At 71.5% G+C, this 57,419-nt stretch carries 47 protein-coding genes and 1 tRNA gene (2 of these 48 only partly in view); 23 read left to right on the top strand and 25 right to left on the bottom strand.

Annotated elements, in window-relative coordinates:
• Positions 1 to 277, bottom strand: the 5' portion of a protein-coding gene (locus tag ACIQTP_RS08300; protein ID WP_190169572.1) for a M20/M25/M40 family metallo-hydrolase. It extends 1,049 nt beyond the left edge of the window; only the first 277 of its 1,326 coding nucleotides appear in the window; the start codon lies at positions 275 to 277; the stop codon falls past the left edge of the window.
• Between the two features lie 187 nt (positions 278 to 464).
• On the opposite strand from ACIQTP_RS08300, the gene ACIQTP_RS08295 reads away from it, so the two are divergent.
• The 4 genes from ACIQTP_RS08295 to ACIQTP_RS08280 all read left to right on the top strand — a co-directional run bounded on the left by ACIQTP_RS08295 (position 465) and on the right by ACIQTP_RS08280 (position 6,655).
• Positions 465 to 549: transfer RNA gene (locus tag ACIQTP_RS08295), tRNA-Leu, on the top strand.
• A 330-nt stretch (positions 550 to 879) separates the two neighbouring features.
• Entirely contained in the window at positions 880 to 4,755 is a 3,876-nt protein-coding gene (locus ACIQTP_RS08290; protein ID WP_403397547.1) for a Pls/PosA family non-ribosomal peptide synthetase, read from the top strand.
• Positions 4,756 to 4,829: 74 nt separating this feature from the next.
• Positions 4,830 to 6,218, top strand: a complete 1,389-nt coding sequence (locus ACIQTP_RS08285; RefSeq protein ID WP_403397545.1) for a M1 family metallopeptidase — start codon at positions 4,830 to 4,832, stop codon at positions 6,216 to 6,218.
• Positions 6,219 to 6,271: 53 nt separating this feature from the next.
• A complete protein-coding gene (locus ACIQTP_RS08280; protein ID WP_403397543.1) occupies positions 6,272 to 6,655 on the top strand; it encodes a YchJ family protein in 384 nt (127 codons plus the stop codon).
• Positions 6,656 to 6,660: 5 nt separating this feature from the next.
• Here the strand turns inward: ACIQTP_RS08280 and ACIQTP_RS08275 are convergent, their stop codons facing one another.
• Positions 6,661 to 7,362: a FadR/GntR family transcriptional regulator gene (locus tag ACIQTP_RS08275; protein ID WP_402043889.1), complete on the bottom strand. Its 702-nt coding sequence runs from the start codon at positions 7,360 to 7,362 to the stop codon at positions 6,661 to 6,663.
• 153 nt (positions 7,363 to 7,515) lie between these two features.
• Between ACIQTP_RS08275 and ACIQTP_RS08270 the strand changes: the two genes are divergently transcribed.
• From ACIQTP_RS08270 to ACIQTP_RS08255, 4 genes are read left to right on the top strand one after another with little or no spacing between them, the layout of a single operon-like run.
• A complete protein-coding gene (locus tag ACIQTP_RS08270) occupies positions 7,516 to 8,034 on the top strand; it encodes a gluconokinase (protein ID WP_403397541.1) in 519 nt (172 codons plus the stop codon).
• Positions 8,035 to 8,072: 38 nt separating this feature from the next.
• Entirely contained in the window at positions 8,073 to 9,470 is a 1,398-nt protein-coding gene (locus ACIQTP_RS08265; RefSeq protein ID WP_403397538.1) for a gluconate:H+ symporter, read from the top strand.
• A 31-nt stretch (positions 9,471 to 9,501) separates the two neighbouring features.
• Positions 9,502 to 10,260 (top strand): SDR family oxidoreductase, encoded by a 759-nt coding sequence (locus ACIQTP_RS08260; protein WP_402043898.1) that lies wholly within the window; start codon positions 9,502 to 9,504, stop codon positions 10,258 to 10,260.
• A 30-nt stretch (positions 10,261 to 10,290) separates the two neighbouring features.
• Complete coding sequence (locus tag ACIQTP_RS08255; RefSeq protein ID WP_403397536.1) at positions 10,291 to 11,325, top strand: L-idonate 5-dehydrogenase; 1,035 nt, start codon at positions 10,291 to 10,293, stop codon at positions 11,323 to 11,325.
• A 128-nt stretch (positions 11,326 to 11,453) separates the two neighbouring features.
• On the opposite strand, the gene ACIQTP_RS08250 is transcribed toward ACIQTP_RS08255, so the two are convergent.
• The 5 genes from ACIQTP_RS08250 to ACIQTP_RS08230 form a co-directional block, all read right to left on the bottom strand.
• Entirely contained in the window at positions 11,454 to 12,089 is a 636-nt protein-coding gene (locus ACIQTP_RS08250; protein WP_403397535.1) for a cytochrome b/b6 domain-containing protein, read from the bottom strand.
• Entirely contained in the window at positions 12,073 to 12,834 is a 762-nt protein-coding gene (locus tag ACIQTP_RS08245) for a molybdopterin-dependent oxidoreductase (RefSeq protein WP_402043907.1), read from the bottom strand. Before ACIQTP_RS08245 ends, ACIQTP_RS08250 begins: the two co-directional genes overlap by 17 nt.
• A gap of 117 nt (positions 12,835 to 12,951) precedes the next feature.
• The gene (locus tag ACIQTP_RS08240) at positions 12,952 to 14,517 is read right to left on the bottom strand and encodes an APC family permease (RefSeq protein ID WP_403397533.1); all 1,566 of its coding nucleotides are present in this window, start codon (positions 14,515 to 14,517) and stop codon (positions 12,952 to 12,954) included.
• Between the two features lie 44 nt (positions 14,518 to 14,561).
• Positions 14,562 to 15,521 (bottom strand): hypothetical protein, encoded by a 960-nt coding sequence (locus ACIQTP_RS08235; protein WP_403397531.1) that lies wholly within the window; start codon positions 15,519 to 15,521, stop codon positions 14,562 to 14,564.
• Between the two features lie 290 nt (positions 15,522 to 15,811).
• Entirely contained in the window at positions 15,812 to 17,467 is a 1,656-nt protein-coding gene (locus ACIQTP_RS08230; RefSeq protein ID WP_403397529.1) for an FAD-binding dehydrogenase, read from the bottom strand.
• Positions 17,468 to 17,777: 310 nt separating this feature from the next.
• Between ACIQTP_RS08230 and ACIQTP_RS08225 the strand changes: the two genes are divergently transcribed.
• From ACIQTP_RS08225 to ACIQTP_RS08195, 7 genes are all read left to right on the top strand, one after another.
• Positions 17,778 to 18,671, top strand: a complete 894-nt coding sequence (locus ACIQTP_RS08225) for a DMT family transporter (protein ID WP_403397528.1) — start codon at positions 17,778 to 17,780, stop codon at positions 18,669 to 18,671.
• Positions 18,672 to 18,749: 78 nt separating this feature from the next.
• On the top strand, positions 18,750 to 19,271 hold the full coding sequence (locus ACIQTP_RS08220; protein ID WP_403397526.1) for an NUDIX hydrolase: 522 nt from the start codon (positions 18,750 to 18,752) through the stop codon (positions 19,269 to 19,271).
• A gap of 32 nt (positions 19,272 to 19,303) precedes the next feature.
• Positions 19,304 to 19,696: a YidH family protein gene (locus ACIQTP_RS08215; RefSeq protein ID WP_403397524.1), complete on the top strand. Its 393-nt coding sequence runs from the start codon at positions 19,304 to 19,306 to the stop codon at positions 19,694 to 19,696.
• Complete coding sequence (locus tag ACIQTP_RS08210; RefSeq protein ID WP_402043928.1) at positions 19,693 to 20,031, top strand: DUF202 domain-containing protein; 339 nt, start codon at positions 19,693 to 19,695, stop codon at positions 20,029 to 20,031. Before ACIQTP_RS08215 ends, ACIQTP_RS08210 begins: the two co-directional genes overlap by 4 nt.
• A gap of 101 nt (positions 20,032 to 20,132) precedes the next feature.
• Positions 20,133 to 20,429, top strand: a complete 297-nt coding sequence (locus ACIQTP_RS08205; RefSeq protein WP_403397522.1) for a hypothetical protein — start codon at positions 20,133 to 20,135, stop codon at positions 20,427 to 20,429.
• Positions 20,430 to 20,579: 150 nt separating this feature from the next.
• Positions 20,580 to 21,602, top strand: a complete 1,023-nt coding sequence (locus ACIQTP_RS08200) for a phosphotransferase family protein (protein WP_403398132.1) — start codon at positions 20,580 to 20,582, stop codon at positions 21,600 to 21,602.
• 6 nt (positions 21,603 to 21,608) lie between these two features.
• Entirely contained in the window at positions 21,609 to 22,832 is a 1,224-nt protein-coding gene (locus ACIQTP_RS08195; protein WP_403397520.1) for an acyl-CoA dehydrogenase family protein, read from the top strand.
• A 166-nt stretch (positions 22,833 to 22,998) separates the two neighbouring features.
• On the opposite strand, the gene ACIQTP_RS08190 is transcribed toward ACIQTP_RS08195, so the two are convergent.
• From ACIQTP_RS08190 to ACIQTP_RS08180, 3 genes are read right to left on the bottom strand one after another with little or no spacing between them, the layout of a single operon-like run.
• On the bottom strand, positions 22,999 to 23,592 hold the full coding sequence (locus ACIQTP_RS08190) for a TetR/AcrR family transcriptional regulator (protein ID WP_403397518.1): 594 nt from the start codon (positions 23,590 to 23,592) through the stop codon (positions 22,999 to 23,001).
• Positions 23,593 to 23,636: 44 nt separating this feature from the next.
• On the bottom strand, positions 23,637 to 25,298 hold the full coding sequence (locus tag ACIQTP_RS08185) for a class I adenylate-forming enzyme family protein (RefSeq protein WP_403397517.1): 1,662 nt from the start codon (positions 25,296 to 25,298) through the stop codon (positions 23,637 to 23,639).
• On the bottom strand, positions 25,295 to 26,059 hold the full coding sequence (locus ACIQTP_RS08180) for an SDR family oxidoreductase (protein ID WP_402043945.1): 765 nt from the start codon (positions 26,057 to 26,059) through the stop codon (positions 25,295 to 25,297). Before ACIQTP_RS08180 ends, ACIQTP_RS08185 begins: the two co-directional genes overlap by 4 nt.
• A 253-nt stretch (positions 26,060 to 26,312) precedes the next feature.
• Between ACIQTP_RS08180 and ACIQTP_RS08175 the strand changes: the two genes are divergently transcribed.
• Together ACIQTP_RS08175 and ACIQTP_RS08170 are read left to right on the top strand one after the other, a co-directional pair.
• Complete coding sequence (locus ACIQTP_RS08175; protein ID WP_403397514.1) at positions 26,313 to 27,620, top strand: exo-beta-N-acetylmuramidase NamZ domain-containing protein; 1,308 nt, start codon at positions 26,313 to 26,315, stop codon at positions 27,618 to 27,620.
• A 110-nt stretch (positions 27,621 to 27,730) separates the two neighbouring features.
• Entirely contained in the window at positions 27,731 to 29,065 is a 1,335-nt protein-coding gene (locus ACIQTP_RS08170) for a serine-threonine protein kinase (protein WP_403397512.1), read from the top strand.
• Positions 29,066 to 29,099: 34 nt separating this feature from the next.
• Here the strand turns inward: ACIQTP_RS08170 and ACIQTP_RS08165 are convergent, their stop codons facing one another.
• Positions 29,100 to 31,892 carry a penicillin acylase family protein gene (locus ACIQTP_RS08165; protein ID WP_403397510.1) on the bottom strand — a complete coding sequence of 931 codons (2,793 nt, stop codon included), beginning with the start codon at positions 31,890 to 31,892 and terminating at the stop codon, positions 29,100 to 29,102.
• 359 nt (positions 31,893 to 32,251) lie between these two features.
• Between ACIQTP_RS08165 and ACIQTP_RS08160 the strand changes: the two genes are divergently transcribed.
• Positions 32,252 to 32,854: a hypothetical protein gene (locus tag ACIQTP_RS08160; RefSeq protein WP_403397508.1), complete on the top strand. Its 603-nt coding sequence runs from the start codon at positions 32,252 to 32,254 to the stop codon at positions 32,852 to 32,854.
• Between the two features lie 294 nt (positions 32,855 to 33,148).
• Positions 33,149 to 34,216 carry an RNA ligase (ATP) gene (locus tag ACIQTP_RS08155; RefSeq protein ID WP_403397505.1) on the top strand — a complete coding sequence of 356 codons (1,068 nt, stop codon included), beginning with the start codon at positions 33,149 to 33,151 and terminating at the stop codon, positions 34,214 to 34,216.
• A 79-nt stretch (positions 34,217 to 34,295) separates the two neighbouring features.
• Here ACIQTP_RS08155 and soxR read toward each other — a convergent pair whose 3' ends face one another.
• Positions 34,296 to 34,823, bottom strand: a complete 528-nt coding sequence (gene soxR / locus ACIQTP_RS08150; RefSeq protein WP_403397503.1) for a redox-sensitive transcriptional activator SoxR — start codon at positions 34,821 to 34,823, stop codon at positions 34,296 to 34,298.
• Between the two features lie 107 nt (positions 34,824 to 34,930).
• On the opposite strand from soxR, the gene ACIQTP_RS08145 reads away from it, so the two are divergent.
• On the top strand, positions 34,931 to 35,392 hold the full coding sequence (locus tag ACIQTP_RS08145; RefSeq protein WP_403397501.1) for a MaoC family dehydratase: 462 nt from the start codon (positions 34,931 to 34,933) through the stop codon (positions 35,390 to 35,392).
• 26 nt (positions 35,393 to 35,418) lie between these two features.
• Here ACIQTP_RS08145 and ACIQTP_RS08140 read toward each other — a convergent pair whose 3' ends face one another.
• The 3 genes from ACIQTP_RS08140 to ACIQTP_RS08130 form a co-directional block, all read right to left on the bottom strand.
• Positions 35,419 to 36,045, bottom strand: coding sequence for a TetR/AcrR family transcriptional regulator (locus ACIQTP_RS08140; protein ID WP_403397500.1), 627 nt, complete (start codon positions 36,043 to 36,045; stop codon positions 35,419 to 35,421).
• Positions 36,046 to 36,105: 60 nt separating this feature from the next.
• Positions 36,106 to 36,336 (bottom strand): YiaA/YiaB family inner membrane protein, encoded by a 231-nt coding sequence (locus tag ACIQTP_RS08135; protein ID WP_403397498.1) that lies wholly within the window; start codon positions 36,334 to 36,336, stop codon positions 36,106 to 36,108.
• Positions 36,337 to 36,431: 95 nt separating this feature from the next.
• Complete coding sequence (locus tag ACIQTP_RS08130; protein WP_403397496.1) at positions 36,432 to 37,583, bottom strand: acyl-CoA dehydrogenase family protein; 1,152 nt, start codon at positions 37,581 to 37,583, stop codon at positions 36,432 to 36,434.
• An 84-nt stretch (positions 37,584 to 37,667) separates the two neighbouring features.
• On the opposite strand from ACIQTP_RS08130, the gene ACIQTP_RS08125 reads away from it, so the two are divergent.
• From ACIQTP_RS08125 to ACIQTP_RS08115, 3 genes are all read left to right on the top strand, one after another.
• Positions 37,668 to 38,309 carry a TetR/AcrR family transcriptional regulator gene (locus ACIQTP_RS08125; RefSeq protein WP_403397494.1) on the top strand — a complete coding sequence of 214 codons (642 nt, stop codon included), beginning with the start codon at positions 37,668 to 37,670 and terminating at the stop codon, positions 38,307 to 38,309.
• 397 nt (positions 38,310 to 38,706) lie between these two features.
• Positions 38,707 to 39,432 (top strand): ArsR/SmtB family transcription factor, encoded by a 726-nt coding sequence (locus ACIQTP_RS08120; RefSeq protein WP_403397492.1) that lies wholly within the window; start codon positions 38,707 to 38,709, stop codon positions 39,430 to 39,432.
• A gap of 73 nt (positions 39,433 to 39,505) precedes the next feature.
• On the top strand, positions 39,506 to 40,474 hold the full coding sequence (locus ACIQTP_RS08115) for a DMT family transporter (protein WP_403398130.1): 969 nt from the start codon (positions 39,506 to 39,508) through the stop codon (positions 40,472 to 40,474).
• A 21-nt stretch (positions 40,475 to 40,495) separates the two neighbouring features.
• On the opposite strand, the gene ACIQTP_RS08110 is transcribed toward ACIQTP_RS08115, so the two are convergent.
• The 10 genes from ACIQTP_RS08110 to ACIQTP_RS08065 all read right to left on the bottom strand — a co-directional run.
• A complete protein-coding gene (locus ACIQTP_RS08110) occupies positions 40,496 to 41,578 on the bottom strand; it encodes a Zn-dependent alcohol dehydrogenase (RefSeq protein WP_403397490.1) in 1,083 nt (360 codons plus the stop codon).
• 96 nt (positions 41,579 to 41,674) lie between these two features.
• On the bottom strand, positions 41,675 to 43,063 hold the full coding sequence (locus ACIQTP_RS08105; protein WP_403397488.1) for an aldehyde dehydrogenase family protein: 1,389 nt from the start codon (positions 43,061 to 43,063) through the stop codon (positions 41,675 to 41,677).
• Positions 43,064 to 43,177: 114 nt separating this feature from the next.
• Complete coding sequence (locus ACIQTP_RS08100; protein ID WP_403397486.1) at positions 43,178 to 44,521, bottom strand: ABC transporter ATP-binding protein; 1,344 nt, start codon at positions 44,519 to 44,521, stop codon at positions 43,178 to 43,180.
• Positions 44,522 to 44,757: 236 nt separating this feature from the next.
• Positions 44,758 to 45,987: an MFS transporter gene (locus ACIQTP_RS08095; RefSeq protein WP_403397483.1), complete on the bottom strand. Its 1,230-nt coding sequence runs from the start codon at positions 45,985 to 45,987 to the stop codon at positions 44,758 to 44,760.
• 176 nt (positions 45,988 to 46,163) lie between these two features.
• Positions 46,164 to 47,600: a CitMHS family transporter gene (locus ACIQTP_RS08090; protein WP_403397482.1), complete on the bottom strand. Its 1,437-nt coding sequence runs from the start codon at positions 47,598 to 47,600 to the stop codon at positions 46,164 to 46,166.
• Positions 47,601 to 47,754: 154 nt separating this feature from the next.
• Complete coding sequence (locus ACIQTP_RS08085) at positions 47,755 to 50,013, bottom strand: molybdopterin oxidoreductase family protein (RefSeq protein WP_403397479.1); 2,259 nt, start codon at positions 50,011 to 50,013, stop codon at positions 47,755 to 47,757.
• A gap of 140 nt (positions 50,014 to 50,153) precedes the next feature.
• A complete protein-coding gene (locus ACIQTP_RS08080) occupies positions 50,154 to 55,481 on the bottom strand; it encodes a caspase family protein (protein ID WP_403397478.1) in 5,328 nt (1,775 codons plus the stop codon).
• Positions 55,462 to 56,319 carry a hypothetical protein gene (locus ACIQTP_RS08075; RefSeq protein WP_403397476.1) on the bottom strand — a complete coding sequence of 286 codons (858 nt, stop codon included), beginning with the start codon at positions 56,317 to 56,319 and terminating at the stop codon, positions 55,462 to 55,464. Before ACIQTP_RS08075 ends, ACIQTP_RS08080 begins: the two co-directional genes overlap by 20 nt.
• Before the next feature lie 92 nt (positions 56,320 to 56,411).
• The gene (locus ACIQTP_RS08070) at positions 56,412 to 57,029 is read right to left on the bottom strand and encodes a TetR family transcriptional regulator (RefSeq protein ID WP_403397473.1); all 618 of its coding nucleotides are present in this window, start codon (positions 57,027 to 57,029) and stop codon (positions 56,412 to 56,414) included.
• A protein-coding gene (locus ACIQTP_RS08065; protein WP_403397471.1) for a nuclear transport factor 2 family protein crosses the window boundary here: on the bottom strand, positions 57,026 to 57,419 show its 3' portion. It continues 254 nt past the right edge of the window; only the last 394 of its 648 coding nucleotides appear in the window; its start codon lies beyond the right edge, outside the window — the gene reads right to left on this strand; its stop codon occupies positions 57,026 to 57,028. The genes ACIQTP_RS08070 and ACIQTP_RS08065 overlap by 4 nt, the downstream gene beginning before the upstream one ends.

Here is a 57,419-nt window from a genome sequence, read left to right as displayed (position 1 = left end):
GTACGACGTCGGTGTGCCCGTGGATGAGCAGCGCGGGGCGCGAGCGGTCCTCGCCCTCGATACGGGCCACGGTCGACGCGCGCCCCTTGTGCGACTCGAAGATCTGCGGCTCGAGCCCGACCTCGGCGAGCTTCTCGGCCACGTACTCCGCCGCCTTGCGCTCACCCGGTCCGGAGTGGTCCCCGTAGTTGCTCGTGTCGATCTGGATCAGCTCGCGACAGAGGTCCACGACCTCGTCCTCGCCAGAGACGCTCCTGGCCGTGTTCGACTCGCTCACGCTGCTTCCTCCCACTGTCACTGCTGGTGGTCCCCCTCATCCTCTCTCCCACCCCCTCCGCGCCCCAAGGCCGGTCCCGGCCCGTCACACGCCGTTCACGCGGCGACGGGGTGTGACCGGGGGTCCTCGAAAGCCTGGTAATGTTTCCTCTGTCGCCGCGAGGGAAACCCCGCGCGACAGACACCTTGTCCGGGTGGCGGAATGGCAGACGCGCTAGCTTGAGGTGCTAGTGCCCTTTATCGGGCGTGGGGGTTCAAGTCCCCCCTCGGACACACAGAGGAGTGAGGGCCGCGACCATCAGGTCGCGGCCCTCACTCGTTGTATGCGTCACAGGCCTCAACTCGTTGTGTTCGCCGCGTCACGGACAGATGTGGGACAGATCTCGTCAGGATGACATACCCCCATGTCAGAGCTCCGTCACCGCACCGGAATCAGTGGTTCCGGTGCCCTCGTACGGCCTCCTCGCATGGCTGATGACCAGGTACGCGACTAGCGTCGTACTAAAATTCCAGGCTTGTTTGGAGCTGGACCGGAATATCCCCAGGCATACCTGCGGGCCCACCAGCTCCCCGGACGCTCCGGGAACGACACGTGAGGACCCGATGGCAGCCCTCGAGCAAGGCCCCGCACTCGCGCTGTTCGACGAGGAGGTGCGCGCGGAGTTCGGCGACCCGGCGCGCTTCTCCGCCTCCGTCGCCGCCTCGCCGCGCACGCTGGTCGACATCCTCGACGCCACCGTCCGGGCCCACCCCGACGAGCCCGCCCTCGACGACGGCCACCGCTGCCTCACCTACCGCGCCCTGGCCGTCGAGGTCGAGGCCCTGCGGCGACGGCTGAGCGCCGCCGGGGTGGGCCTCGGCGACCGGGTCGGCGTACGCGTCCCCTCCGGTACCAACGAGCTGTACGTCGCCATCCTCGCCGTACTGGCCGCCGGCGCGGCCTATGTGCCGGTGGACGCCGAGGATCCCGACGAGCGGGCCGAGCTGGTCTTCGGCGAGGCGGAGGTGCGGGCCGTCATCGGGGCCGGGCACCGGCTCACCGTCAACGGCAGCCGCGAGGTGCCCGCCGCGCGGCCCGGCGTCGAGCACGACGCCTGGATCATCTTCACCTCCGGGTCCACCGGCAAGCCCAAGGGCGTGGCCGTCAGCCACCGCAGCGCCGCCGCGTTCGTCGACGCCGAGGCGGAGCTGTTCCTCACCGAGGACCCGATCGGGCCCGGCGACCGGGTCATGGCGGGCCTGTCCGTCGCCTTCGACGCCTCCTGCGAGGAGATGTGGCTGGCCTGGCGCTACGGCGCCTGCCTGGTGCCCGTCCCGCGCTCCCAGGTGCGCAGCGGCGCCGACCTGGGGCCCTGGCTGGTCGAGCAGGAGATCAGCGTCGTCTCGACCGTGCCGACGCTCGCCGCGCTCTGGGAGCCGGAGGCCCTGGGTGACATACGGCTGCTGATCTTCGGCGGTGAGGCCTGCCCGCCCGAGCTGGTCCAGCGGCTGGTGACCGAGGGCCGCGAGGTGTGGAACACCTACGGGCCCACCGAGGCGACCGTCGTCGCCTGTGCGTCCCTGATGACCGGCGAGGAGCCGATCCGGATCGGGCTGCCGCTGAACGGCTGGGAGCTGGCCGTGGTCGACGAGGCCGGCGAGCCCGTGGCCATGGGCGACAGCGGTCAGCTGGTGATCGGCGGGGTCGGGCTCGCCCGGTATCTCGACGCCGAGAAGGACGCGGAGAAGTACGCGCCGCTCCAAGCGCTCGGCTGGGAGCGGGCGTACCGCAGTGGTGACCTCGTCAAGGCCGAGCCGGAGGGCCTGATCTTCCTCGGACGGGCCGACGAGCAGATCAAGCTCGGCGGGCGCCGCATCGAGCTGGGCGAGGTCGACACGGCGCTCCAGGCGCTCCCCGGTGTGGCGAGCGCCGCCGCCGCCGTGCGTACCGCCCGCAGCGGCAACCAGCTGCTCGTCGGTTATGTCGTCACCCAGGAGGGCTGGGACCAGGCCGCCGCCGTCGAGAAGCTGCGCGCCGAACTGCCCGCGGCCCTCGTCCCGCTGCTCGCCCCGGTCGCGGACCTGCCGACCCGTACCTCGGGCAAGGTCGACCGGGGCGCGCTGCCCTGGCCCCTGGAGGGCCTGGAGACCGGCGGTGCGAAGGAGCAGCTCTACGGCACCGAGGCCTGGCTCGCCGAGCAGTGGAGCGAGGTCCTCGGCATCCCGGTCGGCGGCGGGTCCGACGACTTCTTCGCGATCGGCGGTGGCAGCCTCGCCGCCGCCCAGCTCACCACCCGGCTGCGCACCCGCTACCCCAGCGCCGCCGTGCTCGACATCTACCAGCAGCCCGTCCTGCGCAAGCTGGCCCGGCACCTGGAGAAGTCCGCGCAGGACGACGGCGGCGAGCGGGTGATCGCCCCGGTGCCGCTGCGCGCCAAGGTGGCCCAGCTGTTCCTGCTGATACCCCTGTTCACGCTGATGGGGCTGCGCTGGACCGTGGCGCTGGCCGCGCTCGGGAACGTACTGCACTGGTTCGGTCCGTACCCCTGGGCGCCGAGCGCCCCGTGGTGGCTCGTCGGCGCCGGGGCGGTCGTGCTCCACAGCCCGCCGGGGCGGCTCGCGATCGCGGCGGGCGGGGCGCGGCTGCTGCTGCGCCGGGTGAAGCCCGGGCGTCACCCGCGCGGCGGAAGCGTGCATCTGCGGCTGTGGACCGCCGAGCGGCTGGCCGAGTTCAGTGGCGCGGTCTCGCTGACCGGGTCCTGGCTGGAGCGTTACGCGCGTGCCCTGGGCGCCAAGGTCGGCACGGACGTCGATCTGCACTCGCTGCCGCCGGTGACCGGCATGCTCAAGCTGGGCCGGGGCGCCGCCGTCGAGTCCGAGGTGGACCTGTCGGGGTACTGGCTGGACGGGGACCGGCTGGAGATCGGGCAGGTCAAGGTCGGCGCCGGTGCGGTGGTCGGGACGCGCAGCATCCTCTTCCCGGGCGCGCGCGTCGGCAAGCGGGCCGAGGTGGCGCCGGGCTCGGCGGTCGCCGGGCAGATTCCCACCGGGCAGCGCTGGGCCGGAGCGCCCGCCGGCAAGCTCGGCAAGGCGAAGCGCGCCTGGCCCAAGGAGCGTCCGCGCCGGGGCACGTACTGGCGGGCGATGTACGGCGCGACCGGTTTCGCGCTGACCGCGCTGCCCGTCCTTTCGGCCGTCGCCGCGCTCCTGGTGGCTCATCTGTTCGTGAGCGCGGACGCCGGGCTCGGTGCGGCCCTGCGCGGCGCGGCGCTCGCGCTGGTCCCGGCCACGCTCGCCTTCGGGCTGGCGTACGCGCTGCTGCTCCTGGTCGGCGTACGTCTGCTCAGCCTGGGTCTGCGCGAAGGCACGTACCCGACGCACAGCCGGATCGGCTGGCAGGCCTGGACCGTCACCCAGCTGATGGACCGCTCGCGCGACACGCTGTTCCCGCTGTACGCCGGGCTGATCACGCCGGTGTGGCTGCGGCTGCTCGGTATGAGGATCGGCCGGGGTGCCGAGGTCTCCACCGTCCTCGCGCTGCCGAGCCTCACCACCGTGGGCGAGGGTGCCTTCCTCGCCGACGACACCCTGACCGCGCCGTACGAGCTGGGCGGCGGCTGGATGCGGATCGGGCGTGCCGAGATCGGCCGCCGGGCCTTCCTGGGCAACTCCGGGATGACCGCGCCGGGCCGCAGCGTGCCGGACGGCGGGCTGGTCGGGGTGCTGTCCGCGACCCCGAAGAAGGCGAAGAAGGGCAGCTCGTACCTGGGGCTGCCGCCGGTGAAACTCCCGCGCTCGACGCAGGACGGTGATCAGAGCCGTACCTACGACCCGCCCGCGCGGCTGCTGTGGGCGCGGGCGTTCGTGGAGCTGTGCCGGATCGTGCCGGTGTTCTGCTCGGCGGCGCTGGCGGTGCTGACCGTCGCCGCGCTGAGCGCGCTGGGCGTCTGGGCGCCGCTGCTGGCCGGAATCGTGTTCCTGGGCGTCGGCGTGCTCGCCTGCCTGACGTCCATCGCGGCGAAGTGGCTGCTGGTGGGCCGGCACCGGGCGGGCGAGCACCCGCTGTGGAGCGGTTTCGTGTGGCGCAACGAGCTGGCGGACACCTTCGTCGAGGTCGTCGCCGTGCCGTGGCTGGCCGGGTCCGTGCCCGGTACGCCGCTGATGACGGCGTGGCTGCGCGGCCTCGGCGCCCGTATCGGCAAGGGCGCATGGATCGAGAGTTACTGGCTACCCGAGACGGACCTGGTGACCCTGGAGGACGCGACCACGGTCAACCGGGGATGTGTCCTGCAGACCCACCTCTTCCACGACCGGATCTTGCGGACGGATACTGTTGTCCTCCGTGAGGGCGCCACTCTGGGCCCGGGCGGAATCGTCCTTCCCGGCAGCACAGTCGGGGCGCGCAGCACGCTGGGACCCGCGTCGCTCGTCATGGCGGCGGAATCCGTCCCCGACGACACCCGCTGGCTGGGCAACCCGATCGAGGCATGGCGTTCCTAGGCGCGGCCCGTACGGCGTCCGGGGACGGTGCACCGGCACGTCGTACGAGCACAGCGCAGGGAGCAGACGCAAGCGTGAGCGTTCAGCAGACAGTGGGTTCGGACCCGTACTTCCCGGCCAACGGTGATCCCCGTTACCGGGTGCACCGGTATGAGCTCGCGCTGGACTACCGCCCCGGGCCCAACCGGCTGTCCGGCACCGCACGGCTCAACGCCATAGCGGGCCGGGCTCCGCTCGCCGAGTTCCAGCTGAACCTGGCCGACTTCCGGATCGGCCGGGTCCGGATCGACGGCAAGGCACCGCACTACACGCACCGCGGCGGCCGGCTGCGCATCCGGCCGCCGAAGCCGATACGGGCCGGGGCCGCGTTCACCGTGGAGGTGCACTGGTCGGGCAACCCCAAGCCGGTCCCCAGCCCCTGGGGCGAGCTCGGCTGGGAGGAGCTGGAGGACGGGGCGCTGGTGGCGAGCCAGCCGATCGGCGCGCCCTCCTGGTACCCGTGCAACGACCGCCCCGCCGACAAGGCCTCGTACCAGATCTCGATCACGACGCCGTCGGCGTACTCGGTGGTGGCGGGCGGCCGGCTGCTCACCCGGACGACGAAGGCGTCGACGACCACCTGGGTGTACGAGCAGGCGGCGCCGACCTCCAGCTATCTGGTCGGGATGTCGATCGGGAAGTACCAGACGGTGCTGCTCGGCGACCCCGGGCTCGGTGGGGTACCGCAGACGGGGCATCTGCCCGCGCACCTGCTCGGCGCATTCTCCCGGGACTTCGCGCGCCAGCCCGCGATGATGGAGCTGTTCGAGCAGATCTTCGGGCCGTATCCGTTCGGCGAGTACGCCGTCGTGGTGACCGAGGAGGAGCTCGATGTCCCCGTCGAGGCACAGGGGTTGTCGCTGTTCGGCGCCAACCACGTGGACGGGGCGCGGGGTTCGGAGCGGCTGGTCGCGCACGAGCTGGCGCACCAGTGGTTCGGCAACAGCGTGTCCATCGCGGACTGGCGGCACATCTGGCTGAACGAGGGGTTCGCGAAGTACGCCGAGTGGCTGTGGTCGGAGCGGTCGGGAGGCCGTACGGCACAGCAGCTGGCCGCTCTCGCGCACCGCAAGCTGTCCGGGCTGCCGAAGGATCTGGTGCTGTCCGATCCGGGCCGCAAGCTGATGTTCGACGACCGGCTCTACGAGCGCGGCGGACTCACCCTGCACGCGCTGCGCTGCGCGATGGGCGACGACGCCTTCTTCCGCATGCTGCGCGGCTGGGCCGCCCTGCACCGGGGCGGCGCGGTCACCACGGCGGTGTTCACCGCGCATGCCGCCCGGTACGCCGCCGAGCCGCTGGACGACCTGTTCGGGGCCTGGCTGCGTACGGCGAAGCTGCCGCCGCTGCCCACCCCGGCCGCACCGGTCGCGCCGATGCCGGCCCGCCCGACGTACCCGCCGACCAACGCCGACTCGGCGTAGGGCCGCTGCGCACCGGGAGAGAGGCCCCTCCGGGCTGGGAGAGAATGGCGGTCATGACCAGTCGTAGCTGCCCGTGCGGGCTGCCCGAGCCGTACGTGCGGTGTTGTGGGCGCTTCCACCGCGGTGAGGCGCTCGCGCCGACCGCGGAGCGTCTGATGCGGTCGCGGTACTGCGCCTTCGTCAAGGAGGACGAGGGGTATCTGCTGCGGACGTGGCATCCGCGGACGCGGCCGGCGCGGGTCGACTTCGATCCGGGGATGCGGTGGACGGGTCTGGAGATCCTCGACACGGGGCAGGGGTCGGCCTTCCACTCGGTGGGGACCGTGACCTTCCGGGCCTCCTACCGGGGCGGTTCGCTGCACGAGCGGAGCCGGTTCGAGCGGGTCGACGGGGCCTGGGTGTACGTGGACGGCGACTTCCCGGAGCAGGACGTGTAGGTCGCCTACGGCGCGAGGATGTCCAGTTCCTGGAGCGCGCCGACCGTGATCTGGCGGGTGAGTTCCTCGGCGCGGGACGCGTCGCCCGCGCGCACCGCCTCCGCGACCTGGACGTGCAGGGTGACGGCGGCCGGGTCGGGGTCCTCGAACATCACCTCGTGGTGGGTGCGGCCCGCGAGGACCTCGGCGACCACGTCACCGAGCCGGGCGAACATCTCGTTGCCGGAGGCGTTGAGGATCACCCGGTGGAAGGCCACGTCGTGGACGAGGTAGTCCTCCAGCTTGTGGCCGCGTGAGTTGGCCACCATGCCGAGGGCGCACTCGGTGAGCTCCGCGCACTGCGCGGCGGTGGCGTGCCGGGCGGACAGGCCCGCGGCGATCGGTTCGACGGCGGAGCGCAGCACGGTGAGCGAACGCAGCTGGTGGGGGCGGTCGGCGCCGGCCAGCCGCCAGCGGATGACCTGAGGGTCGAACACGTTCCACTCCGCCTTGGGGCGGACCGTGACGCCGACTCGGCGGCGGGACTCGACCAGGTACATGGACTCCAGCACCCTGACCGCCTCCCGCATCACGGAGCGGGACACCTCGAAGCGCTGCGCGAGTTCGTCGGTGCGCAGCACGCTCCCCGGCGGGTACTCGCCCGCCGTGATCGCCGGCCCGAGGGATTCCAGTACATGTCCGTGCAGCCCCCGGCCCCGTGTGGTCATGGGGTCAGCGTACGAGGCGGAGCCCGTCCATAAAAAGTCAGACTTATATGTCACACACTCTTGAATTCGTCGTACCTAATGAGTTTCAGTGTCGTCGACATCAGATGTCGACGAAGACAGTCACGCGACAGTGACGTAGACAGTGAGGCAGCGATGAGCACCCCCCATGTCGTCGTGGTCATGGGCGTCGCAGGTACCGGCAAGACCACCATCGGTCCCCTGCTTGCGGCCCGGCTCGGCGTTCCGTACGCCGAGGGCGACGACTTCCACCCGCAGGCCAACATCACCAAGATGTCGGCCGGGCACCCGCTCACGGACGACGACCGCTGGCCGTGGCTGGACGCCATCGGCCGTTGGGCGCACGACCGGCACGGGCTCGGCGGAGTGGTCAGCAGTTCGGCGCTCAAGCGCAGCTATCGCGACCGGCTGCGGGCCGCGGCGCCCGGGGTCGTCTTCGTGCATCTGACCGGTGACCGCGCGCTCATCGAGGACCGGATGTCGCACCGTCAGGGGCACTTCATGCCGACGGCGCTGCTGGACTCGCAGTTCGCCACTCTCCAGCCGCTGGAAGCGGACGAGGCGGGTGTCTCCGTGGACGTCTCCGGCGACCCCGGGGAGATCACCGAACGGGCCGTGGCCGCACTCCAGGGGCTTGCCCAGCCTTCGCTCTAACACCTTCCCCACGTACGTTTCTCAAGCAAGGGACCACCGTGACCAGACTCAGCGTCGAGATGCTGGCAGCGGACACCGTCGAGCCGATCACCTCGGCGGGCCATGCCCAGCTGGGCATCGCCGTCCTGGCGGCCATCGCCGTCATCGTCCTGCTCATCACCCAGTTCAAGCTGCACGCATTCCTGGCCCTGACCATCGGCTCGCTCGCCCTCGGCGCCTTCGCCGGGGCCCCGCTGGACAAGACCATCACCAGCTTCACCACCGGCCTCGGCGCCACCGTCGCCGGTGTGGGCGTCCTGATCGCGCTCGGCGCGATCCTCGGCAGACTGCTCGCCGACTCCGGCGGCGCCGACCAGATCGTCGACACCATCCTCGCCAAGGCCGGCGGGCGCGCCATGCCCTGGGCGATGGTGCTGATCGCCTCGGTGATCGGTCTGCCGCTGTTCTTCGAGGTCGGCATCGTGCTGCTGATCCCGGTCGTGCTGATGGTCGCCAAGCGCGGCAACTACTCCCTGATGCGCATCGGCATCCCGGCGCTGGCCGGTCTGTCCGTGATGCACGGCCTGATCCCGCCGCACCCCGGCCCGCTGGTCGCCATCGACGCGGTCAAGGCCAACCTGGGCATCACGCTCGCGCTGGGCGTCCTGGTCGCCATCCCGACGGTGATCATCGCGGGCCCGCTCTTCTCGAAGGTCGCGGCCCGCTGGGTGGACGTGCCCGCCCCCGACCGGATGATCCCCGCCCGCGCCTCCGAGGACCTGGACAAGCGTCCCGGCTTCGGCGCCACCCTCGCCACCATGCTGCTGCCGGTCGTCCTCATGCTGTCCAAGGCGCTGGTCGACATCATCGTGGACGACCCCACCCACATGGTGCAGCGCGTCTTCGACGTCGTCGGCTCCCCGCTGATCGCCCTGCTCGCGGCCGTGATCGTGGGCATGTTCACGCTGGGCCGCGCGGCCGGGTTCACCAAGGACCGCATCTCGACGACCGTCGAGAAGTCCCTCGCCCCCATCGCGGGCATCCTGCTGATCGTGGGCGCGGGCGGCGGTTTCAAGCAGACCCTGATCGACTCCGGGGTGGGCCAGATGATCCTGGACATCTCCAAGGACTGGTCGATCCCCGCGCTGCTGCTCGCGTGGCTGATCGCGGTGATCATCCGGCTCGCGACCGGCTCCGCGACCGTCGCCACCATCTCGGCGGCCGGTCTGGTGGCGCCCCTCGCGGCCGACATGTCGACCGCCCACACCTCTCTCCTGGTCCTCGCGATCGGCGCGGGCTCGCTCTTCTTCAGCCATGTCAACGACGCCGGCTTCTGGCTGGTCAAGGAGTACTTCGGTCTCAGTGTCGGCCAGACCGTGAAGACCTGGTCCGTCATGGAGACGATCATCTCGGTGGTGGCGGGCGGGCTGGTCCTGCTGCTGTCGCTGGTCATCTAGAGGTACGGGGATGAGAGACGGGAGTACGGGGATGAGTCACCCTCTGTTCGACATCAGTGGTCGCAGGGCCCTGGTCACCGGCTCCAGTCGGGGCATCGGGTTCGCGCTGGCCCGCGGGCTCCTGGAGGCGGGCTGCACGGTCGTCCTCAACGGGCGGGACGCCGACCGGCTCGCCAAGGCCGCGTCGGAGCTGCCCGGCGACGTCCACACCGCGGTCTTCGACGTCACGGACGGCCCCTCGGTGGCCGCCGGAATTGCGGACGTCGAGGACCGGGTGGGCCCGCTCGACATCCTCGTCAACAACGCGGGCATGCAACTGCGGGCCCCGCTCCTGGAGTTCACGGACACCGACTGGCACCGGATCCTGAACACCAATCTGACCAGCGCGTTCCTGGTCGGCCGCGAAGCGGCGCGGCGGATGACGGAACGCGGCCACGGCAAGATCGTCAACATCTGCTCGCTGCAGAGCGAGGTCGTCCGTCCGGGCATCGCCCCGTACGCGGCCACCAAGGGCGCGCTGAAGATGCTCACCAAGGGCATGTGCGCGGACTGGGGGCAGTACGGGGTGCAGGTGAACGGGCTCGGCCCCGGTTACATCGAGACGGAACTGACCCAGCCCCTCGTCGAGGACGAGGAGTTCAGCGCCTGGGTGCGGCGGCGCACCCCGGCCGGCCGGTGGGGCCGTACGGAGGACCTGGTCGGCGGGGTGCTCTTCCTCGCCTCGCCCGCGGCGGACTTCGTGAGCGGGCAGGTGCTGTACGTCGACGGCGGTATGACGAGTGTGCTGTGAAGCGGACCGCGCGGTGAAAGGGGCCTGACGATGCTCGGCTGTGTGATTCACGGGCAGGGCGACCTGCGGGTCGACGAACTGCCGGTCCCGTCCGCCGGGCCCGGCGAGGCGCTCGTCGCCGTCCGGTACGGCGGGGTGTGCGGGTCCGACCTCCACTACTGGCGGCACGGCGGCGTCGGGGACTTCCGGCTGCGGGAGCCGATGGTGCTGGGCCACGAGGTCGTGGGGACGGTGCTGTCGTACGGCGACGGGGCCACCGGTCCCGCGCCGGGTACGGCCGTGGCCGTGCACCCGGCGACCCCGTGCGGGGTGTGCCCCGAGTGCGCCGACGGACGGGCGAACGTCTGCCGGGACACCCGCTACCTGGGCAGCGCGGCGCGCACCCCGCATGTGCAGGGCGCCTTCGCCGCCCAAGTGGTGGTGCCCGCCCGGCAGTTGAGGGAGCTGCCCGCGGGGCTCCCGCTGCGGCGGGCGGCGCTCGCCGAGCCGCTGTCGGTGGCGCTGCACGCCGTCCGACGGGCCGGCGCGGTGCAGGACCGGCATGTCCTGGTGACGGGGGCCGGGCCCATCGGCTGTCTCGTGGTGGCCGCCGCGAAGGCCGCGGGCGCGGCCCGGGTGACCGTGACGGACCTGCTGCCGCAGGCGCTGTCGTACGCCGTCGCGGCCGGCGCGGACGCGGTCGTACGGGCCGACGATCCCGCCGATCCCGGGTGGCCGACGGAGGTCGACGTGGCCGTCGAGGCGTCCGGAGTGGCCGCGGGGCTCGACACCTGTCTGCGTCTGGTGCGGCGCGGCGGGGTCGTCGTCCAGCTCGGCATGCTGCCGCCGGGACAGAGCCCGTTCGCGGGGAACCTGGTGGTGAGCCGGGAGATCGAGCTGCGGGGCGCGTTCCGCTTCGACGAGGAGTTCGACGACGCGCTGGTCCTGCTCGCGGCCGAGCCCCGCTTCGACTCCCTGGTCAGCGCGGTGGTCCCGCTCGGTGCGGCGGAGTCGGCGTTCTCCCTGGCCGCGGACCGCGGCCGCTCGTGCAAGGTGCTGCTGGACTTCGAGGTCCAGCAGGGCTAGCCGGAGCCTGCCGGGGGTCTGCGGCCCCCGGCAGGCTCGACAGGGTCCAGGCCCTGTCGTTCGGATCAGGTCGCCTCGCGATCCTGCGCTTGATCACCGCGGCCCAGGCCTGATCCAAGAGCCCGGCCTCAGGGCCGCCAGAGGGGATGCTCCCGCTTCGCCCACTCCCGGCTCACCGAGCCCGTGCGCAGGCCTCGGCGGGCCTCCGGGTCGCCGAGGGCCATGCCGATGTGGCCCGCGAGGACGACGCCGATCGTGAGCGCCAGCCAGTCGTGGACGAAGGTCGCCGAGGTGCGCCACATCAGGGGGGCGAGGTGGGTGAACCACATCAGCAGCCCCGTGGCGAGCATGACCAGGGTCGCGCCGGCGATCCAGGCGGCGTAGGTCTTCTGGCCCGCGTTGAACTTGGCCGCGGGCCGGGACGAGGGGCGCCGGTCCCGTCGTAGCGCCGCGCGCAGCCACGTACGGTCGTGCGGGCCCCAGCGGTTGAGGCGGCCCAGGTCCGCGCGGAAGGCGCGGGAGGCCAGGCCCGCCAGGACCGGCACCGGGAGCATCAGGCCCGCCAGCTCGTGGACCCTGACCACCAGCTCACGGCGGCCGACCAGCTCGGCGAAGATCGGGAGGTACAGGCACGCCGCCGTCGCCACGCAGATCCCCATCAGCAGGGCGGTCACGCGGTGCACCCAGCGCTCGGCGCGGCTGAAGCGCCGTACGCGCGGCGCGGGCGCGGCGAGGGCCGGGGTGTCGTCAACTCGTGGGTGCATCGTCGCGTCCGTTCGAGCGGCCGACCCACGCGTCCACGTCGTAGCCGCGGTCCTCCCAGTACCCGGGACGGACGTCCTCGGTGACGGTGATGCCGGAGAGCCACTTGGCGGACTTGTAGAAGTACATGGGGGCGACGTAGAGGCGGACGGGGCCGCCGTGGTCGTGGCCGAGGGGCTTGTCCTGCATGCGGTGGGCCACCAGGATGTCGGGGCGCCGGGCCTGCTGCATCGTGAGGCTCTCGGTGTACGCCCCGTCGAAGCAGGTGAAGCGGATCGCGCGGCCCTTGGCCTGGACCCCGGCGGCGTCCAGGAGATGGGACAGCCGTACGCCCTGGAAGGGGGTGCCGGGCACCCGCCAGCCCGTGACGCACTGGACGTCGTGCACGATCCGGGTCTGCGGCAGGGCCTTGAGGTCGGCCAGGGTGTAGCTGCGGGGGTGGTCGACCAGGCCGTCGATGGTGAGGCGGTAGTTCGACGCGTCCTTGTGCGGGACGGAGGAGGTCACCGAGTAGTAGCGGAAACCGCCGCCGTTGGGGAGCAGGCCGGTCAGCCCCGTGGGGTCGCCGGCGAAGAGGGACTCCAGGCCGCGTTGCAGGGTGGGCGCGGCCAGCACGCCGAGGGCGCCGAGTCCGAGCGTGCCGAGCAGGAGCCGACGGCCGACGGGCGTGCCGGAGGCTTCCGGGTCCTCCGGCGGGCGTTCCCGGGGGCGGTCCGGTCCCTGCCGGGGGGGCTGTTCAGGGTTCACACACCCATACGAGCACCCGCGACCCCCTTGAGGCCAGCGGCAGCGGGTGCTCGTCAGATTTCCGTAACCACTTCTCACACGCTTCTCAGAACGGGCGGCCCTGATCCGGGCGCCGGATCAGGGTGTGGACTCCGCCGCCTTGTCCAGCTGGAACGCCTCGTTGCCGAGTCCGATACGGGCGTGCGCCTCGGGTTTGCGGGAGCGCAGCACCAGGCCCTGCACCACGCCGACGAGCAGGGCGGCCGCGATCAGGGCGGGCAGCAGCCAGCTGAGCGCGGAGTCCGGACCGGCCCCGACCAGGATGTCGAAGTCCTTGACCGTGTAGCCCGCGATCACGAGGAGGGCGACGGCCGCGATCGCCGAGGTGGCCAGGCGCCAGGCCTGGGCGCGGGCGGCGCCGCGGCGGGCGAAGAAGACGATCACGGAGAGCGAGGCCGCCGCCATCAGCAGGATGACGCCGAGCGCACCGACGTTGCCGGCCCAGGTGAACAGGTGCAGCACGGGCGCGGTCGGGTCACCGGTGGGCTTGTCGTCGGTCACGGCGAACGCGATCAGCACGATCACGGAGACACCGGTCTGCAGCAGCGAGCCGGTGCCGGGCGCGCCGCTGGTGCCGGTGGTCCGGCCGAAGGCGGAGGGCAGCAGCCCTTCGCGGCCCATGGCGAAGGCGTACCGCGCGACGACGTTGTGGAAGCTGAGCAGCGCCGCGAACATGCCGGTCACGAAGAGGACGTGCAGGACGTCGGTGAAGGCGCCCCCGAGGCGCGACTCGGTGAGGAAGAACAGCAGTCCGGCGCTCTGCTTCCGCGATGCGCCGACGATCCCGGAGGGGCCCGCGGCGACGGTCAGCGCCCAGGAGCTGAGTGCGAAGAAGACGGCGACGAAGCCGATGGCCAGGAACATCACGCGCGGGACGAGGATGTGCGGGCGGCTGGTCTCCTCGGCGTACACCGGTGCCTGTTCGAAGCCGGTGAAGGCGGCGATGCAGAAGCACAGCGCGGTGCCGACGCCCGCCCCGGTGAGCGTGTCCGGGTTGAAGGCGTGCAGGGAGAGGCCCTCCTTGGCGGGGTCGGCGACGGCGGCGATGTCGAAGATGACGACGAGCGCCACCTCGACGACCAGGAGGACCCCGAGTACACGCGCGTTGACGTCGATCTTCAGCCAGGAGAGTGCGCCGACGGCGAGGACGGCGGCCAACGCCGGTATCCACCAGGCGACTTCGACGTCGGCGTAGGTGGCGAACAGCCCCGAGACCTCGAAGCCGAAGATGCCGTAGATGCCGAACTGCAGGGCGCTGTAGGCGACGAGCGCGACCGCGGCGGCGCCGGCGCCCGCGGTGCCGCCGAGACCGCGGGCGACGTAGGCGTAGAAGGCGCCCGCGTTGTGGACGTGGCGGCTCATCTCGGCGTACCCGACGCTGAAGAGGGCGAGGACCACGCCGAGGATGACGAAGATCAGCGGTTCCCCGACGATGCCCATCACCGCGAATGCCGTGGGCATGACACCTGCGACCACCATGAGGGGGGCGGTCGCCGCGAGGACGGAGAGCAGCAGACCTCCCGTACCGAGCCGGCCCGCGCGCAGGGCGCGCTCCTGGCCCTTGAAGGTGCTGATGGCGCCACCGGCCGTGGCGGGTCTACCCGTGTTCGAACTGCTCGAGGTGCTCGAACTGCCCGTCGTCATCGCGGGGCCGTCCTTTCGGGTTTCTCGACTTCTTGTGGGTGGGGTCACACCGTGCCGAGGGCGCTGTCGCGGGCGGCACGGAAGGCTTGGTACGGGTCGCGGTCCGGGTACGACCACGGCACCGGGGTGGCGTGCGGGCCGATGCGGTGGAACAGGGCGGCGGCTTCCGCGCCCCGGCCCTCGCAGAACTTGGCGTGGGCGAGGAAGTTGAGGTCGAGGTGGCGGCGGGGGTGGTCCTCGCGCTCCCACTCCAGCCACCAGTCGAAGGCGGCCTTCATCACCTGACGGGCCCGGCGTCCGACCCAGTGCCCGGAGGCGGCCGGGTCGGTGGACTCGCTGCCGGCGCCGGCCAGCACGCGATAGCGCTCGGCGTGCGCGACGACGGGCAGCATCGCGAGCGGAGAGTCGGCGGGCGCCTGTTCGGCCGCCCAGTTCGCGAAGTCGTAGACCTCGTGGAGGGGGTCCTGGCCGGCCTCGGCGCGGCGCTCGGCGAGCCGGGCGACCATCAGGTGGTGGGCGTGGTGGTGCTCGGGGTAGCGGTGGCGCACCTCGTCGAAGAGCCGGACCACGTCGCCCTCGTTGCCGCGTGAACGCTCCAGTATCAGCAGGCCGAGCCAGGGGGTCGGGTCGGCCGGCGCGAGCACGGCGGCGGCGGCGCAGGCCTCGCGGGCCCGCTCCGGGCGGTCCTTGCCGTGCAGGGCGCGCTGGACGGTGGCGCAGGCGAGGAGCACGGCGGCGTCGGCGGACTCGGGTTCGGCGAGCTGCCAGTCACGGGCCCAGGCGAGGGCGGCGGCCTCCTGGGCGAGGACGGTGACGCGGTGTCCGCGGCGGTCCCAGTCGTCGCCGGTCGCGGCGAGCAGTGCGCGGACCGCGGTCCATCGCCCCTGGGCCAACGAGGTGCGCGCGGCGACGAGTTCGGAGTCGTCGAGCGCGGCGTCGAAGACGTGGACCGCGCGTTTGCGGCCACGGCCGAGGGGAGGAGGGGGTGGCGGGGGTGGCGACACCGCGGGGCTTCCTCACAGACGCGGCTGGTCAGGGGGCGATCACGCACAGCAAATCCTTGGCTGAGGGTTCAAGTCAAGGCCCGATTGATCCGTCGCACGTTGCAACTTCCCTTGAATGGCGCAGAGTTGATGTTCCCCCGCACGCTCTCCGGGACGGGAAGGAGCTGGTGGGACAGCTCCCGCCGGGGGCGGGTTCGACTCTCCGCGGGGGCCCGGCCGCGGCCGGGCCCCCGCTCCCCGGAGTCCGGGTCACGGCTGAAACCCGACCACGGAACGGCCCCCGGCGAGGGTCAGCTCACCGCCTTGGCGGCCGCTCGGCCCGCCGTGCGGCCGGAGAAGAGGCAGCCCCCGAGGAAGGTGCCCTCCAGGGAGCGGTAGCCGTGGACTCCGCCGCCGCCGAAGCCGGCGGCCTCACCGGCCGCGTACACGCCGGAGAGCGGGTCACCGCCCTCCGTCAGGACGCGCGAGGAGAGGTCGGTCTCCAGGCCGCCCAGACTCTTGCGGGTGAGGATGTGGAGGCGGACGGCGATGAGCGGCCCCGCCTTGGGGTCGAGGATGCGGTGCGGGGTGGCCGTACGGATCAGCTTGTCCCCGGGGTAGTTGCGGGCGCCGCGGATCGACATCACCTGGAGGTCCTTGGTGAAGGGGTTCGCGATCTCCCGGTCGCGCGCGACGATCTCGCGGCGCAGCGCGGCCTCGTCGATGAGCGGCTCCTTGGTGAGGGCGTTCATGCCGCGCACCAGGGCGCCCAGATCCTTCTCGACGACGAAGTCCGCGCCGTTGTCCATGAACGCCTTGACGGGGCCAGGTACGTCGGCGCGCGCCCGGCCGATCACGTCCCTGATCGACTTGCCGGTCAGATCCGGGTTCTGTTCCGAGCCCGAGAGCGCGAACTCCTTGCCGATGATCTTCTGGTCGAGCACGAACCACGTGTACTCGTATCCGGTCTTCATGATGTGTTCGAGCGTGCCGAGGGTGTCGAAGCCCGGGAAGAGCGGCACCGGGAGCCGGTTCCCGCGGGCGTCAAGCCAGAGGGAGGACGGGCCCGGCAGGATGCGGATGCCGTGGTTCTCCCAGATGGGGTTCCAGTTCTGGATGCCCTCGGTGTAGTGCCACATGCGGTCGCGGTTGATGAGGTGCGCGCCCGTCTCCTCGGCTATCCCGAGCATCTTGCCGTCGACGTGCGCGGGGACGCCCGCGACCATCTTCTCGGGCGGCGTGCCGAGCCGCTCGGGCCAGTTCGCGCGGACCAGGTCGTGGTTGCCGCCGATGCCGCCCGAGGTGACGATCACCGCCTGTGCCTTGAGCTCGAACGCCCCGGCGACGGTACGGCTGCTGGCCTGCCCGCGCGCCGCGCCCGACGGTTCCAGGATCTCGCCGGTGACCGTGTCGACGGTGCCCGCGCTGCGGGACAGCCCGGTCACCCGGTGGCGGAACTTGAGCTGGACGAGCCCCCGGGCGACCCCGGCGCGCACCCGCCGTTCGAAGGGCGCGACCACTCCGGGTCCGGTCCCCCACGTGATGTGGAAGCGCGGCACGGAGTTCCCGTGGCCGTTGGCGTCGTAGCCGCCGCGCTCCGCCCAGCCGACCACCGGGAAGAAGCGGACCCCCTGCTGGTGCAGCCAGGACCGCTTCTCACCGGCCGCGAAGTCCACGTACGCCTCGGCCCAGCGGCGCGGCCAGTGGTCCTCGGCCCGGTCGAAGCCGGCCGTGCCCATCCAGTCCTGGAGGGCGAGCGCGTGACTGTCCTTGATCCGCATCCGGCGCTGCTCGGGCGAGTTCACGAAGAAGAGTCCACCGAAGGACCAGTGGGCCTGGCCACCGATCGACTGTTCCGGCTCCTGGTCGAGGAGAATCACCGTGCGGCCCGCGTCGACGAGCTCCGCGGTCGCGGCGAGCCCCGCGAGGCCCGCTCCGATCACGATCACATCTGCGTCGTAGGCCATGGGCCCGTCCTCTCGGCCTGCCGACGTTTCCGGTCGGCTTCTGTCGGCTTCGTCACGAGCCGGCGGCATCGTCGTTGGTTGATGAGACAGTGGTACGGAAGACATCAGGCATCGGCACCGGTCGAACAGGCACGGTCACCGTTCGACCAGCCGTTGTTACTGATCGGTCAGATCCTTCGGCAAGAGGAGTGACCGAGTCAACTGCCCGGTTCCGGGTACTCCCGTGGGCAGGGCCCGGTCGATGGCACTACAGTCGGCGGGAATACGCGCCCGCGACCCGTGCTGACCCGAACGTATCGAGGTACCCAGCGTGTCGGTTCTCGTTCTGATCCTCTCGGTGAGCGCGGCCTGCTGTCTGGGCTTCGGATTCGTGCTCCAGCAGAACGCCGCCTCGCACGCCCCACTGAGCGACTTCCTCTCCCCCCGGCTGCTGCTCGACCTCATCCGGGTGCCCCGCTGGCTGGGCGGCATCGGGCTCATGGTGTGCGGCATGATCCTCGGCGCGGTCGCCCTGGGCAAGGGCGAGATCTCCCAGGTGGAACCCCTCCTCGCGACCAACCTGCTCTTCGCGCTCGCGCTCACCCGCTACCAGACCAAGCACTCCCTGGGCCGCCAGGGCTGGGCGGGCCTCTGCCTGCTGGCGGGCGGGGTCACGGCGTTCATCGTGGCGGGCCAGCCCAAGGGCGGCGACTCGGTCACCGATCCGCTGCGCCACTGGCTGATCATCGGGATCATGGTCGGGCTCGCGCTGCTGCTCACCACCTACGCCAAGCGCTCCCGCCTGAGCGCGGCGCCCATGCTGCTCGCGCTGGCCGCGGGGCTGCTGTACGGCGTGCAGGACGCGCTCACCCGGGTCAGCGGGGAGCGGTTCGGAGCCGGCGGCTGGAGTGAGCTGCTGACCGGCTGGCAGCCATACGGGGTGCTGGCGCTCGGGGTGACGGGCCTTGTGCTGGTGCAGAGCGCCTTCGAGACGGCGGAGCTGCGGATGTCACTGCCCGCGCTCACCGCCGCCCAGCCACTCGCCGGAATCGTGTGCGGCGTGGGCTTCCTCGGGGACAAGCTGCACACGGACGTGGGGGCACTCACCTGGGAAGCGGCCGGGCTCGCGGCGATCGTGGCGGGAATCGTCCTGCTGGGCATGCACCCCGCGATGCCGTCGGGCACCACCAGGACCGAGTCGGTACGGGACCTCCAGCCGCATTGAGGGCGTACGACGGCGCCGCGTCGGGCCGCACGGACGGCGCGCCCCGCGCCCCGCGCCCGCGGCTGCTTGGATGGGGCCATGAGCGCCGCTGACGAGATCCTCGACATCGTGGACGAGAACGACGTGGTCATCGGGCAGTCCCCACGCGGCGAGGCGTACGCGCGCGGTCTTCGCCACCGCTGCGTGTTCATCCAGGCCCGGGACGCCCGGGGCCGGCTCTTCGTCCACCGCCGCACGCCCACCAAGCTCGTCTTCCCCTCCCTGTACGACATGTTCGTCGGCGGGGTCGTGGGCGCGGGCGAGTCCTACGACTCCGCGGCCCTGCGCGAGGCCGAGGAGGAACTCGGGGTCTCCGGGCTCCCTGGGCCCGTCCCCCTCTTCAAGTTCCTCTACGACAACGGCTCCGGCCAGACCTGGTGGTCGGCCGTCTACGAGGTCCGCTGCGAACTCCCGGTGAACCCCCAGACGGAGGAGGTCGCCTGGCACGACTTCCTCACCGAGGAGGAGGTGGAACGCCGCCTGACGGACTGGACGTGGGTACCGGACGGCCTGGCGGCGTACGAGCGCCTGAAGGACTCCCGGGCGACGGGCACCGACTGAGCCTCCCGCCGGGCCCCGGTAGGGTCGATGGCGTGATCGAATTCGTACGGAACGTCCAGCTGTGGTTCGCGCCCGAGGAGGTCCGGCAGGAGGGCGTCACGCCCGACTACCGGTTCTCGCTGGCGAACGAGCGGACCTTCCTCGCCTGGCTGCGCACCGCGCTGGCGCTGATCGGCGGTGGCTTCGCCGTGGATCAGTTCCTGCCGGACCTGCGGTGGGGCTGGCGGGTCGGTCTCGCGCTGGCCCTGCTGGCGGCGGGCGTGCTCTGCTCGCTGCGCGCCGTCAATCACTGGGTGCGCTGCGAGCGCGCGATGCGCCGCGGGGACGACCTTCCCGTGTCGCGCTTCCCGGCTCTGCTGGGCATCGCCGTCGCGATCGTGGCCATCGCGATGGTCGTCGTCGTCCTCGTCGGCTGGGAAGGGTGACCGTGCCCGGCCCGGAGCACCGTCCCGAGCGGGACCCGGGGCTGCAGCCGGAGCGTACGCGGCTCGCGTGGCGGCGTACGACCCTGTCGAGCACCGTCGCCGCGGTCCTTGCGGCGAAGGCGGCGCTGCACGGCGGCCCGTCGGCGATCGACGTGGCGGCCTGTGCCCTGTGCTGCGCGCTGTGGCTGGGCTTCCTGGCGCTCGCGCACCGGCGTATCCGGGTGCTCGCGACGTCCGGCACCGACGGTCCGCCCGCGCTCGCACCGCGGCACGCGACGGCGGCGACCCTGTGCACGGTCGCCCTGGCAGTGTGCGCGATGGCACTGGTGTTCTAGACAGGGTCAAATGGGGCGTAACGGTGCAAATAGTGATGGATGCGGTTCTTTCTGGCGTTAGCCTGAGCCGTCATTTCACGCCACTCACGAAGGCGAGCACCATGACCACCCTTCACCTGGAACACCCGACCCACGAGCACACCCACGGCCCGGACTGCGGGCACACCGCCGTGCCGCACGGGGACCACGTCGACTACGCGCACGACGGACATCTGCACCGGGAACACTCCGGGCACTGGGACGAGTGCGAGCCGGCCGGCCACACGGCGCACGACGAGCACGGCCACCGGCACGGCGAGGGCTGCGGGCACCCCGCGGTCGCGCACGGCGACCACGTCGACTACCTGCACGACGGCCACCGCCACGCCGAGCACGACGGCCACTGGGACGACCACTAGGTCCACTGGGACGCCCCCTGGCGCAAGCGCGCCCCGGCGTCTCCCCCGGCTCCGGAGGGAGACGCCGATCACGTTTCGTCCGGGCGCTGGACGACATACCGACTGGTCGGCATCATGGTCACGTCCCGTTTCCGGCGTGCAGGAGAAATGATGAGTCCCGACCACCCGCCAGGTCTCGACCTCGACCGACTGCGTGGCCTGCTCGACGGCGAGCGGCCCGGTCTGGTGCACGGCCCGCTGACCGGCCGGCTGATCGAGGGCGGACGGTCGAACCTCACCTACGCGGTCACGGACGGCAGCACGAGCTGGGTCGTCCGACGGCCCCCGCTCGGCCACGTACTGGCCACCGCGCACGACATGAAGCGCGAGCACCGGGTGATCAGCGCGCTGTACCCGACCGCCGTCCCCGTACCGCGTCCGGTGCTGCTGTGCGAGGACGAGGAGGTGCTGGGCGCGCCCTTCTACGTCATGGAGTTCGTGGCCGGCACCCCGTATCGCACCGCCGAGCAGCTCGCCCCGCTCGGCCCGGAGCGCACCCGGGACGCGGTGCTCGGGCTCGTCGACACGCTCGTCGAACTGCACGCCGTCGACCCCGCCGCCGTGGGCCTCGCCGACTTCGGGCGCCCCGAGGGCTTCCTCGACCGGCAACTGCGCCGCTGGGGCAAGCAGCTGGACGCCTCCAGGAACCGTGAGCTCGCCGGGATCGACGAACTGCACGCCGCCCTCGGCCGTGAGCTGCCGCACTCCCCCGCGCCCTCCGTCGTGCACGGCGACTACCGGCTCGACAACGTGCTGATCGGCGAGGACGACCGGATCAAGGCGATCCTGGACTGGGAGATGTCCACGCTCGGCGATCCGCTCACCGACCTGGGCCTGCTGGTGATGTACAGCGCGCCGCTGGACCTGCCCGACTCCCCCATCAGCACGACCGCCTCGGCCGCCGGCCACCCGGACCCGGCCGAGATCGTCGAACGGTACGCCGCGCGCTCGGGGCGCGACGTGTCCGGCGTCGCCTGGTACACGGCGTTCGCCTGGTTCAAGCTCGCCGTGATCCTGGAGGGCATCCACTACCGCTACACGCTCGGCCAGACGGTCGGCGCCGGCTTCGACCGCATCGGTGAACTGGTCCCGTTCTTCATCGAGCACGGTCTGACCACTCTTCAGGAAGGCTGATCCGAGATGGACTTCGCATTCGACGCGCGCACCGAGGAACTGCGCGGGAAGCTGCTCGCCTTCATGGACGAGTACGTCTACCCGGCGGAGGCGGTGGCGGAGGAGCAGCGCGCCCGGCTGGCCTCGCCGTGGGACACGCCGGCCGTGGTCGGGGAGTTGAAGGCGGAGGCCCGCAGGCAGGGCCTGTGGAACCTCTTCCTGCCCGACGCGGAGTACGGCGCCGGGCTCACCAACCTCCAGTACGCGCCGCTCGCCGAAATCACCGGCCGCAGCCCGCACTTGGCGCCCACCGCGCTGAACTGCGCCGCGCCGGACACCGGCAACATGGAGGTGCTCGCGCAGTTCGGCGACGAGCAGCAGAAGAAGCAGTGGCTGGAGCCGCTGCTCGCCGGTGAGATCCGCTCGGCGTTCGCGATGACCGAGCCGGAGGTGGCCTCCTCCGACGCCACCAACATCACCACACGCATCGAGCGGTCCTCCGACGGCTCCGCCGAGTACGTGATCACCGGGCGCAAGTGGTACATCTCCGGGGCGATGAACCCCGACTGCAAGATCTTCATCGTGATGGGCAAGACGGACCCGGACGGGCCGGACATCCGCCGCCAGCAGTCCATGGTCCTGGTCCCGCGCGACACCCCGGGGCTCGAAGTCCGGCGCGCCATGCAGGTGTACGGCTACGAGGACCACTCCCACGGCGGGCACGCGGAGGTCGTCTTCGACCATGTCCGTGTCCCGGTGAGCAACCTCGTCGGCGAGGAGGGCGGCGGCTTCGCCATCGCCCAGGCGCGGCTCGGCCCGGGCCGCATCCACCACTGCATGCGGCTGATCGGCATGGCCGAGCGGGCGATCGAGCTGATGTGCCGCCGGGCCGTGTCCCGTACGGCCTTCGGCAAGCCGCTCGCCCAGCAGGGCGTGGTCCAGAACTGGATCGCGGACGCGCGCGTCGCCGTCGAACAGCTCCGCCTCCTGGTCCTGAAGACCGCCTGGCTGATGGACACCGTCGGCAACAGGGGCGCCCACACCGAGATCCAGGCCATCAAGATCGCCACCCCGCGCACGGTCGTCGACATCCTCGACAAGGCGGTCCAGCTGCACGGCGCGGGCGGTGTCAGTCAGGACTTCCCGCTGGCCGAGCTGTGGGCGAGCGCACGGACGCTGAAGCTCGCGGACGGCCCGGACGAGGTGCACCAGCGGTCGCTGGCACGACGGGAGATCAAGAAGTACGTGTGACCGTCCGGTCCGGTGGGGCGGTGAGGGGCTCCTTCGCCCCCGCCGCCCCTACCCGTTCCCGTCCCCCGGGAGCTGCGCCCCCAGACCCCCGCAAAAGATCGCGCAGTTCCCCGCGCCCCCTCTTCAGGGGCGCGGGGAACTGCGCGGACGGGGTTTGGGGGCGGAACTACGGACGCAGCGCGCGCAGCAGCAGGTCCGCCAGATGGTCGGCGACCTGCTGGGGGGTGAGGGGGCCGTCGGGGCGGTACCAGGTCGACAGGTGGTGCACCGAGCCGAAGTGGTAGTCGACGACCAGGTCGGCCGGGGTGGCGGTGGAGAAGACGCCCTTCTTCTGGCCCTCCTCCACGAGCGCGCGGAAGCGTTCGTGGTAGCGGCGGCGCTCGGCGCGCACCTGCTTGTCCTTCTCGGGGCTGAGGTGGTGCATGGAGCGGAAGAAGATCGCCGCGTCGTCGAGGTTGTCGATCGTGGTGACGACGACGTCGGCGGCGGCACCCCGCAACCGCTCCTCGACCGGCGCGTCGGCATTGGCGAACGCGTCCAGCCGCTCCTGCTGAAGCCGCAGCACACGCGCGTACACCTCGTGCAGGAGGTCGTCCTTGGAGCCGAAGTAGTGGTACAGCGCGCCCTTGGTGACGCCTGCCGCCTCCACGATCTCCTGCACGGACGTGCGGTCGTAGCCCTGCTCGGCGAAGAGCCTGGTGGCGGCGGCCAAGAGCCGCTGCGGGACGGGCGTACCGTCTCCGTCCGTCGTCCTGGGCACTGCCGCCACCTGCCTTTCAAGCGTTGTCCGGTGAAACGCGTCGTCTACTGAGAGTCCTGGGGACGGGAACGCAGTTCCCGACGGAGGATCTTGCCACTCGCCGTCTTCGGCAGCTCGGGCAGGATCTCCACATGCCGCGGATATTTGTAGGCGGCCAGTCTCTCCTTGCAGTACGCGGCGAGCGCGTCGGGGTCCTCGTCGGCGCCTGGCCGCAGGCTGATGTAGGCCTTCACGGTCTCGCCGCGGTAGCCGTCGGGGATGCCGACGACGGCAGCCTCCCGGACCGAGGGGTGCGTGTAGAGCACGTCCTCGACCTCGCGGGGCCACACCTTGAAGCCGGACGCGTTGATCATGTCCTTCTTGCGGTCGACGACGTAGAGCCAGCCTTCGGGGTCCATGAATCCGATGTCGCCGGTGCGCAGCTCACCGTCCGGGAAGGTCTCGGCGGTGGCTTCGGGGCGGCGCCAGTAGCCGGGCACGACCTGGGGGCCTCTTACGAGGATCTCGCCCTGCTCGCCGAAGGGCACCTCCTGGCCCTGGTCGTCCACGATGCGTACGACCGTGTCGGGGCCCGGCACACCGACGGCCAGCGTGCCCGAGACCGGGTCGACGGGAGCCTCCCGGCCCGGCGGTACGGAGGCGCAGGGCGCGGTGCACTCGGTGAGTCCGTAGCCGTTGCGGATGTAGGGCCCGAAGCCGGCCCGGAACTTCTCCACCAGGGCGGGCGGCAGTGGCGCGCCGCCGGAGGAGATGTTCACGAAGGAGGCGAAGTGGTCCGGCGTGACCGCCGGATGCGCCGCGAGTGCCATGAAGGCGGTCGACGGGCCGACCGTGTACAGCGGCCGGTGCTCGGCGAACGCGTCGAGGACGACCCCCGCCTCGAAGCGGTAGGCGAGGACGAGCGTGCCCCCGCTGTTGAGGCAGGCGGCGAGCTGGCAGACCATCCCGGTGATGTGGAACAAGGGCGCCATCGCGAAGTAGACGGGCGCCTCGGGCAGCCCGAGGCCCGTCCGCTGCCGCTCGGCGTTGTACATGATGTTGCCGTGGGTGTTGGTGGCCCCCTTGGGGGTGCCGCTCGTCCCCGAGGTGTAGCTGATCAGCGCGATGTCGGAGGGCTCCGCGTCGCGCCCCGCGGGGGCCTTGTGGCCCGCCCGGGCGACCGCCACCAGATCGTCGGCGTCCGCGGCCTGTGGCAGCCGCTCGAAGGTCAGCACACGCGCGTCGCCCCGGGTCTGGAAATCCAGCTCACACCCGGTGAGGACGACACTCACGGCCGAGTCGGCGGCCGTCTCGCGCAGATACGACTCCCACGCACGGTCGGAGCACACCAGGGCGCGTACGTCCGCGTCGTGCAGGACGTGGCGGACCTCACCCGACTTGTACATAGGGTTGACCGGCACGACGGTCGCGCCCGCCTTCCAGGCGCCGAGCAGCGCGAGCACGAAGTGCGGGGAGTTCTGCAGCAGGATCGCGACGCGGTCGCCACGCTCCAGACCGCGGGCGGCGAGGTGCCCGGCGACGGAGTCGCTCAGCTCGTCCACCTCGCGGTAGCTCAGCCGCCCGTCGAAGTAGACGAGCGCGGCGCGGTCGGGGGCGTCCGCCACGGCGCCGCGCAGGGCGTGCACCAGGGAGTCGGCCGGGCTCACCGGGCCGCTCTGGGCGTCGTCGAGGAGGGCCACCCAGGGGCGGTCGGCGTAGGTGGTCACCGGGTCACCTCCCACTTCTGCTGGATGTGGTTCATGTTCGTCAGCCAGCGGTCCGGTTCGGTGGCCCGCACCTGGTAGTACCCGGCGACCTCGGGGTGCGGCAGGATCAGGAAGCGGTCCTCCTCGATCCCCGCGAACAGCGCGTCCGCGACGGCCTCCGGCTCGATGGCGGTCGGCTGGAGGACCAGGTCGCCCGCGCTGCCGGTGGCGTCGAGCATGTCGGTGCGCACGCCCTGCGGACAGATCGCGTGCACCTTCAGGCCGCGGTGGCGGTACGTCAGCGACAGCCACTCGGCGAAGGCGTACGCGCCGTGCTTGGTGACGCTGTAGGGCGCGGCGCCGATCATGGTGAGCAGTCCGGCGGCGGAGACGGTGGAGACGAACCGGCCGCTGCCGCGCTCCAGCCAGGCCGGGAGCAGCTCCTGGGCCGCCCGGACGTGCGCCATCACGTTGACGTCCCAGGCGAGCGCCCAGACCTTCTCGTCGGCCGACTCACTGCCGCCGGAGGCGAGGCCCGCGTTGGCGCAGTAGACGTCGATGGCGCCCCCGAGGGCGTCCCTGGCCTCGGCCACGATCGCGGACGCGTCGCCCGGGACCGCGATCGCCCCGATCTCCTCGGCCACGGCCTTCGCCTTGGCGGCGTCCAGGTCGTTGACGACGACCCGGGCCCCCTCTGCGGCGAAACGACGGGCCAGCGCGGCCCCGATGCCGCCTCCGGCCCCGGTGACGACCACTCCCGCATCCTGCACGGCTTCCACCATCGGTCTCCTTCGACACGACGCGACACAACTCGGCTCAGCTGCGACCCCAGACTAACCAGTCGGTATGTAACAGGGGAAGGGCCCTTTGACAGCTCCGGCCCGCAGGAGCCCCCCTTCAGGGGCGCGGGACTGTGCCCTGGGTGCGGCACCCCGGCGTGGGCGTGACCAGCCGCTTACGGCCTGCCGCTTACGAACCATCCGCGGAAGCCCTTAACGTGCCGGTGCCAGCCTTCCGCGATCACGGAGGTCCCCCATGCGCCCCTCCCGCCGAGCCCTCCTCACAGCCACCGCCACGGCCACCGCCACCGCCGCCCTCGCGGTGCCCCCCACCGCCCCCACGGCCCCCACGGCCCCCACGGCGACGACGTCCCATGGCAACCCCCTCCGCACCGGCTTCGAGCAGCTCCGGGCAAGCGGCTACGCCGCCCTCCAAGGGCGGCGCGTCGGCGTCGTCACGAACCCCACGGGCGTCACCATTGGGGGCCCCTCCCGCTCGAGCGAAGCCGAGAGTGGGGGCGTTCGCCACATCGTCGACGTCATGCACGCCGACCCCGGCGTCGACCTGGTCGCCGTCTTCGGCCCGGAACACGGTTTCCGCGGCACCGCGCAGGCCGGCGGCTCCGAGGGCCGCTACGACGACCCCGCGACCGGACTCCCGGTCTACGACACGTACCTCAAGAGCGGCAAGCCTCTCGCCGACGTCTTCACCGCCTCCGGCGTGGACACCGTCGTCTTCGACATCCAGGACGTGGGCGCGCGTTTCTACACGTACATCTGGACGCTGTACGACTGCATGGAGGCGGCCCAGCTCGCGGGCAAGCGCTTCGTGGTGCTGGACCGGCCGAACCCGGTGACCGGACGGGCCGCCCAGGGCCCGGTGCTGCACAAGGAGTTCGCGACGTTCGTCGGGCGCCAGCCCATCGCGCAGGCGCACGGGATGACGGTGGCGGAGCTGGCGCGGCTGTTCAACGGGGAGTTCCTGGCGGCGCCGGTGGAGCTGACCACCGTACTGATGCCGGGCTGGAAGCGGTCGGACTTCTACGACGCCTCCGGCCTGCCCTGGGTGCCGCCGAGCCCGAACATGCCGACGGCCGACACCGCCCTGGTGTACTCCGGAACATGTCTCTTCGAGGGGACGAACCTGTCGGAGGGGCGCGGCACGACCCGCCCGTTCGAGCTGCTGGGCGCGGAGGGCATCGACGGCCGATGGGCTCTGGAGGCGAACCGGCTCAACGTCCCGGGCGTGCGCTTCAGGGAGGCGTACTTCGCTCCGACCTTCTCCAAGTTCCAGGGAAAGACGATCGGCGGCGTGCAGATCCATGTGCACGACCGGGCCGCGTACGACCCCGTCCGCACCGGAATCGCGCTCCTGGTGACCGCCAAGAAGGTCTGGAGCGGCTTCGCCTGGCGCTCGGACAACTGGATCGACAAGCTGACCGGCTCCGCCGGCGTGCGCACGATGATCGATGCGGGGGCGACGGCCGACGAGGTCGTGGCCTCCTGGCAGGACGAGCTGAAGGCCTTCCGACGGATCCGGAAGGAATATCTCCTCTACGGATGAGCGGAGAGAACTTCTTTTCCGCGGTTGAGCCATGACGTATGGCCAATCCTCGCCCCCGGTAGGACGATGCGCCCACATCGCACCGCCTTCGGGGACGAGGGGGCTTTGCCATGGCGGATCCGGCAGTCAGTGTTTCTCCCTACTGGGAGCTGACCTTCGACGCGGACGGGGACGTGGACGGCCGGGAAAGGGACCGGCTGCTCGCCGAGGTGCCCCGGCGCCAAGTGCGTGATCTGATCGTCTTCGCGCACGGCTGGAACAACGACCGTTCCGGCGCGACCCGCCTCTACAGCCAGTTCTTCGCACCGGTCCCGGGCCTCGCGCCGCACGCGCGTCTGGGCTACGTCGGTGTGGTGTGGCCCTCGATGCGGTTCTCGGACGAACCGATCCCCGACTTTCCCCGGTCGGTGGCCGCCGCCGTCCCCGCCGACGTACCCGCCGCCGCCCGCGCGGCGCTCGACAACGACACCCGGCACGCGCTCCTGGAGGTGTTCCCGGGCCGGGCGACGGTCGTCGAGCAGCTCGCGCGCCTGCTGGACCAACAGCCGGACGAGGGCGCCTCGTTGGAGGAGTTCGGACGTCTGGTGCGGCTGCTCGTGGAGGTACCGCCGCAGGGACCGCAGGCCGCCTTCGCCGCGGACACGCTCGCGGAGGGCGCGCCGCAGGGCGACCCCGCGATGCTCTTCGGGGACACGGCCACGGTGTGCGGCGAGTTCGCCGAGGCGCTGGCCGCGATGGCGGCCCCCGGCGAGACCTTCGCGCTGCCGCGGCCCTGGGACGGGGCGCGTGAACTGCTGCGCCAGGCCACGTACTACGCCATGAAGCGGCGCGCGGGCACGGTGGGTGAGCGTGGGCTCGGGCGCGCCCTCGGGCAGCTCGCGGCCGCCGCGCCCGGGGTGCGGGTGCATCTGGTCGGGCACAGCTTCGGCGGACGGCTGGTCTCCTTCGCGCTGCGCGGGCTGCCCGAGGGCGTGCGCACGGTGAAGTCCGTGACGCTGCTCCAAGGGGCGTTCTCGCACTACGCGTTCGCGGCGCGGCTGCCCGGCGACCCGCGGGCGAGCGGCGCGCTGCACGGTCTCCAGAGCCGCGTCGACGGCCCTCTGGTGTGCTGCTACTCCCACTTCGACACGGCGCTCGGCACGATCTATCCGCTGGCCTCCAGGATGGCGGACGACGACCGTTCGGTGCTGGGCGTCGACCTCGACCCCGGACACCTCCTGGGCGCCCGCTGGGGCGCGATGGGACACGACGGGGTGCAGGCGGTGGAGGGCACGAAGACGTTCACGCTCGCCGACGCGCTGCGCGCGAAGCTGCCGGTGTCGGGGTGCGTGAACGTCGACGCGTGCGCGGTGGTGAACCGCGGCGGGCCCCCGTGCGGGGCCCACAGCGACATCTGCCACCGGGAGCTGGCCCAGGTGGTGCTGGCGGCGGGCCGCGTTCAGTGACCCGCCGCCGGGGAGTGCGCGAGGCGCTCCGGGGTCACCGGTGCGACGTGTACTCCACCACCTGCTGGTAGGTCGGCCGGTTCTGCCAGGTGATCTTGCCGTGCTTGATGCCGCCGAGCGTCCGCTGGACGATCGAGTCGGCACACCACTGGTCGCCCGCCGAGCACTGGTCGTCGCCCGGGTAGACCTGGGCGGCGGTCAGGCCTGCCGCCGTCTTGAGTGTGCTGATCAGGCTGTCCCGGCAGGCGCCGAGGCTGCCGCCGCCGCAGTACTTCTGCGACAGTCCGCCCTGCACCGACTCACCGAGGACCGCCCTGATGTCCTTGTCGACATAGCTCCACCAGCCGTACTGGAAGGAGCTTCCGGCGTGCGCGCCGGTCGGGCCGTGCGCGGCCGACGGGGACTCGTCGATGGGCAGGTTGTTGGAGAAGGCGGTGTACAGGTCGGTGCCGAGACCGGGTTCGAACTCGGCCTTCACCAGCAGCGGCCACCAGGCGTCCAGGATGCGGATCGCGTCGGCATTGGCGTAGGCCTTCGAGCCGGCCGAGGTCTCCTTGCGCTTGGCGCCGGCCGTCACCCAGTCGGACAGCTTGGTCACCGCCGCCGCGGCCGTGGTGTCCGTGACCGTCGAACTGTTGATGACCTTCAGCAGCTTCGGGAGCACGTCCTCGGCCCGCAGATCGGCCAGCGCGGCGTCGGCCATCGCCTTGGTGAGCGAGGACCTGGTCACCCCGCCCGCGGCGACCAGCTTCTTCGCCCGGTCCTCCAGGAGGTTCCCGCGGTGCACGGAACCGTCGCCCCAGGGGGCCGTGGTGTAGTCCTTGGCCTGTTTGTTGTTCCAGGAGATGTAGTAGTCCTGGTCGACGGAGTTGGGGTGCGCGGACGCCGGGGTGTACGAGGCGGTGTTCGTGGTCGGGTCCCAGTTCTGCCACTCGTAGGCGGCCTGAGCCCAGACCGGGAACTCGGCGTCGACGCCGGCCGCCCGCACCGGGTTGTCACCGCTGTTGTAGTACGCGGTGTGCGAGGAGTCGGCGTAGAACCAGTTGAAGGTGTAGTTGATGTGCTGCACCGCGCTCTGGAACGTCCCCGGGCTCTTCACGTAGTCCGGGTCGTTGAGCATCTGGAAGCCGATGATCGAGTCGGCCTCGTGCATGTAGGAGGAACGCAGGGTCGTGTACGCGACCTTCTTGCCGCCGACCGTCGCGCGGTACTCCACGGGACCGTACTTGGTCCGGTAGACCTGCATACGGTACGAGCCCGCCGCGGTGCCGTCGGCCGTCGTGGGCTTCCAGGAGTTGGTCCGCTCGACCTTGTCCATGGCGGTGCAGGTGCCGTGGTACAGGTAGTGGTAGTCGTCCTGGCACAGCTCGACGGCGTACGTGTCGATGATGTCCTGGCCGGAGGTCGTCGCGCTCCAGGAGTAGTCCTGGCCACGGCCGAGTTCGACGTACATGCTCAGGCCCGCGAAGGAGGCGCCGCGCGCGCTGAGGCCCGGGCCCTGGATCTCCTGGAGCATGAGGAGCTGTGGCGCGAAGTAGCCGGTCTGCGGCCCGAAGACGGCGATGGGGTGGCCGCTGGCGGTGTACTTGCCGCTCACCACGAGGGCGTTGGACATCCCGCGCTTCGCGGAGGTGAGGGTGGTGGCGGCCGCCGTCGCCGAGGCGCTGGTGGCGGTGGCGGTGCCCGCGCTGCCGGTGCGGTCGTAGACCAGTGGCTCCTGGGTCACCGAACCGGCGTCGGGAAGGGCCTCGCCCTGCGCGGTGTCGGGCTTCGAGGCGTACGGGAAGCTCTCGCCGTTGTGGACGGTGAGCACCGCCTCGGGGTCGTTGCGCTCGCGGAAGGACTCCCAGATCTTGGTGCCCTCGGTCACGCCGTACTTGGACTGGGCGGCCAGCAGCGAGATGGCGTTGTTGACCTCGCCGCCGCCTCCGGAGCCGAAGAGCGAGCCGATGACGGAGGCCAGCGCGACCAGGTCGGTGATCTTGAAGTGGTCGATGGTGCCGGCGTTGGTGATGGAGTCCTTGTGACCGGTCAGGACGTACTCACCGGGGAAGTAGCGGCCGCTGTCGGAGGCGTCGATGTAGGCGTTGATGCCGTCGATGTAGGCGTTGGCGTCGGCGAGGGCCTGCTGGCCGCGGGCGCCGTTGTTCGCGATGGCGTGGTCGATCTGGCTCTGCAGATCGGCCTCGGTGTAGGGCGCGTTGCGCCAGAACTCCTGCTCCAGGCCCTGGTTGGAGGAGGCCCCGCCGGCGAAGGAGGTCAGCTGGCCGCGGCCGACGTGCCGGAAGACGTCCATCAGCCACAGCCGGTCCTGGGCGGCGGCGTACCCGGCGCCGTACTCGGTGCCGTAGCGGGTGGTGCCGGTGATGTGCGGCACACCGGTCTTCTTGTCGCGGACGATCGTCACATCGGTGCGTCCGCCGGGCGCGGTGGTGGAGGCGACCTGGTCGGAGGCGACCCCGAAGGACGCGTCGTTGAAGAAGTCGTTGATCTTGGCGTCGGTGAGCGTGGCGGCGCCCGAGGCCAGGTTGCTGTAGGGGCCGAGCTGGTCCTCGGCGTGGTCGGGCTGGATGCCGAAGGCCTGGTTGAGGAGGATCTGGGCGAGGGTGGCGTTGCCGTTCTGACCGGGCGGGAGAATGTCGGAACACTGGCCGCCGCAGTAGTCGTTGGCGGCGAGCGCGGCCTTGCTGTCGGCTGCCGCCGCCTGGGTCAGCGGGGACAGCAGGGCGGCTATGAGAGCACAGATGGATGCCGCCCCCAGGAACTTGGGGAATCTGCGGGGAGTTCTCAGTCTGTCGAGTGCGGTGCGTGCGGTGCGCCGTGGCATTGGCTGCTCCTACCGACGGGGGGTGGGCCGGACGTTACCGCCGGTATCCCCGAGTTGGAAGATGAACATGCGTCAACTTTTCAACGATCACTGAGCTGTTCAGAGGTCACGATCCGTTTAGAGATCGACGGGCCATACGGAGCCGGCGACACCCCGGCATCCCGGCCCACAGGCCTTTCAACAGGTGGCTGGCAGCGACGGGAGGTAGGCCGGAGGGAGTTCGGCCGGTGACTTATGGCGCTCATCGGAAATTGGATGGAGCCGAATCGCGTGTCGATACGTCTACTCGGCGACGTCCCTGGGACGGCAACGCCGAAGTAACCGAAGTACAGGTGCAGGTGTGACGGAGGTGCAGGGCGATGGCGGGTTTTCGGAGTCTGGCGAGACAGGTGCGAGATCCGAGGAATGATCTGGCACTGCGACGCTATTCACTGCGCAAGTGCCTGGAGAGGTTCGCCCCTTACGGGCATCGGGCGACCTGGGACCATCTCTGCTCCCGGGCCGGGTTCGGTCCCGAGGACCGGTCCCCCGATCCAGCGCGGCTCGTGGCCGCACTGGACGAGCTGGAGGAGGCCCGCTCCGTCTGGCTCGCCTACGAGGTCGAGTTCGCCGAGCGCCGCAAGAAGGAGAAGCACGACGGGCTGCGCCGGCCGGGCAGTGTGGACGACTGGCACCGGCTGACCTGGGGCGGATTCGGCGTCGCATGGTGCGACGATCCGCGGATCCACCCCCACGAATCACTGGCCGAGGTGCTGCGCCGGCTGATCGCCGCGCTGGAGCGCGAGCCGGGCACGGTCTGCCCGGTCTGCACCGGGGAGCGCCTCACCTGGAAGTACGACCTGGCCCACGAACCGTCGTCGGGTCCCGTCTGCACGGGTTGCGGAATCGTCGTGCCGCGGCCCGTTCTCACGCCCGAGGCGCTGGTGGAGGTCAGGCGCGGGCGGTTGCTGGTCTCCGCGTGAGCGCTCCGCTGGGTTGAACGGGGGGCGGGGGGAGCGGCGGTCGGCGGTCGGGGTGAGGGTCGGGGTCGGCCGGGTTACGGGAACTGCGGGTGAGTCGTCGGCTGCGGGGTTGTCCGTGGCTGGGCGCGCAGTTCCCCGCGCCTCTTCGGGGCGCCGACCTCGACGGGGGCGACCGAAGACACCCGGTGGGCCGACGCTAGCAGGCGCAAATCCGTTCGCTCCAGCTCTTTCTCCTCGGGACAGTTGGGCGCGATGAAACCCCGTTGAGGTACCCGCGGAACCCGAGGAGTCCCGATGTCGACGCTGCGCGTCACCGCCGAAGTGCTGACCGTCCACGAGCATCCGAACGCCGACGCGCTCGAACTGGCCCAGGTGGGACTGTATCGAGCCGTCGTCGCCAAGGGCGCCTACCGCACCGGCGAGAGTGCCGTCTACATCCCCGAGCAGTCCGTGCTCCCCACCACGCTCATCGAGGAGCTGGGCCTGAGCGGACGTCTCGCGGGCCCCGGTTCGGACCGCGTCAAGGCCGTACGTCTGCGCGGTGAGCTGTCGCAGGGCATCGTCTGCCGTCCGAAGGCGCTGGCCGACGTCGACCTGGCGCGGGCCGCCGCGGAGGGCACCGACTTCGCCGAGGCGCTCGGCATCGTCAAGTGGGTACCGCCGATACCGCCCACCATGAGCGGCGACGTCGAGTCCGCGCCCGATCTGCTGCCCTGGGTCGACATCGAGAACATCCAGCGGTACCCGGACATCTTCGCGCCGGGCGAGAACGTCGTCCTGACGGAGAAACTGCACGGCTCGGCCTGCCTGCTCACCTACGTCGCCGACCAGGACCGCGTGTACGTCTCCTCCAAGGGCTTCGGCGCCAAGTCCCTCGCCCTCAAGGAGGATCCCCGCAATCTGTACTGGCGCGCCGTCCACGCCCACGGCGTCGCGGCGGCCGCGGCCCGGCTCGCCGAACGGCTCGGCGCCCGCCGGGTCGGCATCTTCGGCGAGGTGTACGGGGCGGGCGTGCAGGACCTGTCGTACGGCGCCGACGGCCGCCGCGAGTCCCTCGGCTACGCCGTGTTCGACGTGTCCGCGGAGATCGCCGGCGAGGTCCGCCGGCTGGACGCGGCGGCACTCCTCGACGGCGAACTGCCGCTGGTGCCACGGCTGTACGAGGGCCCGTACGACATCGACCGCGTCCTGGAGGTCGCCTCGGGCCGGGAGACCGTGTCCGGGCGCGCGCTGCATCTGCGGGAAGGCGTCGTGATCCGACCGGCCGTCGAGCGCTACAGCCCGGTCACCGGCGGCCGGGCCATCGCCAAGGCGGTCAGCCCGGCGTATCTGACGCGCAAGGGCGGCACGGAGTACGAGTGAGGAGTACGGGTGAGGGGCCGGGGCGGTCGCGGCACGGGAGCCGCCGGTTCCGCCCGGCCACGGGGCCGATGGGTGCCCCTCAGCAGCACTCCTCGGCCTCCTGCAACGACTGCCGTGACTGCTGCGACTGCTGCGGCTTTGGCCGCCCGGTGCCGCCCTCCACCATGAGCCGGGAGCCCGCCTGGCGCTCGCCGACGACGTCGTCCGGGTTGGACAGCACGCAGTTCTCGAGCGACAGACAACCGCATCCGATGCAGTCGGTCAGGTGGTCCCGCAGCCGGCTCAACTGATTGATCCGCTCGTCGAGTTCGGAACGCCAGGCCTCCGACAGCCGGGCCCAGTCCTCGCGTGTCGGGGTGCGCTCCTCGGGCAGTTCGGCGAGCGCCTCACGGATGGTGGCGAGGGGGATGCCGACGCGTTGGGCGGCCCGGACGAAGGCGACTCGGCGCAGCGCGTCGCGGTGGTAGCGGCGCTGGTTGCCGGTGGTGCGACGGCTGCTGATCAGGCCCTTGGACTCGTAGAAGTGCAGGGCGGAGACGGCGGCGCCACTGCGGGCCGACAACTGGCCGACGGTCAGCTCGTGGATCTTCTCAGGGATCTGGGGCACCCCTCCAACCCTACCTACTTCGTCACACGTCCGGTCCGTTGACATGCGCCCCGGACCCGACCATGCTAAGCAGTTGCTTAGACATGGAGATGTGGGAGGTCGGGAAGATGGCAGAGCCGAGGACGTTCGCGACGGTCGACGAACTGCGGGCCGCGGTGGGCGAGCAGCTGGGGTACAGCGACTGGGTCGAGATCGAGCAGAAGCGGATCGACCTCTTCGCGGAGGCGACCGGCGACCACCAGTGGATCCACGTCGACCCCGAGAAGGCCGCGACCGGCCCGTTCGGCACGACGATCGCGCACGGCTACCTCACCCTGTCGCTGCTCCCGCTCTTCGGCCCGCAGCTGATCAAGGTCGAAGGCGTGAAGATGGGCGTCAACTACGGGACGAACAAGGTCCGTTTCCCCGCCCCCGTACCGGTCGGCTCGCGGCTGCGCGCCACCGCGAAGATCACCGGCATCGAGGACGTGCCCGGCGGTGTCCAGGTCTCCGTGGCCTTCACCGTGGAGCGCGAGGGCGGCGACAAGCCGGTGTGCGTCGCCGAGTCGGTGTCGCGCTACTACGTCTGAGCACCCCCGCCAGCACCCCGGGGCCGCTACTGCTTGGCCCCGACCATGCGCAGCACGAGGTCGGCGTAGAGCGCGCCGACCTCGTCGGGCGTACGGGGGCCGTTGACGTTGAACCAGCGGGCCACGTCGATGCAGAGGGAGAGCACGGCGAGCGTGGTGCCCGGCACGTCCGGCACGTCGAAGTCGCCCGCCGCCACGCCGTCCTCGATGATGCCGCGCACGGCCGCGTCGGTCTGCCGCCGCAGCGCGACGATCTCCGCCCGCGCCTCGGGTCCGAGGGCTTCCAGCTCGTACTGCACGACCCGCGCGGTGGTGTGCTGCCCGGCGTGCCACCGCACGAAGGACCGCACGGCGTCGGTGAGCCGCTCGGCGGCGCCGCCGCCGCCCTGCGCCGCGCCGCGCACGATGTCGAGCGCCTTGTCGTGCCCGATCCGGCTGATGCGGTGGAGCAGTTCTTCCTTGGTCTTGTAGTGGATGTAGAGCGCGGCGGGGCTCATGCCCGCGCGGCCCGCGATGTCCCGGGTCGTCGTCGCGTGGTACCCGCGCTCGGCGAAGGCTTCCACGGCGGCGACGAGCAGCCGCCGGGCCGCGTCCGGGGTGACCTCGGCCCACGGCTGCATCTCGCCGCCGGCCGTCTCCTCCGCCGTACTCATCGCTGGTTCGCCCCTCTCGCTGACAGGAGGTACACCATACCGCCGAAGGTGAGCGGGCGCTTAGCGTGCCCGCTCGGCCCCCGCGTCCTGACGGTCACGGATCACCTTGGCCAGCGTGAAGGACGACGTCACCAGATAGAGGACGGCGATGGCCAGAAAGGCGCGCACCCAGGCGTCGGCGTGCAGCTTGTAGATGCCGACGGCGGTCGCCACCATGGCGACGGAGAAGGAGGCCACGGCCTGGCCGTAGAAGGCCGCCGTGTTCAGATGCTTGACGGGTGTCTCACTCATGGGACCAAGGGTCGGCGGACGCGACCGCCGTCACATCCGCCCACGTACTCAGTGCCGCGCGTGGGCGTACTCAGAAGACGCGGACCCGGTCGGCCTCAGAAGGCGGAAACCCCGGTCAGGGCACGCCCGATAACCAGTTTCTGTATCTGGCTGGTGCCTTCGTAGAGGGTCATCACGCGGGCGTCGCGCAGCAGCTTGCCGGCCGGGTACTCGTCGATGTAGCCGTAGCCGCCGAAGACCTGGAGGGCGTTGTTCGCGGCGCGCACGGCGGCCTCGGAGGCGAAGAGCTTGGCCTTCGACGACTCCGTGGCGAAGGGCAGCCCGCGGTCGATGAGATCGGCGACCCGCCAGGTCAGCAGCCGTGCCGCGTCCACGTCGACGGCGATGTCGCTGATCAGTTCCTGGACGAGCTGGTGGTGCGCGATGCTCTTCCCGAACTGCTCCCGCTCGGTCGCGTACCGCACGGCGACGTCCAGGGCCGCCTGGGCGATGCCGACGCACCCGGCGGCGACCGACATCCGCCCCTTGGCCAGGGCGGACATGGCCACGGAGAACCCCTTGCCCTCGGGCGCGAGCATGGCGCTCGCGGGTACGCGCACATCCTCCAGGACGAGTTCGGCGGTGGCCTGGCCGCGCAGGCCGAGCTTGCCGTGGATGGTGCGGCGGCTCAGGCCGGGGGTGTCGGTCGGCACGAGGAAGGCGGAGACACCCTTGTGGCCGGGCGCGTCGGTGGAGCGGGCGAAGAGCAGGACGACGTCGGCCCAGGTCCCGTTGGTGATGAACATCTTGGTGCCGTTGATGACGTAGTCGTCGCCGTCGCGTACGGCCTTCGTCGTCAGGTTGCCCGCGTCCGAACCGGTGCCGGGCTCGGTGAGACCGAAGCAGCCCACGTACGCACCGGAGGTCAGCCCCGGCAGCCACTGCCGCTTCTGTTCCTCACTCCCCCAGTACGCGATCGTCTTGGCGACGAGACCGAGCGAGACGGAGACGATGCCGCGTACGGAGGAGTCACCGCGGCCCAGTTCCTCCGTCACCAGGCAGTACGCGAGGTGGTCGCCGCCGCTGCCGCCGTACTCCTCGTCGACGGTGAGCCCGAGGAAGCCGACCTCGCCGAGCTTCTTCACGAGCGAGCGGTCGACCTCCTCCGCGCGGTCCCACTCGACGACATGAGGGGCGATCTCGCGGTCCACGAAGTCCTTGGCGAGTTGCCGGACGGCGGTCTGCTCCTCGCTGAGCTCCAGGTTCATGACGGTCACCCCACTTGAAAGCCGTACATTCGAAAAGCTAAATTAGCACTGCTAGTTTAAGTCCGCAGCCCTACTATGTGCGCCATGGCCCGACCGCGCAAGCCCCTGCTGAGCACCGACCGGATCGTCGACACGGCACGGGCCCTGGTGGACGCGGAGGGTCTGGCCGCCGTCTCCACGCGGCGGCTCGCCGCCGAACTGGGCGTGAGCGGGCCCTCCCTCTACAACCACTTCCGCACCAAGGACCAGATCCTGGAAGCGGTCGCGGACTCTGTGAGCGCGCAGGTCGATCTGTCGATGTTCGAGGACGGGCGGGAGTGGCGTACCGCCCTGCACGACTGGGCCGTGTCCTACCGGGCGGCGCTGCGCGACCACCCGAACATCGTCCCGGTCCTCGCCCGCGGTCCCGGGCGCCGACCCGCCGGGCTGCGCCTCGCGGACGCCGTCTTCGGCGCGATGGTCGACGCCGGGTGGCCGCCGGCCCAGGCCACGTCGATCGGGGCGCTGATGCGGTACTTCATCATGGGGTCCGCGCTGGGTTCCTTCGCCGGGGGCTTCGTCGACGACGAAAGCGCGTACGATCCCGCCGACTATCCCCACCTCGGGCAGGCCCACCTGCTCGCCGAGCAGCAGGAGAAGGTGGACGAGCGGGCCTTCGAGGTGGGGCTCGGGGCGTTGCTGGACGGGTTGGCGGAGCAGTTCGGGAGGGTGACGGGTGAGGGCTGACGGCGCCGAGGCGGTTTGATCTCGCCCCCGCCGCCCCTACCCGTCCCATCCCGTTCCCGGGGGCTCCGCCCCCAGACCCCCGGGTGGGTTCTTCGACTGCTGGCGAGTGGGGGCCGGCCGCGCAGTTCCCCGCGCCCCTGAGGCCCGGGGCTGCGCCCCGACACCCCACGCGCCTCGCCCTCGCACACCAGCCGGGCCGAAGGCTTTCAGGGGCGCGAGGAACTGCGCGACCAGCCACCACCGCCCGACAGCCGAAAGAAGTCGGACCGCCGGAGAATACGGGGCGAAGCCCCGCCTCAGGGGCGCGAGGAACTGCGCGACCGGCCACCACCGGACGGCAGACGAAGAAGCCCCGCGGCGGGAGACCGTTCGGCGAGGGCCGAACGGTCGAGGGCCGATGATGGGTGGCATGACGAGGTCGACGGATCCGGTCGCACCGGGACTCGCCGCACTGGCCGCAATGTTCGCGGACGAGACCCGCGCCACCTTCCTGCTCACCCTGCTCGACGGCCGCGCCTGGACCGCGGGGGAACTGGCCAGGCACGCCCGCGTCGCCCCCTCGACCGCCAGCGAACACCTCGGCAAGCTCGTCGCCGGCGGCCTGCTCGCCGAGGAACGACAGGGCCGACACCGCTACGTACGGCTCGCGGACGCGCATGTCGCCCAGCTCGTCGAGGACCTCGCCGCCCAGGTCGCACCCGACGCCGCCCGACGCCCCCGCACCCTGCGGGAAGCCGGCACGGGCTCCGCGATGGCCCGCGCCCGCACGTGTTACGACCACCTCGCGGGCCGCCTCGGCATCACCCTCACCGACGCCCTCACCCACCGCGGCCTGCTCCGCCAGGACACCGGGTTCGCGCTCACGGACGCGGGCCTGCGATGGTTCGACGAGGCAGGCATCGACCTGAACCGCACCGGCCGCCGCCCCCTCACCCGCGCCTGCCTCGACTGGACCGAACGCCGCCCCCACCTCGCGGGTACCGCCGGCGCGGCCCTGTGCCGCCACGCCCTGGACGCCCACTGGTGTGTACGAATCGGCTCGGAGCGCGCGGTCAAGGTCACTCCGGACGGCGAGCGGGCCTTCGCGGAACTCCTGGACATCGAGGCGACGGCACTGCGCTGAGCACCGCACCCCACCGCGGCGTCCGAAATCCGCGAGCCCCCTCCCCCGTACCCCACCTAACCTCGGGACCATGATGAACGCCACCTCCCCCGCGTCCGCCCGTCACGCGGACCTGCTCGCCGCGGGCGCCGCGACCGTCACGGTCGTGCTGTGGGCCTCCGCCTTCGTGTCGATCCGCAGCGCGGGCGCGGCGTACTCGCCGGGCGCGCTGGCACTCGGGCGGCTGCTGGCGGGATCCGTCGCGCTGGGCGCCATCTGTCTCGTACGCAGGGAGGGGTGGCCGCCGCGCGCGGCCTGGCGCGGGATCGCGATATCCGGCCTGCTCTGGTTCGGCTTCTACATGGTGGTGCTCAACTGGGGTGAGCAGCAGGTGGACGCCGGCACGGCGGCGCTGGTCGTGAACATCGGCCCGATCCTCATCGCGCTGCTCGGCTCCCGGCTGCTCGGCGACGCGATGCCACCGCGGCTGCTCGCGGGCATGGCGGTGTCGTTCGCGGGGGCGGTCGCGGTGGGGCTGTCGATGTCCGGCGAGGGCGGGTCCTCGGTGCTCGGAGTGGTCCTGTGTCTGCTCGCCGCCGTCGGCTACGCGGCGGGGGTCGTCGCGCAGAAACCGGCGCTCGGGCGGGCGAGCGCCCTCCAGGTGACCACGTTCGGCTGTCTGGTCGGGGCCGTGGTGTGCCTGCCGTTCGCGGGGCAGCTGGTCCACGACATGGCGGACGCGCCCGCCTCCGCCACCCTCAACGTGCTCTACCTGGGCGTCTTCCCGACCGCGCTGGCGTTCACGACCTGGGCGTACGCGCTGGCCCGGACCACCGCGAGCCGTATGGGCGCGACGACCTACGCGGTGCCCGCGCTCGTCGTCGCGATGTCCTGGCTGTTCCTCGACGAGGTACCGGCGCCGCTCACGCTGGCGGGCGGCGCACTGTGCCTGACCGGGGTCGCGGTGTCCCGCTCCCGCCCCCGGTCCAAGGCTTTCAGGGGCGCGGGAAACCGCACGACCAGCTCCCACTCACCCGCGGACGACCACGCCACCCAGGGCTAGGCCCTGTCCGGCGGATCGGCCCTAGAACACCACCAGCGCTCGCCCGCCCTTCCCCGCCACCATGTTCTCGAACGCCCCCGCGATCCCGTCCAGCCCGATCCGCTCGGTCACCAGCATCCCCAGATCCAGACGCCCCGCCCGCACATGCTCCGCCAGCACCGGCAGATCACGCGCAGGGTCGGAGTTGCCGTACACGCAGCCGGACAGCGTACGGCCCCAGTGGAAGATCTCCAGGGCGTTGAAGGTGACCTGCTGGTCCTTGCCCCCGATGCCGACGACCGTCGTACGGCCACCGCGGCGGGTGGAGTCCCAGGCCGCGCGAATGGTCACGGCACGGCCCACACACTCGACGGCGACGTCGACACCCTGCTTGCCGGTGAGGGAGCGGATCTCGCGGGCGGTGGTGTCGGAGGCGACGACGTAGTGCGTGGCGCCGGCCTCGCGTGCCAGTGACTCCTTCTCGGGAGAGATGTCCACCGCGATGACCTGCGACGCGCCCGCGATCCGCGCCGCCTGGAGAGCCGCGAGCCCGACCCCGCCCACCCCGAACACGGCGACGGTCTCACCGGCATGGACCCGCGCCGAGTGGTGGACGGCGCCGTACCCGGTGAGGACGGCGCAGCCGAGGAGGGCGGCGTCGGTGAGCGGGACGCCGTCCGGGACGGGCAGTACGCAGTCGGCGGCCACGACGGTCTCCTCGGCGAACGCGGCGACGTTCAGCCCGGGATGGAGATCACTCCCGTCGGAGGCGCGCCGCGCGTACACGTCCCCCGCGCCGGTCAGCGCGTTGGCGCACAGCCACACCTCCCCCAGCGAGCAGGCGTGGCAACTTCCGCAGGAGGGCGCCCAGTTGAGGACGACTCCGTCGCCGGGCGCGACACCCGTCACGCCCTCCCCGACGGAGACGACCGTCCCGGCACCCTCGTGACCGAGGACGGCGGGGACGGGCACCCGCATGGTGCCGTCAGACAGCGAGAGGTCGGAGTGACAGACCCCGGCGGCGGCCAGCCGGACGCGGACCTGGCCAGGACCGGGCGCCGGGAGGTCGATCTCGGCGATCTCCAGGGGAGCGCCCACGGCGGGAAGTACGGCAGCGCGAACCACGTAAAAGCTCCTCGGGCCCAGAACTCTGGAACTGGCTGGAATGGAGTGGAATGGAGTGGAGTGGAGTGGAACGGAGTGGGAGTGGAGTGGAACGGGCTAGAACTGGAGGGACTTCGTCTGGAGGAACTCGGACAGGCCGTGCGCGCCCAGTTCTCGTCCGACCCCCGACTGCTTGTAACCACCGAACGGGGCACTGGGGTTGAACCGGCCGCCGTTGATGTCGATCTGCCCGGTGTCGAGCCGTCGCGCGAAGGCGACCGCCTCGGCCTCGTCACCCGCCCACACCGCGCCCGCGAGCCCGTACACCGTGCCGTTGGCGATCCGGACGGCGTCCTCCTCGTCCTCGTACGGGATCACCGACAGCACCGGGCCGAAGATCTCCTCCTGCGCGATCGTCATCTCGGGGGTGACGTCCGCGAAGACGGTCGGCTGGACGAAATACCCCTGCTCGCGCGGGGATTCGGGGCCACCCGCGACGAGCCGGGCGCCCTCGGCGACGCCCTTGTCGATGTAACCGCGCACCCGCGCCCGCTGCTTGGCGTTGACGACCGGGCCGATGCGGTCTGCGTACTTCGCCGCGGCGGTCGCGGCGAGTTCGACCGCCTCCTCGTACCGCGCGGCGTGCACGAGCATGCGGGTCCAGGCGCTGCACGTCTGGCCGGAGTTGGCCATCACGTTGGCGACGCCGACGTTGACGGCCTTGGCGAGGTCGGCGCTCGGCAGGATGACGTTGGCGGACTTGCCGCCGAGTTCGAGGGCGACCCGCTTGACCGCCGCACCGGCCGTCGCTCCGATCCGCCGCCCCACCGCCGTGGAGCCCGTGAAGGAGACCAGGTCCACGTCCGGGTGTTCGGCGAGGGCCTGGCCCGCGACCGGGCCGAGGCCGGTGACGAGGTTGAAGACGCCGTCCGGGACGCCCGCCTCCGCGACCGCCTCGGCGAACAGCTGGGCGGTGAGCGGGGTGTCCTCGGCGGGCTTCAGGACGACCGTGCAGCCCGCCGCCAGCGCGGGGGCGACCTTGGCGACGATCTGGTGCAGCGGGTAGTTCCAGGGCGTGATCGCGCCGACCACACCGACCGGCTCCTGGTAGACGGTCGAGTTGCCGACCTTCTCCTCGAAGACGTAGGTGGCCGCCAGCTCGGCGTACGAGCCCGCGACCAGGATCGGCACGGTCGCGTGGACAGCCTGAGAGAAGGACAGCGGGGAGCCGAGCTCCGCCGTGACCGTCTCGGCGATCTCGTCCTTGCGTGCGGTGAGGACGTCACGCAGGGCACCGAGCCGCGCGGCCCGCTCGGCGGGCGGGGTCGCGGCCCAGGCCGGGAAGGCGGCGCGGGCGGCCCGTACGGCGGTGTCGACGTCCTCGGCCGTGCCCGCCGGAACCCGGCCGAGAACCTGTTCGTCCACCGGGTTCACGACCTCGATCGTGTCGGTCCCGGCGGCGGGGCGCCAGGCACCGTCGATGTACATGCCGTCATGTGCCTTCATCGTGTTCCTCCCGGGCGGGGGCGTGCCGTCCGCCTCGCGGCGTCGTCCGACCCACAAACTAGCGGTGTTAGTTTTCAGGCGCCAGACGTCTTCCCGCGACTCACCCTGCTCACCTCACTCGTCCAGGTCCGGCAGCCGCGCCGGAGCGGGGCAGATGCGTTCGCCGTGCCGGTCGAAGACGAACAGATGGGCGAGGTCGACGAGGAGGGGCACCTGCATGCCGTGACGGAGGTCGAAGTCGGGGGTGGTACGGACGACCAGGTCGCCGGGGAGGCGGCCCTCCGGCGGTATCTCGTCGTCGCGCGCGGGACCCGCGTCGGCGGGGTCGTCGAGGTCGACCACCGGCCCGGCGCGCAGACCGGCCCGGCGGTCCCGGAGACGGTCGAGGAGCGAGCCCTCGCGACGGCGGCGCCTGACCGGGCGGACCGGGCGCGGCGCCTCCAGGTCCGGGACGAAGGCGGGCCGCGAGCCGGTGTTGAAGTGGACGAGCACCTCGTGCCCCTGGAACTCCACATGCTCGACGAGACCGCTGATCGCCACCTCGCCGGGCCGGGCGTCCGACGGCTTGGCCAGGCGGACGGCCTCCGAACGCAGCCCGACGATGACCTCGCGGCCCTGCTGCACCCGCAGCAGCCGCTGATCCACCGACCAGGGCTCGCGCAGCGGCAGATACTGCTTGCCGAGGCTGATCGTCATGGCCCCGTCGAGCGGGGCCCGGACCAGGCCGCGCAGCAGATTGATGCGCGGGGTGCCGATGAAGGCGGCGACGAAGACGTTCGCGGGCAGCGCGTAGACCGTACGGGGCGTGCCCAGCTGCTGGAGGACGCCGCCGCGCAGGATGGCGACCCGGTCGCCGAGCGACAACGCCTCGGCCTGGTCGTGGGTGACGTACACCGTGGTGACGCCCAACCCCCTGGTGAGCGAGGCGATCTCGGCGCGCAGGTGGTTGCGGAGCTTGGCGTCGAGGTTGGAGAGCGGCTCGTCCATCAGAAAGGCGGAAGGGTGGCGGGCGATCGCACGGCCCATCGCCACGCGCTGGCGTTCGCCGCCCGACAGCTGGTGGGGGAAACGGTCGAGGAGGTCCTCGATGCCGAGCATCCGGGCGGTGGCGTCGACACGCGGACGCGGGTCCTCGCCGGGAGTCTCGATGCGCAACGGGAAGCCGATGTTGTCGCGGCCCGTCATGCTCGGGTAGAGGGCGAAGTTCTGGAAGACCATCGCCATGTCCCGCTCGGACGGCGGCAGATCGCCCGCGTTCTCACCGTCGAGGCGCACCTCGCCCTCAGTCGCGTCCTCCAGACCGGCGATCATCCTCAGCACGGTCGACTTGCCGCAGCCGGAGGGCCCGAGCAGTACGAGGAACTCACCCGGCCGGATGTCCAGCGACAGCCGCTCCACCACGCGGACACCGCGCGTATACGACTTGCTGACCTGGTGCAGGGAGATGGCGCGTGTCATGAAGGGTGCCCCCGGGGGCTCAAAGGGCGCTGTCGCTCCGCGGTCGAGACGCCCCGAGCGGGCCGCAAGGGACGTATGAGTCACGGAAGTTAACGGACCGCGACCGCCTGGGGGAAGACACCCGGCGGGATCCGGCGTGTCGGTTCCCGCCCCTGTGCGGGTGCGGAGGAAACGGACGATCACCTACCGGCCCTACACACACTTCGCCGCACCGTCGTCGGGCCGGTCGGGAAGGTTCAGATGTCGCTCTTACGACGCAGGGGCACCCGGGGCCGTACGGGCTCGGCACGCTCGGCGGGCGCCTTCCTCGGCGAGCGCAGCGCGATTCCCGAGGACAGCACCAACAGCACACCCAGCATCACGAACGGCGCCGCCACACCGGCGACCCCGGCGACCAGCCCCGCCGCGGCCGGTGCGGCCACTTGCCCCAGACGGTTGCCGGTCAGCCGCAGGGCGAGGGCCGTGGAGCGGGCCTCGTCCGGGGCGGCCTGCACGACCGTCGTCATGGACAGCGGCTGGCCGACGCCCAGACAGAAGCCGAGGACCAGCAGCATCGCGGCCAGCGCCCACACCGGCACGGGCAGCGCGAGACCCGCGCACAGCACACCGGCCAGCAGGCAGGTCGCGGTGAGCAGCGCCGCCCGGCCCAGCAGTCGCAGCATCGGCGTCATGACCAGCCGGCACGCGATGGTCGCCGCCGCGCGCAGACTGAGCAGCAGACCGATCACGGACGGCGCGATGCCCCGGTGCTCGCCGACCACCGGCAGATACGCGGTCAGGATGTCCGTCGCGGACAGCACCGAGAGGCTGATGAGGATTCCGGCGGGTACGCCCCGGGCGCGCAGAATGCGGTGCACGGGCACGCGGTCGCCCCGAGCCGGACGGGACTCGGCGGCCGTACGGTGCTCAATGCGCCAGAGCGAGACGAACGACACCGCGGCGAGCGCACCCGCGACGAGCAGGGCCTGCGCGCTGCTGGCCGCCCTGTCCGGGCCCCCGATCAGGAGGCCCGCGACGATCGGCCCGACCAGTTGGCCCAGGGAGGCGCCGATGGTGAAATGGCCGAAGTTGCGGTCCTGTTCGTGCGGCGCGGACTGCCGGGCCACGATCGACTGGGCGCCGATGACGAAGCAGAGGTGTCCGAGGCCCATCACCCCGCTCCAGGCAGCCATCGCCCCCAGCGAGTCCGCCGTACCGCTGAGCGCGCAACCGCCCGCGATGAGGACGACCCCGACGGGCAGCAGCGGGGCACAACGACCGCGGTCGGTACGGCGGCCCAGCGGTACGGCGGCGAAGAGGGGCAGCAGGGCGTACACACCGGCGATCACACCGATGGCGCGTTCGTCGGCGCCCAGGGCAAGGGCCCGGTAGGAGACGGCGGGCCGGGCCATCGACACCGCCCCTTGCGCGAAGCCGAAGGCGATGACGAGGCGCAGCAGCCAGCCGCGGTTCCGACCGGGCCCCACGGGGACACCCCTCCATCCGATGACGGATAACAGATGACGGATTTCAGATAACAGGTGGCAGGTATCGGATGACGGATGGCGGATACCGGCTGACCTATATCGGCCGACAGATAACAGATGACGGATTTCAGATGACAGATATCAGATGACAGAATCTGTCAGCCGCCATCCGCCCGTCAGATGATGCCGAACAGAATCCCCGCCCCCAACACCACCAGCGAAGTCAGCGCCGCCCACTTCACCACGAACCTGGTGTGGTCTCCGAACTCGACCTTCGCCATGCCGACGAGGACGTATACGGCGGGCACCAGCGGGCTGGACATGTGCAGCGGCTGGCCGACGAGCGAGGCGCGGGCGATCTCCAGGGACGAGACTCCGTGTGCCTGGCCCGCTTCGGCGAGGACCGGGAGGACACCGAAGTAGAAGCCGTCGTTCGACATGAAGTAGGTGAGCGGGATGCTCAGGACGCCGGTGACGAGGGCCATGTGCGGGCCCATGCCGTCGGGGATGTTGGAGACGAGCCACTTGGACATGTGGTCGACCATGCCGGTGCCCTGGAGGACGCCGGTGAAGACGGCGGCGGCGAAGACCATGCCGGAGACGTTGAGGACGTTCTCGGCGTGGGCGCCGAGGCGGCCCTTCTGGTCGGGCATGTGGGGGAAGTTGACCGTGAGCGCGAGTGCGGCGCCGAGCAGGAAGAGGACCGGGATCGGCAGCCACTCCATGATCATGGCGGTGAGCAGGGTGACCGTGAGGAGCGCGTTGAACCAGTAGAGCTTGGGGCGCAGGGTGGCGCGGTGGGGGTCGAGACCCTGGAAGTCGTCGTCCGCTTCGGGCAGATCGGCGTCCGCGTCGGTGCCTGAGCCGGTGCCGGAGCCCGAACCACCCGTACGCGCCGCCTTCTTCGCGACGGCACCCTTGCCGTCGCCGGAGGCGCCCGCACCCGCGCCGACGAGCACCGTCTCGGTCTCCGGCTCCAGGACCTCGTCCAGCGTCAGCACGCCGAGCCGCTTGCGCTCGCGGCGTCCGAGGACGTACGAGAGGGCGAGGACGGCGAGCAGGCCGACGGCGAGGGCCGGGATCATCGGGACGAAGATGTCGCTGGCGTCGAGCTTCAGCGCGGTCGCGGCGCGGGCCGTGGGGCCGCCCCAGGGGAGCGTGTTCATCACGCCGTTGGCCATGGCGGCGACGCCGGTCATCACGACCAGGCTCATCTTGAGGCGCTTGTACAGCGGGTACATCGCCGAGACCGTGATCATGAAGGTGGTCGAGCCGTCGCCGTCGAGGGAGACGATCGCGGCGAGGACCGCCGTGCCGACCACGATGCGCAGCGGGTCGGCCTTGCAGAACTTGAGGATCCCCCGGACGATCGGGTCGAAGAGACCGACATCGATCATCACACCGAAGTAGACGATCGCGAACATCAGCATCGCCGCCGTGGGGGCGAGGCTGGTGACGCCGTCGATGACGTAGTCACCGAGCTTGGCGCCCTTTCCGACGAAGACACAGAAGAGTGCCGGGATCAGCACGAGCGCCGCGATCGGCGACATCTTCTTCAGCATGATCAGGACCAGGAAGGTCGCGATCATGGTGAAGCCGAGGATGGTCAGCATGAGTTGGATTACCTAACGTTCGCCCTTGAACTCCCACCAGGGCCGGCGGTGCGTTGACGTTAGGTCGCGCAAGATTGCGTTAACAAGATGTTGACACGCGAGCAATAAGCGCAAAACTCCAGGTCACAGGCTTGTCTCGGTGAGCGGGGGCCCGCTACGGGCACACCGCGAGCTCCACCGGCACCCCGTTGAGCACCGCCGTACCCGACAGCGGGTCGAGGAGCGAGCCGTCGAGGAGCTGGTTGACGTTGACGCCCGGGTCGAGGGCCGCGTGGCTCATCCGGGTGCCGGGGCGGTCGTGTCCCCAGCCGTGCGGCAGGCTCACCACCCCGCGTCGTACGGCGTCCGTGACCTCGGCCGGGGCGACCACCTCTCCCCCGGCGCCCTTGACGCGCACGGCCGCCCCGTCGGCGAGGCCGAGGCGTGCCGCGTCCTCGGGGTGGATGTGCAGGGTGCAGCGGTTGGTGCCGCCGGTGAGGGCGGGGACGTTGTGCATCCAGCTGTTGTTGGAGCGCAGATGGCGGCGGCCGACGAGGACGATCGCCGCCGGGCGCTCACGCAGGGCGGCACGCAGCCGGGGAAGATCGTCGACAATCGGCGCCGGCAGCAGCTCGATCTTTCCGCTGCGCGTCTTCAGTGGCTGCGGCAGACGTGAGCGCAGCGGTCCGAGGTCGATGCCGTGCGGGTGGGCGAGCAGTTTCTCCAGGCTCAGGCCGTCGGGCCGGGCGCCGAAGCCCTCGCCGTACGGGCCGAGGCGCAGCATCATGTCGAGCCTGCGTTCGGGTCCGCTCTCGCCGGTGAGCTGTGCGGCGAGTTCTTTCGGGTCGCGTTCGTGGACGGGTCCGTGCGGGTCCTGGACGGCCTTGCCGAGGGTGGAGTCGATGACCATGGCGTCCACGGCGGACGGGTCGGTGCCGTGCATGCCGGTCGCGGCGAGCACCAGCCGGGCGAGGATCTCAGTCTCGGCCATGCGGCCCGGTTCGAGGGGAACGGCGGGGCGGTTGTAGCGGACCTGGTTGCGTACGGCGAGGGTGTTGAAGGCGAAGTCGTGGTGGGCGCTCTGCGAGGGCGGGGGCGGCGGCAGCACGACGTCGGCGTGGCGTGCGGTCTCGTTCAGGTACGGGTCGACGCTGACCATGAAGTCGAGGGAGTCGAGGGCCTTGTCGAGGCGGTCGCCGTCGGGTGCCGACAGTACGGGGTTGGCGGCGATGGCGATGAGGGCGCGGACGGGGCTGCCCTCGGGTGTGGCGGTGTCGATCTCCTCGGCGAGTGCGGCGAGCGGGAGTTCGCCCTTGGCCTCGGGGTGGCGGCTCACCCGGCTGTGCCAGCGGCCGAGCGCGAAGCCGCGGCCGGGTCCGGCGGGGCGGGGGGTCTTGTCGGTGGCGGCCTGTGGGAAGAGGGCGCCACCGGGGCGGTCGAGGTTGCCGGTGAGGATGTTGAGGATGTCGACGAGCCAGCTGGCGAGGGTGCCGTGCGGGACGGTGCAGCTGCCGATGCGGCCGTAGACGGCGGCGGTGGGGGCGGCGGCGAGTTCGCGGGCGAGCGCCCGGATGGTGTCGGCGTCCACGTCGCAGGCCTCGCTCGCGGCCTCGGGGGTGAAGTCCCGTACGGCGGTGGCGAGTTCTTCGACGTCCTGGACGTGCGGGGCGAGGTCGCGCAGGTCGACGAGCTTCTCCTCGAAGAGGACGTACGTCATCGCGGCGAGCAGCAGGGCGTCGGTGCCGGGGCGGACGGTCACGTGGCGGTCGGCGAGTTTGGCGGTACGGGTGGTGCGCGGGTCGATGACCGTCAGGGTGCCGCCGCGGGCGCGCAGTGCCTTGAGCTTGCCGGGGAAGTCGGGGGCGGTGCACAGGCTCCCGTTGGATTCCAGGGGGTTGGCGCCGATGAGGAGCAGGTGGTCGGTGTGGTCGAGGTCCGGGACCGGGATCGCGTTGGCGTCGCCGTAGAGCAGGCCGCTCGAGACGTGTTTGGGCATCTGGTCGAGCGTGGAGGCGGTGAAGACGTTGTGGGTGCGCAGCGCGGTGAGCAGGACGGTCGGGTAGAGGGCGCCGGCCATGGTGTGCACGTTCGGGTTGCCGAGGACGATGCCGAGGGCGTGCGGGCCGTACTGCTCGACGACCGGGCCGAGGCCCGCCGCGATCGCGTCGAAGGCCTCTTGCCAGGTGGCCTCGCGCAGTTCGCCGTCCGTGCGGACGAGGGGGGTGCGCAGCCGGTCGGGGTCCCCGTCGGCGGCGCCGAAGGAGGCGCCCTTGGGGCAGATGAACCCCTTGCTGAAGACGTCGTCGCGGTCCCCGCGGGCGCCGGTGACCCGGGTGCCCTCGATGGTGAGGGTCAGCCCGCAGGTGGCCTCGCAGAGGGGGCAGACGCGCAGGGCGGTGCGGGAGTCGGGGGTGGCGCCGGAGGTGCGGGACACGGGTCCTCCCGGAGGACGGTGGCGACGGTGACACACGGACTGGGGCCGAGCATACCGACCGGTACGGATGGGCGGGAGGGCTCTGGAGGGTCACGTCGCAGAATCGCGAGGGCCGGGCCCGTGGGCCGTCTGCGGAACCGTCAGTCGAGAACGACCAGTCCGTTGCGGGTCGCGACGACCAGGGTGCCGTCGGGCCCCGCCGCGAGGTCGGTCACGGCGGAGGGAATGTCGATGAGCTGCGGCTCGTCGGCGTCCAGGCCGAACACGGCCAGCTCACCGGCCTGCTCCCCCGCCACCGCGTACGCGCGTCGTCCGGGAAGCACCGTCGCATGGTGTATGCCGAAGGGCACCGGATGGATGGTCAGCTGTTGCGCACGGCCGAGGTCGCCCGGGTCGACCGCGTACACCCGCACCAGGCTCCGCCCCACCACCAGGAGGCTCGCACCGTGGGCGTCGTTCATCGCCAGCACGTTCCTGGCGCGCGAGCCGAAGACGTCTCCTTGGAAGACACCGCCGTCGTCGAGGTCCTCGAGCCGCAGGGCGGTGAAGCGCGGATCCGGGCGCCGTCTGATGAGCAGGGACCAGGAGAGACTGAGTAGTTCCCTCAGCATCGTCCGCGGCTCGGTCCTGGTCTCGACTCTCCTCGTGAAGTCCGACCACGACACCGCGACCCGGCGCTCCCCGAGTCGAATCTCCCAGGTCCCGGGTGTCCTGCGGTGGTTGAGCTCCGACACCCCGAGCCATCTTCGTGCCGGGTCGGCGAAGTCCCAGCTCTCCACGATGCCGCGCGCGCTGTGGGTCCGCAGCACCGGGCCGGGCGTGTACTCGGTCGCCAGCGCCCCCACCGCGCTCCCGCAGATCGACCGCAGACGGCCACGGGCGGTTCCGTCGGCCCCGTCGCGGATGAGCAGCTCGCCGTCCGGCCCGCCCGCGACCACCTCGTTCATGTCTCCGTGGGAGACGACGGTGACCGTCAGGACCGGCCGTACCGCCTCCAGGGACCGAGCGGTGTGCCAGCCGTCCTCGGTGTGCCGGAGCAGGAAGACATCGCCGGTGTCGTCTGCGCACAGGACACCTCCGTCGGCCCCGGCAAGGGCCGACACGGGTTTGGGCAGCACGCTCGTGCCGGCCGGCCCCGTGCACACCAACCGCCGGTCGTCGCCCGCGCTGACCAGCAGAGGGTGGTCGGGGCCAGGCACATGGGACAGGGCCGTCACACGTGACGTGTGTGCGGTACGCGCCGGTCCGAGCGGCCGGCACTCGGGCAGGGACCATTCGCGTACGGTGCCGTCGTCGGCGCCCACTCCGAGCCGCCCGGAGCCGTCGGGGGCGAGCGCCAGCGCCGTCGTCCAGCGCTCGCGGTCCGGTTGTGGCCCTCGGGCGTACCAACGCTCCGCGGTGACGTCCCAGCACGAGATGCGTCCCGTGTCGGTCCCCACGACGACGACGTCGCGGCCGCGCACCCGGCCGGTGCAAAGGGCCGTGACGATCTCGGGGACGGTGAACTCCTGCTCGGCCACCGCGAGTCCGTCCCGCAGCACGAGGACGCGCACGCGACCCCCGTACTCCCCCGTCACCACGAGATCGCGGCCGGTCGACGTACGCCCGGTCGCCGCCGCTCCGTACAGGGGCAGTTCCCACGGGTGGGGGTGCGGAACGGTGCGGTGCCAGAGTTCGTGGGGGGTGCCGTCGGCGGACCAGCAGCGGATCACGTGGTCCTGGCCGACGCTGACGACCGCGGGGACCCCTCCGGGGCCGCGGATCGCCCCGAGCGCGAGAACTCGGTCGTCGTGGGCCTCTGTACGGGTGGCGTTGGCGGCGTGCTCGGTGGGCCAGCAGTGGATGACGCCGTCCGAACCACCCACCCACACCGTGCCGTTCACCATGCGGACGGCGGTGGCCTCGTGGCGTGCGGTGCGGCCGCCGATCCGCTCTCCGGTCTCCAGGTCGTACGCCTGGACACCGCGCCCCGGTGTCTGGACCACGACGCTCGGGGTACGCCGCAGGTCGAGTGCCGTCAGTACGGTCCCCTCGCCCGTGCCGACGCGCAGGGGGCGCCCCACGGGGCGGCCGCTGTCCACGTCGATCCGGTGCAGTGAGGCGTCCGCGGTGATCACCGCGGCCAGCCACTGGCTGCCCGCCCAGTGCACGGCGAGGGAGTTCACGTCGGCCGAGCCGTGGAGCAGCGTTCTGACGGGTTCGCCCGTGATCAGCGAACTCAGCCGGACCGAGCCGTCGCGGCCCGCCGTGACCACCTGTGGGCCGTCGGCGTGCGAACGGATCACCTCCACGGAGGTGACGGGTCCCTCGTGGCCGGTCACGATACGAAGCAGGCCGTGCCGCCCCACGGTGTACACCGTGACGCTCCCGTCCGCGTGCCCCAGGAGCAGTTCGCCCGGTGCGGCCCCGGAAGGAGCCGCGCAGCAGGTGACGGGGGGCAGCGTGACCTGGGTGCCGCGCGGCCGCTCCATGCGTGTGCCCCGTTCGGGCAGTGCGGGTCCGAGCGTGGCCGAGATGACGGCCCCCGACTGCTCCCGCAGCCGCTCGTACAGCGCCACGTCGGCGGGATGGACCTGACGCCACTGTCTGCGCGGCTCCGGCAGACCGCTGCCCCGCAGCAGCTCGTGCACGACGACCTGGCCGCCGCGAAAGCGGAGCGCGGCATAGCGGACGCCGGAGTCCGCCGGCGTGTCGGCCGCCGCCTGGACGACCGTCACCTGCTCGGCGGGAACGAGTCCGCGCGCCTCTCCTTCCGGGTCCAGCACCGGATGGGCGGGCAGCCGCCAGGTCTCCGGCGTGCCCCGGCCCGACCTCAGCTCCCACAGGTGCAGAAGCCGCGCCTCGGGCACGGCCGCGTTCCCGAGCACCCGCTTGGTCACGCTGCGCACATCGCCGAAGTCGGTGGACAGTACGGCCGCGTACGAGCCCAGCGCGGGCAGCGCCGTCAGCGTCTCCTCCCACAGCCCGAACGGAAGCCGGGCGGTCCAGACGAGATCGCCCTTGAGCAGATCCCACTGCCGCAGCGGGGCGGGTCCCTCGACGACGCCGAGGAAGCGGGCACCGCCGTGCGCGACGGGCACGACGACGCCGGGGCACGCGGGCGGAGCGGCGAGGGACCTCGCGCCTTCCTGCGGATCCCACACCGCCCAGCGTGCCCGCCAGGGCAGTGGCTCACCTTCGTCGCAGGTACGTGCGAGCCGGTCCGCCCGGCGACAGACGGCCGCGAGACGCAGCCGGGCCCGTGCTTCGGGGTCCGGGCCCCGCCCTCCTCGTTCGCGCAGCATGTCCTCGATGTCGCGCAGCGCCTGACCCGCTCCGATTCCGTCGTGGGTGCGCAGCGAGGGCAGTGCGGCCAGCAGTTGCCCCGGATCGCAGCCGAGTACGAAGTCGGCGTCCTGAACGAGTTCGTCGAGGACGGCGCCCTCGGCGGCGTGCCGGGCCAGGTGTCGGCGTGTGTACGGGTGCGGGATCTCACGCAGCACCCGGGTGATGGTGTGCTGGACCGCCCGGGCGTCCACGCCCTCCCGCAGGTAGTCGATGAGTGCTTGGTGGTAGACGCGGTAGACCGACCCGTGGTCCTCCTCGGCTTCCACCAGATAGGAGCCCGCGACTTCCAGGAGCCAGGCGATGTCCTCTCCGCTGTAGGGCCGTCCGGCCAGGGCTGTCGCGAGTCGTGGCCAGACAGCGCCCCAGGGCAGTCCGACGCCCTGTGCGAAGGCCACGGGGAGCAGCAGGTCCCTGGCCCGGGTGCGGTCCGCTCCGAGACGTTCCAGGTCGCGTTGCATGGCCTGGCCCGGCATCTTGGGCAGGGCGGCTCGCCATCCGGGGTGGTACGGATCGTTCGGCGGGTCTTCCCGCACGAGGGTGCGCGCTGTGATCAACGCGACGAGGAAGGATCGCTCCGCCGCTTCGGCGACCGCGTCCGCGATGGCGCCGAGGTGATCCTGCCGGTGACCGACGAGGGTCGAACCGGGAGCCGTGAGCACCTTGTGGGCGTATGCGCGGACGGCTGCCGGGTCCGTGTAGGACTCGTCGTCGAGGTCGATGCGCAGGGCGCGGGGGCCGAGCCGTACCGCGATATGGGGTCGGGCTCCGATCAGCAGGCGCAGCGGCAGTCCCAGTTCGGCGTCGGAGAGCAGCAGCAGTGCTTCGACGAGCCCTTGCGGATCCAGTGCCTCGTCGACGGCGTCGATGAGCACCACCAGCCGTTCTCGGCGCTGTAGCGCCGGAATCAGCGCCTCGACGGAATGTGCGCCGGGGACTCCCGCCGCGGCGGCGATGCGGTCGATGATCTGGCGGGTGGACTTGTGGCTCGCGAGCACGGAGTCGTCGATGGACCCCGGCTCGGGCACGGTGTCGGCGGGAAGTTGGTCCCGGGGCAGGGAGGCGCGGCGCCGCCGGTCGCTGAGGATCGTGAAGAGGCCCAGCACGGCGGACTTTCCGGAGCCGGGTTCCCCCGTGACCACGCACAGCCGCTCGGCCGCCCGGTCCGGGGAGAGCCAGGCGTTGACAGCGCGCAGCGCGGCATGGCGGCCGGTGAAGTGCGCGACGTCCTGGGCGGGGACGTCGGTGCCGCGCGCTCTGGGGTCGAAGTGGCTGGTCACCTCGGTCTTGCGGTCGTCACGTTGGCGGGCGAGACGGGCGAAGAGTTCATCGCCCTCGTCGACCCTGCGGTCGCGGGCTCCCCGGACGTATCTGGGGTTGGGGAGGAACAGGGGCAGGCCGGCGGTGCCATCGAGCAGCGAGGTACGCGGCTGCTGCCAGGCGGGCAGCTGCGGGTCCTGTGAGAGGGCGTACAGGATGTTGTTGAGGTCGAGGTGTTCCGGTGCCCGGTCGGCGTTCGCCCGGTCGCGGACGGCTCGGTCGAGAGCCTTCGACAGGGCCCCGGGTGCCGTCTCCTGCTTTCGGCGGCAGGAGGAGATCATGACCAGCCCGTTGCCCGCGGTCTTGCCGGTGACAGGTCGGAAACGGCGGGCCGTGAGCGCGCCGCGCAGGGCGGCGTCCGTGCCCTCCTCGGAGTGGCATGCGTCCAGCAGTACCAGGAGCCGTTCGATCCCTGTCTCGTCCCACAGCTCTCCGACCAGGTCTTCCGAGCGCAGCGCGGTCCCTCGCAGGTCGTGGTCGGGGTCGCTGTCGGCGGTCAGGAGGTAGTGCCGGCCGCTCTGTTCCGCGATGGTCCCGTGCCCAGCGAAGTAGAGGACCACGTAGTCGTCCGGGCGCCGTTCCTCGGACACGGCGAACGTCCTCAGCGCCTTGAGGAGTTGCTCCTTCGTCGGATCGGGTCCGGTGACGGCCGCCCGCTCGTAGCCGAGGAGGCCGACGAACAGGTCCTCGATGCGCCTGACGTCGTCCGCGAGTTCGGGCCGGTCCAGGTGGGGGTGTGCGTGCACGCGAGGGACGGCCGCTGTGATCAGGTAGCGGCGTGGCGGGCCGTCGGGCGCCCGGCCCTCATCCGGCTGGACAGCCATGGGCGATCGCCCGGCCCGCCTCGACGGTGTTGAGGTAGCGCGTGGCGTCGTGCGCCCGTGAGCCGTTGTGCACGAGGTGGCAGCGGACCGCGTCGCCGAACAGGGGGCGCAGGTCTTTCACCAGTGCGACGACATCGCCTTCGTCTGCGATGTTGGTCCAGGACTCCACCGCTCCGGGCCAGTCGCCCGGCTTCCCGCCCGCGCCCGCTCGCAGCCGGTCGAAGACCAGATTCCGGATGCCGAGGGGTGAGCCGAGGGTGAGCAGGGCGCGGACCGGCCATTCGGGGTGGGCGCACAGGGCTTCGTAGGCCACGACGCTGCCCAGCGAGTGGCCGACGACCATCTCCGTGCGCGGGGTCACCGTGGTGGCGACCCGTTGTTGTACGGCGTCGCGAACGGCGGATCCGCAGAGGTAGGCACGGACCTGCCGGAGATCGAGCACGAGGGCGCGCAGGGCGATCGAGGAGAAGAAGCGGGACTGGCTGAGTGCGTCCAGTGCGCGCTGCGCGGCTCGTGGGGTGCGGGCTAGGCTACGGGCGTCGGGTGGCGTCACGCCCTCGTCGGTGCGGGCCGCCTCCGCCCACAGGGCGAGGAGGAGGTCGGTCTCGAAGCCCTCGCCGACGTCCGAGGCGTCGAGCGGCGGGTCCTGGACCGCGAGGGTCCGGCCGGGCGGCCGGAACAGGTCTCCGTAGAAGACGCAGTGAACGTCCCCGGGTTCGAGTTGCCGCGCGCCGACTCGGTGCATGCCGTCAGCGAGCGCGGGATACCAGTGGGAGTGCTGTTCCTGTTCGCCGCTGTGCTGCTGTCCGATGCCATGGACACACACGACCCGGGACACTCCGCGCCTCCCCCGCTCGGCTGCCTCGGATCACCATAGCAACGGGTACGGGAATCGCGCCTCAGCTCAACATCCCCTGTATCCGGCCCTGTTCAGTCCAAGACCCGTGCCAGATACGCGCGCAGCAGTTCCCGTGTCTCCTCGATGATCCGCGCGTCCCCCTCCGGGGCGATGCGGAAGGCCAGGTGGACGAGGCTGTCGGCGGCCTCCACGGCGACCAGGAAGGTGCGCCGGAGGTCCTCGTCGGGGGTGCGGTCGAGGTAGTCGGAGAGGAGGTCGGTGAGGCGGTCGGCGACGCGGGTGTTGGGCTCGGCGTCGCGGGTGCCGACGGGTATCTGGTTGCCGAAGTCGACGAGGGAGAAGCCGGGGGCGGTGCGCTTCATGGCGAGGTACTCGTCGAGTACGGCGTCCATGGCGGCGCGCCAGCCCTGCGCGCCCGTCGCCCGGAGGCGTTCGGTGACGCGTTCGGTGTAGCGCTCGAGGTTGCGCTGGGCGAGCGCGTCGGCCATGGCGCGCTTGTTGCCGAAGAAGCGGTAGACGGAGCCGATGGGGACGCCGGCGCGCTGGGCCACGGCCCGGGTGCTCAGGGCGTCGTAGCCGACCTCGTCGAGGAGGGCGGCACAGGCGTCGAGGATCCTGGTCAGTCGTTCGGCGCTGCGCCGCTGAACGGGCGCGCGGCGCAGCGGGGTCGCTTGGGGCACAGGCTTCATGATGCCTTTCCGCCGGGATCCGGTGAACCTCCCGTGTCGCCAGGGCCCGCGCCGCCGCCCCCGCTCGCCGTCGATGTCGGCGTCGACGCGGGGGTCGACGGGGGCGACGAGGCAGGTGAGGCAGGTGTCGGCGGCCGGGTCGATGCGGCGGCCTCGGAGGCGGTGATGTCCGCCGTGCTCTCGACGGCCTTGCCGTGGACGGCCCACACCGTGCGGTCGTCGGCGTACAGGCGCGCGGTGACGTGGTGGGTGCCTCGTGGGACCAGGTCGCCGGTGAGGTGGTACGCGGCGGTGCGCAGGGTGGCGAGGTTCCGGCCGTCCAGGGACAGCAGCGCGACGCCGCGCCCGGCCACGGCCGCCGCCTTTGCGGCGGCGGGCGAGAAACGGAAG

The sequence above is a fragment of the Streptomyces sp. NPDC090798 genome (genome assembly GCF_044768965.1).
Classification (GTDB): domain Bacteria; phylum Actinomycetota; class Actinomycetes; order Streptomycetales; family Streptomycetaceae; genus Streptomyces.
The sequence above is the reverse complement of the archived record's forward strand: the minus strand, read 5'-3'. Positions and strand labels throughout refer to the sequence as shown.

Excerpts from the sequence above, each read along its gene's own strand:
- ACIQTP_RS08290 (WP_403397547.1), top strand. The coding sequence starts at position 880 with ATGGCAGCCCTCGAGCAAGGCCCCGCACTCGCGCTGTTCGACGAGGAG.
- ACIQTP_RS08280 (WP_403397543.1), top strand. The coding sequence starts at position 6,272 with ATGACCAGTCGTAGCTGCCCGTGCGGGCTGCCCGAGCCGTACGTGCGG.
- ACIQTP_RS08275 (WP_402043889.1), bottom strand. The coding sequence starts at position 7,362 with ATGACCACACGGGGCCGGGGGCTGCACGGACATGTACTGGAATCCCTC.
- ACIQTP_RS08270 (WP_403397541.1), top strand. The coding sequence starts at position 7,516 with ATGAGCACCCCCCATGTCGTCGTGGTCATGGGCGTCGCAGGTACCGGC.
- ACIQTP_RS08260 (WP_402043898.1), top strand. The coding sequence starts at position 9,502 with ATGAGTCACCCTCTGTTCGACATCAGTGGTCGCAGGGCCCTGGTCACC.
- ACIQTP_RS08255 (WP_403397536.1), top strand. The coding sequence starts at position 10,291 with ATGCTCGGCTGTGTGATTCACGGGCAGGGCGACCTGCGGGTCGACGAA.
- ACIQTP_RS08250 (WP_403397535.1), bottom strand. The coding sequence starts at position 12,089 with ATGCACCCACGAGTTGACGACACCCCGGCCCTCGCCGCGCCCGCGCCG.
- ACIQTP_RS08240 (WP_403397533.1), bottom strand. The coding sequence starts at position 14,517 with ATGACGACGGGCAGTTCGAGCACCTCGAGCAGTTCGAACACGGGTAGA.
- ACIQTP_RS08230 (WP_403397529.1), bottom strand. The coding sequence starts at position 17,467 with ATGGCCTACGACGCAGATGTGATCGTGATCGGAGCGGGCCTCGCGGGG.
- ACIQTP_RS08220 (WP_403397526.1), top strand. The coding sequence starts at position 18,750 with ATGAGCGCCGCTGACGAGATCCTCGACATCGTGGACGAGAACGACGTG.
- ACIQTP_RS08205 (WP_403397522.1), top strand. The coding sequence starts at position 20,133 with ATGACCACCCTTCACCTGGAACACCCGACCCACGAGCACACCCACGGC.
- ACIQTP_RS08200 (WP_403398132.1), top strand. The coding sequence starts at position 20,580 with ATGAGTCCCGACCACCCGCCAGGTCTCGACCTCGACCGACTGCGTGGC.
- ACIQTP_RS08195 (WP_403397520.1), top strand. The coding sequence starts at position 21,609 with ATGGACTTCGCATTCGACGCGCGCACCGAGGAACTGCGCGGGAAGCTG.
- ACIQTP_RS08180 (WP_402043945.1), bottom strand. The coding sequence starts at position 26,059 with ATGGTGGAAGCCGTGCAGGATGCGGGAGTGGTCGTCACCGGGGCCGGA.
- ACIQTP_RS08175 (WP_403397514.1), top strand. The coding sequence starts at position 26,313 with ATGCGCCCCTCCCGCCGAGCCCTCCTCACAGCCACCGCCACGGCCACC.
- ACIQTP_RS08170 (WP_403397512.1), top strand. The coding sequence starts at position 27,731 with ATGGCGGATCCGGCAGTCAGTGTTTCTCCCTACTGGGAGCTGACCTTC.
- ACIQTP_RS08165 (WP_403397510.1), bottom strand. The coding sequence starts at position 31,892 with ATGCCACGGCGCACCGCACGCACCGCACTCGACAGACTGAGAACTCCC.
- ACIQTP_RS08160 (WP_403397508.1), top strand. The coding sequence starts at position 32,252 with ATGGCGGGTTTTCGGAGTCTGGCGAGACAGGTGCGAGATCCGAGGAAT.
- ACIQTP_RS08155 (WP_403397505.1), top strand. The coding sequence starts at position 33,149 with ATGTCGACGCTGCGCGTCACCGCCGAAGTGCTGACCGTCCACGAGCAT.
- ACIQTP_RS08145 (WP_403397501.1), top strand. The coding sequence starts at position 34,931 with ATGGCAGAGCCGAGGACGTTCGCGACGGTCGACGAACTGCGGGCCGCG.
- ACIQTP_RS08140 (WP_403397500.1), bottom strand. The coding sequence starts at position 36,045 with ATGAGTACGGCGGAGGAGACGGCCGGCGGCGAGATGCAGCCGTGGGCC.
- ACIQTP_RS08135 (WP_403397498.1), bottom strand. The coding sequence starts at position 36,336 with ATGAGTGAGACACCCGTCAAGCATCTGAACACGGCGGCCTTCTACGGC.
- ACIQTP_RS08130 (WP_403397496.1), bottom strand. The coding sequence starts at position 37,583 with ATGAACCTGGAGCTCAGCGAGGAGCAGACCGCCGTCCGGCAACTCGCC.
- ACIQTP_RS08125 (WP_403397494.1), top strand. The coding sequence starts at position 37,668 with ATGGCCCGACCGCGCAAGCCCCTGCTGAGCACCGACCGGATCGTCGAC.
- ACIQTP_RS08120 (WP_403397492.1), top strand. The coding sequence starts at position 38,707 with ATGATGGGTGGCATGACGAGGTCGACGGATCCGGTCGCACCGGGACTC.
- ACIQTP_RS08115 (WP_403398130.1), top strand. The coding sequence starts at position 39,506 with ATGAACGCCACCTCCCCCGCGTCCGCCCGTCACGCGGACCTGCTCGCC.
- ACIQTP_RS08105 (WP_403397488.1), bottom strand. The coding sequence starts at position 43,063 with ATGAAGGCACATGACGGCATGTACATCGACGGTGCCTGGCGCCCCGCC.
- ACIQTP_RS08100 (WP_403397486.1), bottom strand. The coding sequence starts at position 44,521 with ATGACACGCGCCATCTCCCTGCACCAGGTCAGCAAGTCGTATACGCGC.
- ACIQTP_RS08090 (WP_403397482.1), bottom strand. The coding sequence starts at position 47,600 with ATGCTGACCATCCTCGGCTTCACCATGATCGCGACCTTCCTGGTCCTG.
- ACIQTP_RS08080 (WP_403397478.1), bottom strand. The coding sequence starts at position 55,481 with ATGGCTGTCCAGCCGGATGAGGGCCGGGCGCCCGACGGCCCGCCACGC.
- ACIQTP_RS08070 (WP_403397473.1), bottom strand. The coding sequence starts at position 57,029 with ATGAAGCCTGTGCCCCAAGCGACCCCGCTGCGCCGCGCGCCCGTTCAG.